Raw genomic sequence first — 57,671 nt, forward strand, 5'->3', positions numbered from 1 at the left:
AATATTCGTGAAAGATGTCCCTACTCCTGCTAATGCATCCGCAACATTATCATAGCTCTTCTCTTCAGAACTACCTTCAGAGTTGACAGTTTGTAGCTTGAAACTTGGAGCACTCCACTCGCCCTTATCATTATAGCCAGCACCTCCACCAAAATACTCCGCAAACATCTTATTCATGGAATAAAGCTGTGAACCATTAACCGCATCACTTGAGTCTACAGTAATGTCTCCATTCGCAAGATACTTAATCTTGCTATTGGTTTTACTATTTTCTTCTCCATGCAAGGCTACAAAGGCTCCCTCTTTCTCACCCCACATCAACGCATTCTGCTTAATGTTTTCAGTAACCGTCGTATTGCTTTGTGTAATCTCTTTATGAATGTTCTTGAAAGAAGTACCTACACCCTCAAAGGCTTCCGCAACACTTGCATAGCTCTGCTCTTCAACATCACTACCATCTTCCTTAACGGTCTTAACCTTAAAAGTGGGAGCAGTCCACTCTCCACTCTCATACTTAGCACCTCCGCCCAAATATTTCGCTGTATGCTCAGCAACTGTAGTAACATTTTTATTGGTGGTAAAAAGCTGTGAGCCATTAACCGCTTCGCTTGAGTCTTCTAAGAGTGATCCAGCACTCACACCAGAAATTTTCCGTTCCTTACCGTCTTTGTTGAGAATACTTACTTCAGTACCGCCTGATGCCTTACCAATAGTGATAGCACCCGATCCCCCCGCACGGAGACTACGCGCTAGAGTTATCTCTTCTTCTTGCTTAACAAGGATACTGTCTCTTACATCGACAATCTCTTTATTCAAAGTGGTGAAAGCACTGTTAACACCTCCAAAAGCATCAGCAACATTGTGATAAGTATTCTTCTCACCTTCTACGCCATCAGCACCAAATTGCGCAACTTTGAAATCAGGCTTTGTCCATTTGCCTTCCTCATACTTGGCATTACCACCAAAATATTCCGCAAGGGCTGTGTTCGTAGAATGGAGCTGTGAACCATTCACCGCATCGGTTGAGCTTTCTGAGAGTTCACCATCCTTAAGAAACGTGATCTTGCTGTTGCCTTTTTTCTCTCCTTCTCCATGCTGCGCACTAAAGGCATTTGAATCTTTGCTCCATGACAACGAATCCTCTGCAACACCTTGTGTCACATCCTTGATCCGCTGATTCACATTCTTGATACTCGTATCAATGCCTTCAAAAGCTGTACCAACATCTTTAAATTCAGCTTCTTCTTCATTACCGTCTTTAGAAATCTTAGATAATTTATAGGTGGGTCCCGTGAAAGCACCATTTGTAAAAGCTGTACCACCACCTAAAAACTTCGCAACATCTCCAGAGAGGGTATGAATTTGTCCACCATTAATGGCATCACGTGAATCCTTGGCAATACTGCCAACAGCTACATTATGAAGAGCAACGGCTTTTGCTTCCTTACCTTTCCCTAACGTCACACTTTCATAATTAATGGTGTTTTCTTTATCTGTATTTTTATCATAATGAACAACTGCTGATTCATCAGACTGAAGATTATCAGAAAGGTCTTTTAAACCCTTATCAAGTTGGCCTTTATTAACCGCTTCATTGTCATTGGCCGCTTCCTTCACACCGGAAATAACACGATCAGCACCACTCTTATTTGCAATATTGATTGTAGCGCCTTCCGTCTCCGCACCAATCTTGATAGTCTTGCTGTCCGTATCCTGTTTAACTAGGCTATCACCTACAACCTTGTTAATCTCTTTGTTAATATTCGTGAAAGATGTCCCTACTCCTGCTAACGCATCCGCAACATTATCATACTTCTTCTCTTCAACTGTAACACCATCATCTTTGACAGCTTTAACCGTGAAACTTGGAGCGGTCCATTCACCATTCTCATACTTAGCATCACCACCAAAATATTTCGCTGTATGTTCAGCAACCTTAGTAACAGTTTCATTGGTGGTAAAAAGCTGTGAGCCATTAACCGCATCACTTGAGTCTGCAGTAATGTCTCCATTCGCAAGATACTTAATCTTGCTATTGGTTTTACTATTTTCTTCTCCATGCAAGGCTACAAAGGCACTATCTGCTTCGCTCCAATTCAAAGAATCTTTTTTCGCATTAGTAATCTGATTGATAATCTCTTTTTTTGCATTTGTGATAGAAGTACCTACACCCTCAAAGGCAGAAGCTACATCAGTATAGCTTTTATCTTCTGCAGTGCCATCTTCCTTAACGGTCTTAACCTTGAAAGTGGGATCTGTCCATTCACCATCCTTATACTTAGCATCACCACCAAAATATTTCGCTGTATGCTCAGCAACCTTAGTAACATTTTCATTGGTGGTAAAAAGCTGTGAGCCATTAACCGCATCTGTCGAGGTTCCTGAAAGTGATCCATCACTCACACCGGCGATTGTCCGTTCCTTACCGTCTTTGTTGAGAATACTTACTTCAGTACCGCCTGTTTCCTTAGCAATGGTGATAGCACCCGATCCCCCCGCACGGAGACTACGCGCTAATGTCATCTCTTCTTCTTGCTTAACAAGGATACTGTCTCTTACATCGACAATCTCTTCATTCAAAGTGGTGAAAGCACTGTTAACACCTCCAAAAGCATCAGCAACATTGTGATAAGTATTCTTCTCACCTTCTACGCCATCAGCACCAAATTGCGCAACTTTGAAATCAGGCTTTGTCCATTTGCCTTCCTCATACTTGGCATTACCACCAAAATATTCCGCAAGGGCTGTGTTCGTAGAATGGAGCTGTGAACCATTCACCGCATCGGTTGAGCTTTCTGAGAGTTCACCATCCTTAAGAAACGTGATCTTGCTGTTGCCTTTTTTCTCTCCTTCTCCATGCTGCGCAGTAAAGGCATTTTCATCTTTGCTCCACGACAACGAATCCTTTGCAACACCTTGAGAAAATTCCTTAATACGAGCGTTCACATTCTTGATATTGTCATCAAGTCCTTTAAAGGCAGAACCAACATCGGTATGCGGTTTATCTGTTACTTCACCTTTTTCATCAATATTCGATAATTTATACTCCGGTACTTTAAAGTTTTTGCCATCAAAGGATACATCTCCACCTAAAATTTTTGATAAATCCTCAGTGATTGTATGAAGCTGATCACCATTAATCGCATCACTCGAAGCTGATATTATAGAACCACCGGCAACACCTGTTATTTTTTTACCTGCAGCATCAATACCATCCGCTATTACTTTGGGGCCATTTTCAATGGTTAAGCCCGTTTTATCTAAAGTGATGTCTTTTAATTTTACGCTGTTTAATGTGACATCTTGTGCCAAATCAAATGTTATTTTTTTATCGTTACTGTCTCTTTTATCACTATTTTTAATCTCAAAGTTTTCGCTTCCAGAGACCAAATTTAATATATCGCCCGGCTGAAAGCCTGAAACAGCCTTATCATTGAGAGAAAGTGTCCACCCTTGTGCTACAAATTCTCTTAATTTTTTCAGCTGCGCAATGTTGACGGCATCAGTGTCATTGGTACCAGCAGCAACACCTGTGAGCTGTCGTGTTATCTTATTCGGAGTATCACCAATACTAAAAGAACCTTGAGTGCTCTTCCATATCTCACCATCGTCTGTTGACCGGCTACCTATGGAAGGATCATAGCCGACTGTGGACGCTGAGTTACGAGAAACAGATTTATAACCCACAGCAACACCACCCTCAGGAAGTACTTGTACATTTGAACCTAATGCCATACTATTTTTAGCTGTTGCAGCTGAAAGTCCACCTAATGCAATACTATTTTCACCAGATGCATTTGCAAAACCACCTAATGCAATACTATTTTCACCAGATACATTTGCAGAGCCACCTAATGCAATACCATGGTCGGCAGTTGAACTTGAAAGCTTACCTATAGCAATACTTTCTTGCCCACCTTCTCCCGCACTGGCAGCAATTGTAATGCTCTCCGATTTGGCATGCCATTTAAAGACACTATCATCGGCAGCTTTTTTAATCTCATTGTGAAGATTTACATAAGACTTACCCACGCCTTCAAGGGCTTTTGCTACATTTGGAAAACTTTCTTCTTCAATCTCATTCGTCTCAGGATTGAAAGTTTTAATTTTGAAATTTGGATTATCCCATTGACCATTCGTAAATTTTACACCACCGCCTAAATATCCAGCTATATGGGTAGCTACAACATTCAACTGACTACCATTTATCGCCTCTTGTGAATCTGCACTAAGATCACCAGATGTAACACCCGTTACCTTTTTATTTCCAGCATCAATACCACCGGTGGTCATTTTCGGACCATCAGTAATTACTAAGCCAGTGGCATCGAAGGTATTTGTACCTGCTTTTAAGCTTGTTAACGTAATGTCTTGAGCCAGATCAAATTTTACTTTACTGTCATCTTCGCCCTTTGTAATATTTAGGTTGCTACTTCCAGCAGAAAAATCTACCGCGCTATCCATAAGAACAGTTGTAGCATTTTTATCTCCAACAGAGAATTTCCAACCGTTTTGTCTTACAACTTGTTCTAAGTCCTGCAACTGTCTAAGGTTCACTGCGTCTGAATCTTCACTACCAGCCGCTACGCCTGTAATTTGTCTGGTTATACCCTTACTATAATCACCAACACTAACTGAGCCCCGCGTACTTTTCCATTGTGTCTCGATGTTTGTTGCAGGACCCTGCAACAAAGGAGTGTAGCCAAACTCACCAGCAGCCCTATCGGATATAGAATCGCTTCCTAGAGCAACACCTTTCGCAACCGTCACATTAGAGCTAGCGCCTATAGCAATTCCCTGCAGCGCCTGCTCCTGTGCATATGCATTGTACCCCATAGCAATCGCTTCATTTGCATAACTATGTGCTTTACTACCGAAGGCTATTGAAAAATCACCTAATGAAACTGTTCTCTCTTTTTCATCATAACTATCGGTTAGAGAAGAACCTATTGCAATGCTATTTTTAGTATTTCTACTACTACCGGCTAAAGCAGTTAAGCCGATTGCAATCCCTTGGTCAGCCTTCGTCTGCGCTACCTGCCCGTAAACAATAGCATCATGAGATTCTCCCTGAGCTCGTTCACCATGGACAAGAGGATTACCCAAATTCGCATCCCTAGTTATCTGATCTCCCTTTACAACTCTTGGAGTTAAAGCTGCTCTTGTGATTTTTTTACTTCCAACATTCATATCAATTGAACGTATCGAATCGCTGGTTTCTGCCAAAACATTCACTATAGGACTATAATCGCTTACACCAGTAAGAGTTTTGGTTAAAAAAATTTCCTGTGATGAACTAGAAGAATCAAGATCATTCGAAAAAACAGGGGAAATACTGGCTAAAAGTGCCGCTATCGAAGTCAAGGATAGGACTTTAATAAAAGGAAAACGAGAAAATTTTAAATCGCTCCCTGCTAATTTTGTATATAATTTTTTCATAATGAACTCCCCAATGAAAGAAATAACTATAAACACAAAAAAGACACATTTAAACGCTATGAGGTTCCCTAAAATTTGTTTTTCTAAATGTATTCAAAAATTTAGTACCTGACTGAAAAGATAGAGAAGTTGTGTTTTTAGGTTTTATGGTTAATGTGTTTTGCTCTTTTACATTTCCTAAGAAAGTAAAATTTTTTTTGTGGTGATTGTTTTTTTTTAACTTCTAAGCTTATTGGTTGTTTTTTGCAAGGGGTAGAATTAATTTAGTGTATTTTTTTATAACTTCTTCCAGTAAAGTTGAAATACATTTGAATGTGTACTTTTATCTTAGTAGAAAACTTTGTAATAGATTTGTAGTAGAGCGAAAGTTTTTTTCTATCTGTAAAGCGCTACAGATTTTTCAGATTTAAAAATTAAAGAAAAATAATGAACTTATATTTATGAAAAAACTCATTATATTATTTTGAAATAAGAAGTTCATTTTGTTAAAAGGGTAGGTTTTTTCTATTTTTAAAACCTGTGTTTACCATTATAGCGCTTATCAACTTATATATTTTTTTACATACGTAAAAACAATTCACCCCTGCTTCATGAGACAGGGGTGAAAAGGAATTTTTATGTATTTTGTTTATTATCAGTTCAATGTCATATTGAATCCCGCACCTACACCCCAGTGACCTCCAGAAGTTGTTGCGGATATGTTAGAGCGGTATTTTCCATTTTCTGAGGTGTAACCTGCACCAAAGGCAAATGCAGACTGACTACGCCATAAACCAGTACCAAATCCAACGCTTAATTTTCCAGGTGTATCATTGTAGCGTAAGTTAGACACCGCAAGACCAATAGCCGCTGCTTGTCTTGCCTCTTTTTTCACACTCTCAATACTGTAGTTTAAAACGTTAAACTTCATATCTGTATATTGTTTAGACTGATCAACAGCATCATCAATCGCATCAATCACAATATTATTAACTCGTTGATCTGTGTAGTGCTTGGATTCATCAAGAATAATCTTCATCTGTTCTTTAGTATAGTCATGGAGTTGACCACCATTTACAGCTTCTTTTGATCCCTTCTCAATTTTACCATCAGCTACATTATCAATCAAAACAGGTTCACTGGCATCACCACCCGCTAATGTGATTTTATTGGTTTTTTTGCCGTTTTCATCTCTGTCATAACGAACAGCGTCCTCAGCAATATCGTTAACTTTGTTTTCAATATTGAAAACCGTTTCACCAATATCCGTAACCGTAGTGGAAATATTGTCGACTCTGTTGGTAAGATGCTTAACATCTTTTTCAACACCCGTGACACGTTCATTGGTTTTCCAAAGTTGTCCACCATTAACCGCATCTTTCGAACCTTCTACAATTTTACCATCAGCTACATTGATAATTTTATTCGGCTTTCCATTGCGACCAGCATCATAGGCTTTTTCTTTATCATTCCACTTTAAAGCATCTGTATCGACCTTGTTGATGACATCATCAATACGGTTATTAATATTTGACATCCCATTATTAATATCACCAAAAGCATCAGCGACATTATGGTGCTCTTTCTCAACAGTCGTACCATCAGCATTGACTTGAACAATCTTAAAAGTAGGATCTGTCCATTTGCCATTCTCATATTTGGCACCGCCACCGAAATAATTAGCAAGCTGGTTACTCATGGAATAAAGCTGGTTACCCGTAATGGCATCCGTTGAATTTTTAGCAATTTCACCATCCAAAAGATACTTCAATTTGCTCTTTGTTTTCTGCCCATCTTTTTCATGACGTGCCACGAATGCTTCTTCACCATCATCCCACAGTAAAGCATCTTTTGAGAAATCTTCAATTTTCTGATTAAACTCATTGGATACATTTGTTAAGCGCTTATTTACATCTTGAACATTATTATCAAGACCTGTTAAAGCTGAACCAACGTCATAAAAATTAGCCTGACCTACCTTACCATCCACAATAGCCGATAAAGTATATTTCAGCCCTTTAAAAGCACCGTCAATAAACTTTGCACCACCCCCAAAAAACTTTGCAATCTCTGCTGATATTTTATTAATCTGACTACCGTTGATTGCATCATGAGAATCTTGAGAAAGGCTGCCATCTTTTACGTTAAGAAGAGCAACTGGCCCATTACTCTTATTGCCGCCTAAAGTCACACTCCCATAATTAACACTATCATCGCCATTCTTATCGTAGAGAACCGCAGCAGCACTTGCTGTCTCAATATCTTTCGTAATATCCTTTATGCTTTTATCAAGTTGGTCTTTGTTAACAGCTTCATCGCCCTTTTCTGCTGCCTTAACACCAGAAATGGAACGTGCGACCTTACCATATCCTGCAATATTGATCTCAGTACCAGCTGTATCCTTACCAATAGTGATAGAAGCAGAAACTCCGTCTTGCTTAACAAGACTATTTTTTACCACATCGGAAATCTTATTATCAATATTTGTGATAGAAGTATTGACAGCAGTAAATGCATCAAAAACATTATTATATTTTGTATCCTGAATAAGGAAAGATGGCTCTACACCGTTCAGTACATCTGTACTGCCACCAAAATATTTCGATGTATTTTGAGCAACTGTTTTGAGATTATTGGTAACAGTAGTAACATTTGCATTTGTTTTAAAGAGCTGAGACCCATTTACTGCTTGCGTTGATGTTTGAGAAAGTTCTCCATCTTTCACACCGGAAAGTGTTCTTTCTTGATTATCTTTATTTACAAGGCTAATTTCAGTACCACCGGTTGCTTTACCCACAGTAATAAGACCATCTTCTCCTTCCTGTTTTACAAGGCTATTTTCTGTCACATTATTAATCTGATTATAAATATCTGTGATAGAATTATCGACACCCTCAAAAGCATCAGCGACATTATGGTGTTCTTTCTGAGTAATAGTACCATTCGCTTCACGCTGAGAAATTTTGAAAGTAGGCTCTATCCACTCTCCATCCTCATAACTAGCGCCACCGCCAAAATAATTTGCAATCGTATCGCCCATCGCATAAAGTTGGGAACCATTTATTGCATCTGTTGACTCTTCTGAAATATCACCATTCAAAAGGTCAGTAATCTTACTATCTGTTTTACGTCCGTCTTTTCCATGACGTGCAGCAAATGCTTGTTTACCATCATCCCAAAGTAAAGCATCTTGAGAAAACTTATCAAATTTATTGTCTACATATTGTATATGTTTATTGACATTTTTGATATTGACATCAAGTCCTTCAAGAGCCTCACCAACATTGTCAAAAGTCTTCTGAACGACATCACCATCTGTAGAAACTGTAGATAAGTTATATCTTGGACCTGAAAAAACCCCGTTATTAAATTCTGTACCACCACCAAAAAACTTTGCAATATCTGCTGATATCTTATTAATCTGACTGCCATTTATTGCTTCTGTTGAACTTTCAGAAATCTCTCCATTTTTCACACCCGCAATGATCCGCACTCCATCAGTGCCTGTGATATCAATTTTCATACCGCCTTTTTCTTTACCAATGGTAATAAGCTTCCGATCTTCATGCCATTTAACAAGGTTATTATCTACTATTTGATCTTTTATTTCATTCAGCTGTGAAACATTTACGGCATCATTCTCTTCAGTACCCTTTTGTACTCCTGTAATTTTTTTATTAGCAGCAAAAATACCACCTTTCGTCATATTTGGACCATCCTTGATTATGAACCCAGCGTGACTCATGCGGCTATCCCCAGTTTCTACACGACCAACTTTAATATATTCACTTAAATCAAACTTGACTTCATTGTTATCGCCTTTGGTAATTTTTATATTTGTATTCTCACTCTCATTATTATCATCGTCTTTCTGCTTAGCTGCAACAAAATTTACTGTACTCCCAGCTTTAACGTCTGTAGCATTGTTACCATCAACAGAAAGTTTCCAGCCTGTTGCCATCCCTGCTGTAAAGTCTTTTAACTGCTTATAATTTACAGCATCGGTATCGTTTTCCCCTGCCGCTACTCCTTTAATCATTTTACCACCAGCATGAATGCCCTTAACAGTTATGCTCGGCCCATCACCATCAATAAATCCGAAGCCAGCAGCACTCATAATGCTTTCTCCTGCTGTGACACTCATTACCTCAATATCATCAGCTAGATCAAATGTGACATCGTGATCGTCGTCTTTTTCAATCTTAATATTCTTTCTATTTTCATCTCCAGCTGCTTGGAAATTTACTGTGCCATTTGGTCCAATAGCTGTAGCATCTCCACCATTAACAGAAAGCTGCCAACTCGTTTTGGTCGCATTTTCTATAGCTTTCAGCTGTTTATAATTCACTGCATCGGTATCTTTAGTACCTGCTTCTACTCCTGTAATCTGTTTATTGCCAGCATCAATACCATTCTGAGACATGCTAGGGCCATTCTTAATCACAAAGCCATCATCACTCATCGTGCTCTTGCCTGTAGTGACGCTTGTAAGTTTCAGAGTATCACTCAAAGTAAATTCAATTTTATGCTTATTATCTGCAGTGTTTTTTGCAATCGTTAAATTGTCTTTTCCTTCATCGTTTTTACTTTTCACTGAAAAATCCACGATATTGCCTGAATTTACATCTGTAGCATCTTTATCGTTAGCAGAAATTTGCCAACTTCCTCCTCCTTCTCCCACGATACTTCTCAGAGCTTTTAACTGTGCTACATTAACTGCATCAGTATCTTCTTTACCAGCAGCCACACCAGTAATTTGCCGTGTTAAATTACCTTTGCCATCATTACCCTCAGCCCCTACTTCACCAATACTAAAAGCACCTGCTGTACTTTTCCATGCAAGACCGCTCTTTTGGTTCGAGACTGTACCTGTTGCAGGATCATAAGCCTCGACACCTTTTGCTCTTCTAGAAACAGAGCCACCCCCTATAGCAACACCATCAGTCTGAAAGACCTGCGCGTTTACACCAATAGCAACCGCATCATCCTTCTCAGTGTAAGCATGGGTACCTATAGAAATCGAATTTTCACCTTTTGCTGTTACTTTTCTATTAGGATTAACCTCTTCAGTTCTGTCAGAGCGCCTCCCCCCTATTGCAATAGAACCTGGACCTAAAGCTTCAGCATCTAAACCTATAGCAATCGCATAATTCTCTGCAGCCTTTACTTTAGTTCCTAAAGCAATACTATTTTCACCTAATGCAGTTGCAAGCCCTCCAATAGCAACTGCAGATTTTCCCGATGCTTCTGAACCAACACCCATAGCAACACTTGCTATACCACCTGCAAGCGCGGAAACACCAAAAGCTTGCGCTCCACCAGCTTTTGCCGTTGCACCTGCACCAAAAACGGTTGAATAATTACCCGTCGCAGCAGACCCACAACCGGTTGCAAAAGAATAAATACCATAAGCCTCAGGCATAGCATTCGCAGTACCAAAAGTCGGTGTCCCCATATAACCTTTAGTGCTATCACTTACTGTTCCATCACCCGTCCAAGTAACCTTTTCAGTGGTCGTGCCATAAGGCTGACGACCCTTAAAAACTTTCTCACCAATAAATCTCTCATATTGTTCTTGTGCGGTTATTCGTTGGCTATCACCAACTCTCTGCTGTTGCTTGCCGCCACGCCCGATAACATTGTCTGCACCACAGAAATCATCATCACCAGATAGAACAACACTGCCATGACTACCATGTGCATAGGAAACACCGGCACCACTTGTACTATTATTATTCCCTCCTACGAAGGCAAAATTGGCAGCAAAAACAGGAGAAACACTCGATAAGAGTGTGGCCATTGCCGCGCTGAGCGAGACAGCTTTAATTAAATTTGGTGTGGAATATTTTTTCCTCATAAGAACCTCCTCCAACAGAGTTCAACATCATCACAACGCGTGAAAACGCACATGGCAAAACCCTTAAGTTTGCGCACTTCAAAAACCAATAAATGAAGACAAAATCCCCCCTCGACACCGCTATTTATTACGGCATCGCCCTAAAATCTTTGCAACAACATCGAATCTAGAAAAGTCCCCAACCCTTTTAGCTAGAGGGATTCAAGCTAAAAAATAAATAAAAACACAAGACTTTGAAAATATAACGTAATCTCCATTCAAAAACACTGCGATTTATCTCTTAACAAAAATAGTTTCACTAAAGAGCAATTCTACTTTTTAGATAAAGCACCTCAGAAGAATGACAAGAGTACAAAAAATAATTTTTATAAATGTACCAAAATACTTCTCAATAAATTAGCTGTTCTTATAAGCGCAAATTTATGATTTTTTTTAACTTATAGCATAATGTAATGGATAACGATTATCATAATGACCTCACTCTTTTCTGCAAGGTAAGCTGTTTCAATATATGATATATATCTTTGAAAGAAATCTTTCTTAATATAATGATGCACGCTCTGTAAAAAGTTTCAACGTACTCATCTCATCATCTTCATAAAAAGACAAAAGTGCACCTATAAATAGTCTTTCCTTCTTCTCTATTATATGTCTGTGACCCTTTTATAGAAACAAAACATCGTCATTGTATTTTCACTGTTGTATAAATTTTTTTGTATTACTAACTGTAATTCTTTTTATAAGAAGTTTTACCTTTATTAGAGCAACACATTAATTTATAACGATAATTTATCATTTTTTCATGTTGAATAAGAGACCAAAAAAGTTTTATTTTTTAAAAAGGCTGTTCGTTTATATCTTATAAATTTTCTAGATGTGCTTTTCAGTTTCGATTTTACGCTTTAAATGTAATTTTAAAAGTGGCAAAGTGGCTTCGACTTCTTCCATATCATTGAGATTTTGAATGAGCTCTTGCAATTTCCCATAAAGCTCTGCTGCTAATTCTGCAACATCTTCAGGAGAAAGTGTTATTTTTGCATCATGATAGGCCGTATAAACCAAATGTCCAAGCTTTTTCATCAGCCCAACAGGAATCGCTTGTGGTTTAAAACCAGCTGCTTTCGCCTTTGCCATATCTGAAAACATCTCACCATTGCCCGTTACAAGCCAATCTAATGAAACACCACAAATTTCTTGATATTTGGAGAGCGCAGAGGCTGTAGGCTCACTTATACCAGTTTCATAAGTTCCTATAGAGCCAGCAGTGATACCAAGATGTTCAGCAAACTGCTTACGCTCTGTAAAACCAAGAGCGTGACGCACCTCACGAAAACGTTTTGCCAACTCAGTTTTAGGTTTTGCTTCCGGACGAGCCAAAAAAACACTCCCAAATCAATATAATTGTTGACTAAATAATTATATTGATTTATATCTATCATTACTGCTCCTTAAGAAGAGCAGTTATCACATACATAACCCCACAAAAATGGATGTTGTAGTATCCGTTTAAGCAGGAGCGAAATTTATGACAATCACACAAAAAATGCAATCGCCGTGGTATTTTACTGAACTGCGCCCCTGTAATATAACCTTGGAAAACTCAAGCCTATCAGAAGCTATTTTCCAGAGTCAAAAACATTTGGACACAGCCTAATGAAAAAGCTAAATGCGCCACTGCCAACTCTATCAGTTTGCACGCCAAGCAAATTCTTGCCAACTACTTTCTCAAAAGTCACAGTCATATTCTTTCAGAAGCAAAAAGCCCAACACAGGTTCTCTCACTCAACAGCCCAGTAAACCTGCTTAAACCTTTTTGCAAAAATCTATAAATACACTTCCCAAAGTTTTTACATTACAACATAAGGTAAAAAGTTTATCAATGTCTAAAAATCAATATAAAATAGGCAAAATAATTGGTATTCTACAAAAAATGAGATCATCACTCGTTATTAAAAAGTTAGACGTTTACAAACCATGTTTGCTTATTTTATATATTAATGGTGCTGATTTAGCTGTACTTGGCAATAGAGATTTCAGGGTGTTTGGTTTATCGTCAGAATGCTCCTCCTCTATGCATATTAAAAGCCTTTTGGCAATGTATTTTAAATGCTATAAGTTCTATAGTAAACACATTACCATCCATATTTACAATTGGGCGCTTCAAAATCTTGAAGTAATAAAGTCTTTAATAGACATTGGTTTAAAAGCGCGTATTTTGCAGAAAATTGACAAAACCATGAGGTTCATATACATGGCAATTCTAAGTGATAATAGTGGAGTGATACTTAAAAAAGCTGCACGGAAACCCGCAACGTTGAGGAATTAAGCATGACCTCTTTATGCGATAAAGAATTATCTGATACACTGGTTGGTCTTTATGACGACTATCAACGCGGTTTCGACATTGGAGAAGAGCTTAAACTGTGCGTGGATTTGGCGTTATCTCTTGAATTGGAACTCAGTATTCACCGTTTAAGTGAAACAGATGCCGTATTAAAAAAAGAGATTGTGCAAACCTTGCATCGTCGTAGAAATACCCATTCCAATGAAGATGAAATTGATACAATTTTTCATATGGATTTTGAAAAACAAAAATAATGCAACACTCTCCCCGTATGATACGATATTACCTCATCGCTTTATTTTCTACTGCGCTTAAACAAAAAAACTTTCAAAAAGATTTAAAGTGTTGCGGTTTCATCTTCTTAACAACAGTGAGATGAATTAAAGAAACGCAGAAATTCTTGTGGGTCGTTATCAAAAAATAGAGAGTATTCTCTAGCATACATCAATGTATGCTTTATTCATTAAGCACCAATTTTTACATTTTCTCAACTCTCCTTTAAAAGCAAAATATGAAATGTGCAGCAGCGTAAATGTTTATAAAATAGCGGTATTACCACACTTATAAATGTAATTTATTGTTTTTCATGTTTATAAAACAGCACTATGAATATTCCAACAAGCGCAAAAATGCTTTGAAAAAAATATATCGATTGAGGTGATATGCTACTGTTATCGCGTGCCATAATGAGATAGACTGCGAGGATCAAGCATCCAGAGATAGCATTAAAACTTGCCTGCAATCTTCCTTGGTATTCAGGATCACAAGAGAGTTGTGATAAAGAAATCGAAAGAGCCCAACTTGAAAGTCCAAATCCAATCATAAAGTAAACAGGAAAAGCAACAAAATTGTGTGTATTAACAGATAGAATAGCGAGACCAATAGCCATAAAAGCTAATAAAATGGCTAATGTTTTCTTTATGGATAAAACTTTACAAAGAAGTGGTGAAAAAAACGCACCTGTCAATACGCCCATAGAATAAAGCACCTCAAATATTGCAAAGGTCCTGCTATCCGCATGTAAAACCTCTTGTATATAAGGAACGACAATAACAGGAATAGTCATCAAAAGAGTCATAATAATCATCTGGCTTATATAAGGTACAAAAAGAGCCGGATTCTGTTTAAAATAATGAAGGGCTGCTGTATAATTTTCCCACCAATTTTGCTGGTTTCGATTTTTAAATCTTCGGTTTTTAGGTACCTTCATTGCAAAATTAAATAAACCAGCAATGATAAAGAATATACCACCTATTAGAAGAGTTCCTTTTGTTCCTGCATAGGACAGTATCAATCCACTTAAGCCCATACCTACGATAGTGCCAAGTTCATAAACCATATCGATGGTCGCATTTGCATTAATGAGCTGTTCTTTCAGCACAATACTTTGAATTAAAGAAATAGCTGATGGCATATAAAAAGGGATAAAAATACCCAAAAGAGCAGATAAGACCATCAATTCAATTTCTATACCAAAATGCCAAAGCATTACCCAGCCAACAATTACCAAACCTCTCACAAGATTTGAAATAATAATCTGCGTTTTACGATTATATTTATCTGCCAATATGCCAAAAATAGGCGCAAAAATAATGCCAGGCATCCAAAGAAAAAGCATCATCAACGCTACACCACGGATTGAGCCCGTCTGATTGTAAGCGAGCCATGACAATGTAATATAATTTAATCCACTTCCAAATGTAGCAAATAAGCCGCTCAAAGTAAAATAGAGAAAAGTTCTATTTTCAAATAAAGCAATGCGTTCCTTCAAATTTGAAGTGAACATAAATTATCCTCTAAAATAAATACCCGTCGATATGCATGATACATCCTGTTTAAAAACATGCATTCTTACAATTTTCATTTTAGATCATTAAATTTAAGAAAGCAAAATTCCTTTTGTGAGACTTTTAAAATCTTTGTGCTGTGGTATGATTAATTCTTCTATGAAAACAAAACATTTATGCACAAAAATACAATAAAATTGATATTTTATGTGCATTTTATTCAGAAGCTACACCTTATATACATATGTGGAACAATTTACGGTATGGAAGCTTCACACACATCATTGTCCTTATTATTCCGTGCACTAAAATATGCTCGAGTATATCCCTCCATGTCGTTATTCTATCACCACACTTCGTCTCTAAAAGAATAAACATACTATTATTCTCACGATAAATATTGATAACTTTTCTACTCCCCTTCTCTAAATCTTTTAAAACAAACCCATTACAGTTAATTTTCCAATTAAAATATATAACGTGATATTTTTCCTGAGCAGTTAAATTATTGCAATCATATCTCTAAAGTTTCAGATTTAGAGTACGAATACATAAAGGAGGATCTATCGTGGATAAATTGATTAATAAATGATTTTATTCATAATCAAAAACAAACCTTATCTATATGATGTCGTATTTGATGATGAATTAAAGAAACAGAAGCAGTTCCATCAATTGTTATAAACCGCTCATCTATTTCTGATAAAACTTTGTATACTTTGTAAACTTTTTCAATAAAAGAGAGTTTTTCTTCGTATTTTAAGTTTAAACCATCCCTTTTCTGCAACCGCTCCAGTATAGTAGTGGGCGGTAAATGAAGATAAAATGTAATATGAGGTCTTGGAATAGATTGATTTAATTTAACTACACTTTCAACAGAAAGCTCTCGAGCATAAAAATAAGCAAGACTAGAATAAACATATCGATCGCTAATTAATAAATTTTGCGATGACGTTAAGGAAGGTTAAATAATTTCAAGCGTATGTTTGCGTCTATCTGTCGCTGCTAAAAGTGCTAAAAGTAACGGATCAATTGCTTTTCCATTATCTAAGTAATCTCTAATTTCTGGATTATTTCTATACCAATAACTGGGTTGAAAAGTTTTCATTATATGTTTTTCTGTTGAGTAATGGCGAGCAATTTCTTTTGTTTGTGTTGTCTTTCCACTCCCTTCAAACCCGCATAAGACAATAAAAGAACCAGAAAATTTCTTTGGAGACCACATGGAATTATAAACTTTTTTATCAAGATACATTTTGTCTATATACTTTCCATAAGTTAAATTGTTTTATGTCTAAAATCTCTTAATGTTTAATAAGGTGTTTTTTTACTCGTCTCTAAACAGAAACACACAATACTCCCGCATTTGTATAACTTATTAACTTTATGATAAATGGCGGTATATAGACTTAGTTTTAAGATGAGGTTATATGTTAGACAGCTTAAAATGAGATTAAGCATTTGTAAAAAAATATATTTTTTGCTCACACTCCATACCCTACCATTTCTTAACGAATTCTAGTAGAGTTTCTGAGGATTACTCCTATAACGTCGTGTAAGTGTATAGAAATGAGTTCGATCTCAGTATATTATTGTCCCTTAAGAGCTGCTACTAGATTGCGCTCCATAGGAAGCTAATGAAATCAATTCTATCTTTTCTCAAACCGCTGCCCACGCCATAAGCATTTGATATCCGATTCCGTTAAAAAGCAGCAGAGCAATTCTCAGAAAACATCGCTGAGATATTGAAATATGTCTTGCAAAAGCGTTTAAATCAAATGTTTCACTATATTTTCAATATATTCATAAACTGAAATTAAGAATATTATAATAAGCCTTCAAACAACAACATCAAAATCAACCGTAACAAAGCCTCCTAAAACTGAACCAATAATACCTTTCTATGAAAAAGACTACCATGTAAAGACTTTAATACAACCGCATACCTTAGCGCTAATGCCATAAATGTTTCTGATAGATAACGAATTTTGTTGTCACAACAACATCTAACAACGGTCAATAACAAAACCTCAACCTTGAGTGTAAACAAAATCAACTTGAAAGCGCAAAATATATCTCTAGGACATAGTTCCTTATTGGCAAGCCACCTGCAGTAAAAATACCAGCCTCTACCCTACTCATTCTCCTGAAAATAAGCTATCACTACCATAAACATCAGCGTTCAATTTTTCCCGATCAAAAAACTTGACATGCCCAGTAATATGTGTGCGTATTCATCATTCGTAAAAATGTGTGCTGATTTATAATACTGCGTGTTTTAAGAGATTCCGAAATGGGGGGGGATGATGTGCACAAACAACTGATGTTTCGGTTTTATGGGCTTGTTGTCCTGCTCTATCTCTCTGATATGGTTTTATTTTTAAGTAATCTTTGGAATGCTTATCGCATAACATCCTCATCGGTTTTCTTGGGCGTAACCATGGCTTTGGGCACCCTTATGCCCTATTTTTTGAAAAAAAGCGGACTTGTGCGCATTAAAGCCTCACTGCGGTTGGTCGATTTATACAAAAGGCGGATCATTATCTATAGCCTTCTTTTATTGATTGCACTTTTCCATTATGCTGATTCCCCCTTTGGTTTTATCGCTGTCTCTATCTCTATCGGCTATCTCTCTTTGATTACCTTAAGCACACTCGAGACTTATAATACTAAACTAGCGCTTAGTGGTTATATTAGCGCCCAAAAGGCTTCCCGCATTATGCAAACAGTGGTGCAAATTGGCGCCTTTTTGGGAGCAGCATTGAGTGGTTATCTCTTAGAAGCAACCAGCCCAAGAGGGGTAGCGGCTGAAATTGGCTATAATGGTTTGATTGTGGCACTTTGTGTGTTTGACATCATTATAAGCCTTATAGCCGGATATATCATCTTTTGCGATGAATATAAGGCTACAGATACCACAGCACCTGCAACCGATAAGAAGACAGCACCTACACCGCAAGCGGATGGACTCTCCCGTGAGCTTAAACTTTTATGCGTCTGCATAGGACTTATTGGCTTTCATATTTGCGCTTATAATACACTGGCAACCATTCTTTTTCAGAGTGTGAAAAATTTTGGCTCTGAATATTATGGGCTTTGCAGTGCGGTCGCGGGCATGGGCGCTTTTTTGGCTGCTTTTATCAAAATCCCTCGCTTTGAATTTATTCTCCCAGCCCTTATGTTGAGCGTGGCTGATCTTATTTTTAGCACCACACAATCGCCCTATTTGGCTGTGGTCTTTTGCTTTTTTATTGGCTTTTCAATGAATACCATGCGAATTAATGCCCGCAAACATACGATTGAAGCGACTAAAACAGAGGCTCAAGCAGAGCTGGTGGGAAGCTATAGCGGCATGCTTTATACTCTCTCCCAATCGGCAGGTTATGTTATCCTTGGTCTTCTTACAAGCTCTACCCTTATGGGTCCTCAAGCAGCTGTTTATCTTCTCCCCCTTATAGGGCTAATAATCTTTATTTATATTCTTTTCCTTTTATTGCAGCGGAACAAAGTATGAGAAAACCTATTCTTATTGTCGACCCTTTCTCCACGGGTGCCCTCTATGCCCCTGCTTTGCAAAAATTAGGCTATACTTGTTATGGTGTTGTCTCTCAACAAGCTCCTTTTTCACACTATATGCTTTCTTATCAGGGAGAGGGCATGGCAGAAGCGAAACTTCATAATGTAGATGAGATAAAGACACGCTTTCCTATCGGCGCGATAGAGACCGTGGTGGCAGGCGCCGAGGTAAGTATTTATTGTGCAGATCAATTGGCGGCTTATTATGGTTGCCTTGGGAACAATCCCTCAACCACCGATTGGCAACGAAAAAAGGCAGCAATGCAAAAGCGCCTTTGTGAAAATGGTTTATCTTACATCCGATCAAAAATTCTTACAAAAGACAATTGTACTCTCGATGGTTTTGAAAGTCCCAGCGGCTATGTGGTAAAGCCGAATGATTCTGCTGGAAGCGATGGCGTTTTGTTTTTCTCCAGCTGTGAAGAAGTGGCGGCATGGTCCTCTAGAATCGACTGGACGCAAAAAAATATTTTTGGTGCACCTAACGAGACTTATTTACTCCAAGAAAGATTGGAGGGAGAGGAATACATCGTCGACGCCGTTGTAAATGGAGAGGCTATAAAGATATGTGCTTTATCGCGGTATAAAAAAGGTATTCATAATGAAAGTGCCTTTGTTTATGAATCGCTTGATGTACTTGATGCTCAAGATCCCTCTTATGCCCCTCTTATCTCTTATGCAAAACAATGCATTCGCGCGCTGGGGATTGAATATGGGCCCGCGCATATGGAAATCATGCAAACAGCTCGTGGTCCAGTGATGATCGAAGTAGGAGCCCGCCTCCACGGAGGAATTGCACCCACTTTATTCGCGCATTGCTATGAAGATGATTTACTTGAAAGCTCCGTTAACCTTATTGCAGGCGTGTTTTCGCAAACACCAAGTCGCTTTAAGAAAAAAGGGCGTATTATCTTTCTTATCAACGAGATCGACGGTCATATTATAAAAGATGTTAACGTATGGCAGCAAAAGCTTCATTCTTGGGAAAATGTGGTTCATTTTATGCTCTTTTTTAAAGAAAACGAGCCCCTACCCCTAACCATCGATTTAAATACCTGCCCAGCTATTATAGCAATTTGGGGACACAGTGATGATGAATTATCAGCTTTGGAGAGAATCATTCGTAGCAATTTCTTATAAAATACAACAATTGGGAGGAAAACATGGATTCAGCAGCGCAAATAATTGAAAATATAGATAAATATGAAAAATGGAAGCAGGTCGTTTTTAAAGAATTCGATGCAACCATGAATAACACAATTAGACCTTTTCCTGCCTATTCGGTGTAAATGGATACTCAAAAAATATGCTTAGATTTGGGTTCTACAATAAGTTGACCGCAAAAAATATGATGGAAGACCTGATAACTTATTTCGATAACTATAAAAATTTTTGAAGAACACATCTTTTGTTGCATTCGAGAAGCCTGCCCTCGTACAAAGTATCAAAGTTTATAGAGAAAAATTCTGGTCTATACTTAAAGATTTGCGAACTCTTGATGACCAAGAATGGCCTAAGCATATACCAAAAAATATGGATAATCCTCTATGGGAGTTCTGCTTTCATGGCGAGCCCATGTTTATAGTTTGCAATACCCCGTCTTATATAAACAGAATTAAGTAAGTTCTATATTTATGTTAACTTTCCAGCCTAGGTGGGTTTTTCCTGATCTGCTGGATACAGAACAAAAAGCAAAAAATGCATTCTCCGCTGTAACAAAAAGACTTGAACCTTTTGATATTATAACAAAATCTCCTTTTTTAGGAAAATATGGCGAACCCCAAAATAGAGAATGGACGCAATATTTCTTGCAAGATAATAATATTGAATCCCCACCTTGCCCATATCATATAATGGAGCACGATAATGACTAAATTTTCTAAAATTAAATTAAATAAAAATATCTATGATATATTCAAAATGATGCTTCCAGAGCAAGGATCAATAGAGGTACAAAGAGACTTTCCAAAAAAAATACACGATTGGCATATTCACCAGGTCGATGAAACTCTCTTAATTATAGAAGGAGGGTTAGATTTTTTCTATAGCGAAAAACGTATAACCTGTACACCAGGAGATATTATACATCTACCTGCCAATACAAGGCACAAATCAATTGCAGCAGATGTAGGATGCATATATGCAATTGCTACAGAAAATCTCACTATTGGAGATATTGGAGATAGGTAACTGCTCGCTCTTTAATGGATTCTTTCTCATATAGGATTTTATTCTTTTACTCCTACTTCTACGCCCCTAGATTCTGCGGAAAATAAGGCTCTGAAGTTTACGGCCCCTACCCCAAACCAACGTAAAAACTTTTCAGAAACCGCATTTTACAGCACAAAATAGAACGTTATTCTTTAGGAAAAAAATGGATCAAGCTTAACCGGTTAAACAACAAGAAAATAATTTTGTTTACAGCTTTATTATCAAGCATTCACGGATGGATTCTGGTATTATCTCTATCTGGAACTCCCTACAAGCATGAAGCAGAAAAGCTATCAAGCATATTTAGTATACCTAATGACAACTGTTATTACCATGCGTGATGGCTCTAAAATGTAGATGGATTTGAACTTTTAAATAATTTTTTTAACTCTTGCATCACTTTATTTTCCTACTTCTTAAATAATATTCAATAACTTAAGTAAAATAAATATTTTGGTTTTGGTGTGTTGTTAATCTAAAGCATCTGAAGAGAATATATTAAAGAGTTAAAGTATTTATATGTCGAAATTGAAGCTGACCTATTTTACCAAAAAAAGAACTATGATGACATAGGTGAATTTAGCTATTAATCTTTTGTTGCAAACAAGTAGAAAAAAATACTGAATATAGAAAAAATTGCATAAGAACCTTTAACAAAAAGGATTAAAATTTATAGAGAGTTACAAGGTATAAAATAAAATTTGTTCTATCTGCGCTGCAATTTTTTCTGGTTAATTTATTCTACCGATATCATTAAGGCTTTCTTCTAATGACATTGTCTATCATTAGAGGGAGATATGTGATTGTTTTTCGAATTGTGACAGCACACAAATTTCGTGATTTATGTTGCCCATTAGAAAATGTTGGTTCGTTGAGTAAGTTAAAAAAAATACATAGAATTCCGTATAATGAAGTGTGTATGTATTAAACTTCTCAGAATGATCGTGTTAATAGCAATGTTTAGGGGTGCCTTTTTTGGAAAGATTGTACAGCAATTACGAGTATCTCTAGGAAGAAAAGCGCTGACTTTTAGAACAGAGAGAAACATTGATCATAACAGTTTATTAGGCTAAACGCAGAATATTTATCCTAATAATTGATAATCGAATTGTAACAGAATAGACTTTTGATCATCATAAAGAAAAAGGTAGAAAGCGTATTTCTTTTAGTTAAGGAAGAGTGTTGCTCATTTTTCTTTCTAAAAGTAAGCAAATTCAAAGATAATTTTTTGTTCTTATAGTGGTGATACAATAATTGTCGAAGTCCGTGAAGGGGAGATTCCAATACATTGACACAAAGTTTAAAAAAGTTGAAATACTTAAAAAATCTTTAGTTCCTATGATGATTTAAGAATACCAGATTAGGATCCGAGCAATTCAAGAACTAAAAACTTTGTGATAATATTGATTTAGAATTACATCTTGTTCATTCAGACGAGATGAGCCAATTATTATATATCATAGAACCATATGGGTGGGGAATTTTAAAAAAGCTTATCCAGAATCTGACTTAAAGGTTATTGGAACTTTAGTAGTAAGATTGGCTTTGTCTCATGTTGCTCAAAAATAGCAAACACTCTTGTTTTGTCTAGACTAAATTTAGAAGATCTGCTCACTGAAGTTTTTATAATATTATGAAATGATAAAAATTTTAATATTTCTTCTTGTCCCGTACATGAAACAGATGCTATTTGTATTTGTTATCCTTTGCACCATTGTTCGAAATATATTTTAGATGGTTGTCATTTGAAATATGTCTTGGAAAATTATTTGGCAAGAGAGCGTACTTATATGTATTGGAAAGTAATTTCCTATTATTTGTCTCAATCTATGGGCGCAACGTTGCCAAGTATAGAATCCATACGGACAGATGACTTGCAAAAAATAAGTGCCTATAACGCATTTGAACTAAAATTTTGTGAAAAACTGGAATTTAGTACCGAACCATATTCGATAATGGAAAAAATCATAAAATGGCTTGAGTCTCTATTTAAGAGGGGGAAGGCTATTGCGTAATTCTGTTTTTCTTATGATTTTGATTGGTTGTTTGACGAGTTTTTGTGCTAGTGGTGTATTATCTATTGGCCTTTCTTTGTTACAATTCCAAGATACAACGGGAGAAGCATCTGCTACTTTAAATGTTGTTAATTTAATCGCAATTGGAATTGCTGGCTTATGTTTGGGGAATGTGTTGGCGCACTATCAAGGCTTTATAATTGGGTTTTATAGTCAAATTATTTGCGCTTGTTTATTATCGTTCTTATTATTTATGAACAATCCGGTACTTATTTTATTTGTATTTTTTTTACTTGCTCTCTTGATGGGGGCAGATAACCCAAATAACAATAGTGCCTTGAATCAGCTGGTTCCAGCTCCCAAACAAAAAGCTGGAATTTTTGCATTTTATACTAGTTGCTGTCAGTTTTTTGTTATTATATCCCCATTGCTTATATATTTTATAATTGCGCATTTGGGGCACAAAACAGCCATAGCCTTTATTGTGTTTATTTATCTTTTGAATGCCAGCCTATGGTTTCGTATAAAGTCTATACAACAAATAAACAGAGTAAAAAAGCTATTAAAAAAGCCATATCAAAAAGCTTATGGAGTTGGTTTTAGGTGCCTTTGGCGGGTTTCTGCGTTGCGTTTTTTAACGATTAATCGTATTTTGAATAATTTTCTCTATACGGGGCCTATTGTTCTATTGCCACTTGTTCTTGCATCTATAACATCAGATAATATAAAATTCACAGCTATTCAAAATTCTATTTTTGCTTTGTCAGCACTGGGTTTTGTAGTCAATGGTCTTATCTCATCCTATTATTTACGGAAATTTCCATCTTTAATTCGTTTTTTTGTATGGGGAACACCGGCTTTTGCAGTGATCGCAATCTCTTTTGTTTTATATTTAAATTTTACTCAATATTCCCTTTATATTATGGGTTTTTTATTAGGTATTGGGCAATTTTATTTTAGGGTATCGGGAATAACAATTGGACAAGCTATCACACCTAGTGAAAATTTAGCCGAGGTGATTTTGGCAGGCGATGCCAGTGTGCGCATCATAACGGCTTTATTCTCTATTGTGCTTTTATATGCAGAAAAATTTTTTTCATTTTCTATATTATATGTCCTGTGTATATTTATAGGTTTTTGCGCCCCTTTATTTATTGTACACGGACTATCTATTTACATACAAAGCTTAGAAATAAAAGAAAGCGCCGCATGAATGATCTTCAATTATTATATTACGTCAGCCTTTTTTTGATTATTGTATAGATAAAGATTTCGTACAAATATTCATGACATTAATTTTAAATGAGCACATTGCGTGAGAAAAGCTGAGGTGTTCGTTACCTCTCATGTGGATAAAACGCATTTATCCCGTTACAAATAGCACTATAATCGCCATTAATTCTGAAGCTTTATAAGAAGTTAGTGATAATGGCAAAAATCCTTTAATGATATTTGAAGAGATCGTTTATGCTAGATCAGGTTATCTAAAGATCGAGAAGAGAGGAACTTAGAAATTATAAAATTCATGGAAATTAAACAGCAATCTCTAGGTATACACAATGACAGACACAGATCAGCGCAAACTGGTCAATTGCAAACAGTAAAAAATCCTGAGCTTTTTAAGCTATATCATATCAAGCATATGAAAGTTCGTTTTAAATTAATGGCGGAGAGAGAGGGATTCGAACCCTCGATATGGTTTCCCATATACACGCGTTCCAGGCGTGCGCCTTCAACCACTCGGCCACCTCTCCAGAAGTCTCGCACTATACCCAGAAAGAAATAACGTGCAAGCCTAAATTATACATTCAAAGTTCAAAAAACAAATTCATTTATTAAAGTAAGAGCTTATATCTGTTGAATAACAAGCACATCCTTTCTTTTTAAGAAAAAACTTTTTCCGTGGATAGGTTTGTATAATACAATAATGGGAATAAAAAGATTGTCACATCTATCTCATACGGTGTCTATGAATGGTATAAAATCTATTGAATAGCATCATCTTTCCTTAAATAAAAAGTACAAGCCAAGTACCATCACGCTATTTAGCCTCTAATGTTGCAACATCCCTTGCGATTTGAGAGAATGCATAAAAGGCATTTATTCTTTCTTAAAGCGTTTTTATCCACACGCTACTCCTCCCTGTAACGTATAAAAGAATAATGTTTTACAGCACTAACGATCTGATTACTCTGCAAAATGAGCTAGCTCGTTCCCCTTAATGTTCTTTATCACCTTATATCCTTGCTTAGAGCACGTACAGCTCGTGCAGTTTCACATTGTAATGCTTTTTGTGCTAAAATTTTCATATCTTCAAAACTATGAGTCTGCAAACACGCCTTTACTGGAGAAATATCGCAAGATATCATAGAAAGCTCATTAATTCCCAACCCTGTCAAAATCATTGCACCAAAAGGATCTCCAGCCATACCACCACATACACTAACCCAACACTTATGTTGTGAAGCTCCCTGTATAGTCTGATAAATCATACGCAAAACTGCTGGATCAAGGCTATCCGCTTCAGACACAAGGTACGGATTTTGCCGATCAACAGCCATTGTATACTGTGTTAGGTCATTGGTTCCAATTGAGAAAAAATCAACATGGGCGCTCAACACATCTGCCATAATGGCGGCTGCTGGAACTTCGATCATAATACCAAGTTTTAATTTTGGTGCATCAATATCATTGCGGATTTCTTCTGCAATCTTTTTTATAGTGACAATCTCTGAAACAGACATTACCATCGGAAACACAATCCATAGATCTCCGCCTTCTTTTGCTGCTCGATACAAAGCACGTAATTGAGGCACCAAAAGATCACGTCGACGTAACAAAAGCCGCGTCCCTCGAACACCTAAAAAAGGATTGTCTTCTTTAGATAAATGTAAATGCGTAACCTGTTTATCCCCACCAATATCGAGTGCACGAATAATTAATGGCTTATCTCCTACAGCTGTAATCATCGCCCGATATATATTAAATTGTAGCTCTTCATCCGGAATATGAGGATTCTCTAAAAACAAAAATTCCGTGCGCATGAGTCCAATACCTTCAGCCCCCAAATCAAGCGCAACAGGAACCTGATTTGCGTAGTTGACATTAGCCATAATACGGATTCTTTGACCATCTGTCGTTTGCGCTGGTAATCTACACGTACTTATTTCACTGACACGTTTTTGCGCAACAGTATCAATATGCCTTTGAGCATCTTCAACGTCTTCAAGCGTAGGATCAAGGTAAATAAACCCGTTATCGCCATCAATAATAGCCTGAATATCAGACTGAATCGCTAAAATATCATCACCTGCAGCAACAACCATTGGAATACCAAGAGTACGCGCCAAAATAGCTGTATGAGATAATGGACCTCCCCATGCTGTTGCTAATCCTTTTACCCTTGTACAATCAAGTTGTGCTACATCAGAAGGAGAAAGGTCATTTGTAACCAGAATTACACCATGTGGAATATCATTTAAAAAGAATGATCTATAGGATGGATTGATTTCACCTAAAACACGTCGACCAACATCAACTAAATTAACAGCACGTGCTGCTAACAAAGGATTATCTACCTTAAAAAACATATCTGAAAATTGACGAACCGCTCTATCCCAAGACCAAGCGACACCATGACCTTCTGCTATAAAACGACAAGCTTGAGCTATTAAATTTTCATCTTCAAGCAAAACCATTTGCGCAGAAAAAATCGCAGCAGAATCTGCTCCCATACGCACTGTAATATCAGAAATCACAGATGCCATTTTATGTTTTGTTTTTGTAAGAGCATTTTCAAGACATGCTGCACCAGCTGCAAAATCAATTGGCTGGTCTATTATGGAAATATCATTTTGTCTTAAAACAAAAATCTTACCAAATGCTAATCCTGAACTTGCTCCAACACCAGAAATGCCTTTTTGCATAGAGCGTGGATACCAACCATGAAAAGCTTTTGTTTGAGATTCCATTGCTCTCATCAGACATTTTTCACTAATACTCACTTTTTTTGCAATAGCAATGGCATCATTGAGAAGTTGTGCTCCTTCTGCAGCATCTGTAGAAAAAATCAGAACATCACCGTTTTTTGCTCCTAATTGCAATAAACCAACTAAATTTTTCATTTCAACAGCATATTGACCATGGCGAACTCTGATAGAATTTTGAGCCTTTTTCGCAAAATCAACCCAAAGAGAAGCTGGTCGTGCATGAAGACCACTTGGATAATCTAACGTCCATTCCTGACACACCGAAAGGTCACCAATAAAAGCTTTTTCTATCTTCATATCTTGATCAAACAAAGTTGTAACAATTTGCTGTTTGTCCATAGTTGTTGCAAGTACTTCAAGCTGTTTTTTATCAAATAAAAGAGACGTCAATTTTTTACAAATTTCTCTATAACGATCTGGACACGCTGCAATAGCAATAACCAAATGTGCTTTCTTGCCATCCTGCCACTCAACACCAGCAGGAACCTGTATAACAGCAACAGCGTCCTTGATAATTAAATCACGATTTTCAGCCATACCATGAGGAATGGCTATACCATTTCCAAGCCAAGTATTGGTTGTTTCTTCACGTGCGAGCATGCTTGCCAGATAACACTTATCAACCGCACCAACCTGCACAAGCAATTCAGCAGCAGCATAAATTGCATCATTTTTATGATCAAAAGCAGCTGCAAGTTGTACAGATCTTATAGACAAGATTTCACTCTCGGTAAAATCTACATTCACTGCTTCTGCTTTCTCACATCTCATCATGAATTCAAATTGCCTCACATTTGAACACCAATATCTCTGATAAATTCCTTTTCAAAGCTGCATTTCCCAAAATACAATCTATAAATACCACCACAGCTCTCTTTATATTTTAGGAAATGTAGTTAAGTGAGGTGCTTAAATACCTCAATATAACCGATAATACAATTGGATATTATCATCTAGCGAAGTGCTTAAAAGTACAATAAGCAAGTTTGCCTCTTACTCTTCTACTTTACAAAGACAAAACCCCGATTTTTACAGCACCAATCACCTAAAAAACTATGTTTTAAAAACGCTCTCATTATCCCAAGTTATTCAACATAACTTTTCATTATTCTCCCTACAAGAAAGCATCCTTCCCAATCATCTGTAACTTCAGCTAATATTTTAACTGATTCCTCAAAGTTTATTTAACCTATTATTCCTCTTTATAAATTCATTACATAATTATAAATTGCTCCATGCAACTTATCATCTTTAAAATTCCGTACAGCTCATCCTATGATACGAAATCCTTGATATATAACATTTATATATTTTAAGCTACTCCTTTACTTTAATCAATATCGCAAACACACAATGCCCTCCGTCGCACATTTGCAAAGTACGAACATCACCCAAGCACCATCATCAACTACCAAAATCAAGAAAAACTCTACAAATAAGATGAATAAAGTAAAAAATGAAAAGCAGTTATTGCCTTAACCCTAGCTCTTATGCTTGTTTGTTTTCAAATAATGTACAATACAATAATAGTGAAATCAGAAAAAATATTCTTGAAAAGCGCTGATTGCAGATTGGTTATTTTTATATCTTTAAACACCGTCCTCTTTAAAAATATAATTTCACTCTCGATTTACCAAAAACTCCTTAATGCACGTCACTTTCAAAGTAGTTTTGACTGCCATCTTATGGATTTTTTATCCCTATATCCTTTTAAATGAATAGCATCACCTATCCACACCACCACCTAAAAACAGTATGACAACTCATCAATACTACAATGCCAATAAAAAGATCCATCTTTATCAAAATGATTACATAAATAATGCTTTCATTAAATTTCTCATAATTTCCTGAAAACAAACTGCTTCTCTTATAAAGAAATTACTAGACACTTCTTCATGCATAAAAAGAAAGTCTCTCCTCATTATTATTATACAAAAATTTATCAACAAATTCTATCATAATATCAATACGTTCAGTACTAAATACTAACATAACACCGCACAAACTTCTCCCCCCCTCATTGAGAAAAGTCATTTCCCCAATTCTACCTTTTTCGTATATCTTCTATATTTATTATAGTACCAAAGCAAAAAGGGAAAGATGAGATTCTATCTTTCCCTTTTAATACTTATAAAACCACAACTACAATTTAATGGAATCCCGTTGATTGCTAGAGAGTGTTACAGATTACTCTGCTGCCTCCACCATAGGAATGACTGAAACATAGGAACGATCACCCGCTTTGCGTTGAAAAGAAACCTTTCCATTTGATAATGCAAAAAGCGTATGGTCTTTTCCAATGCCGACATTGTTGCCAGGATGCCAACGTGTACCACGCTGGCGAATAATAATATTTCCAGCAATAACGGTCTCACCACCAAATTTTTTAACGCCCAGACGTTTCGATTCTGAATCGCGACCATTACGCGAGGAACCACCAGCTTTTTTATGTGCCATAGACGCTCTCCTTTAATCTTTCTTACTCTTTGATGCTACAGACGCTTTCTTCTGCGACGCAGTCTTTTTTTCAGCCGTTTTTTTAGCCGTCTTCTCAACAGAAGCAGCATCTTTTGTTTCTTTTGGTGCAGTTGCCTCTTCTTTTATCGGCTTTGCAGCTGCTTTTTTAGGTTTTGAACCACCCATTAAAATTTCTAAAACACGAAGCTTCGTAAATTCTTGACGATGACCACGCGTGCGTTTAGAATTTTGACGACGGCGCTTCTTAAATGCGATAACCTTGCGCCCACGTGCCTGTTCTACAATCTCAGCTGTCACCAATGCATCAGCAACGAGAGGGGTACCAATAACCGCATTACCTTCTTGCCCAACCATCAATATGTCATTGAATTCAACAACATCACCCGCATTTCCACTAACTTTTTCAACTTTCACCACTTGATTAGCAACAACGCGGTATTGCTTACCACCAGTTTTAATGACTGCGAACATTTTTTATCCTTCCGTTCACTCCAGCTCTTATTTAATTTCTGCCTTGAAATAAGGGAAAATAGGCTGCTTTTTATCAGTCGTAATAGATTTTAAAGAAGGATAAAACCTTCTTCAACACAAATACGCGCAGATTTCTCCACGCTCATGTTCCGTATATATGAAGGAATTTCTATTCTCTGTCAATAAAGTCCCATAAAAAAGAAAAAAAGGTTGTACCAAAAACAATTGAAGGTTATCTACCCCTTATATACTCAAATAGTGCCAATTTTTATTTCACTTTATTATGGAGAGATGGCTGAGTGGTTGAAAGCACCGCACTCGAAATGCGGCATAGGGGCAACTCTATCGGGGGTTCAAATCCCTCTCTCTCCGCCAAAGTTTATAAAGCGATATTATTAAAATGTCTTTAATCGTAGCTTGCCGGTGAATTCTGTATGTTTTTACCTAGTGTAGTTTATCAGCAGGTTTTGTACCAATCCATTTTTCAAAAGGTCTTCAAGACTTTTCAAAGCTCTTTATCGTTTGTGCGAATAAATTCTCATTTTTACAATTTTTTCACTTTTTTGTTTTATTTTACATAAATATAGTTCAGATAATTAAGAGAATGCATAGTAAAATTGCAGAATTATCTCATATTTCTCTCTCATTCTACTTTTGCTTAGTTAGTACAAAAACTACTGTAAAATCATATTTATTTTGCACGTCTTGCTTGAATATGTGCTAGCAACCCTAATGTTGAACTATCACGATTATCCGCTTTACTTTCGCCACGAAGAATTGGTAGTAACTCGTTTGCTAATTCTTTACCAAGTTCAACACCCCATTGATCAAATGAATTAATATTCATTAAAATCCCTTCAACAAAAGTACGATGTTCATAAAGCGCAATAAGACGACCGAGTGCAAAAGGTGTTAATAAATCTTGAACTAGCGTAATGCTGGGACGGTTTCCTTTAAAACTCCTATGAAGTGCTAAATGATCTGCTTCACCCTCATCAACTCCATTTTTTATCAAGATATGCCGAGCATCTTCAATACTACGCCCCTTCATCAATGCTTTTGATTGTGCTAAACCGTTTGCTAGCAACATCTCATACATAGAATGTAAATTTTGCTCATGCCCTTTTATAAATAAAATAAATTCTACAGGAATAATATCTGTTCCTTGATGCAGAAGCTGAAAAAAAGCATGTTGACTATTTGTTCCTGAATCCCCCCAAACAATCGGACCACTTGAAAAACTTAATGGTTTTCCATCCAGCGAGACTTGCTTACCATTTGATTCCATATCAAGCTGTTGTAAATAAGCTGGAAAATGTATTAAACGCTGTGCATAAGGAATGATCGAACGTGATGAATAACCGCAAATAACACGATGCCAGAATCCTAAAAGAGCAAAACGAATAGGAATATTTTTATGCAAAGGCATTGTTTTAAAATGTTGGTCCATTTGCAATGCACCATTGAGAAATTGGCGAAAATTTCCACCACCTATTGCAAACATAACAACAAGTCCAATGGCCGACCAAATTGAATAACGTCCTCCCACCCAATTCCAAAATTTAAAAACTCTTGTGGAATCTATGCCAAATTCTGCTACTTTATCAAGCGCACTTGAAACAGCAATAAAATGCGTACCAATGGCTTCTTCTCCTAAATGTGAACAAATCCACTGACGTGCAACTTGAGCATTTACCATTGTTTCAGCCGTTGTAAAAGTTTTAGAAGCAATGACAAACAGCGTTGTTGCTGGATTCAAAATAGAGAGAGTATCAGAAATATGGGCACTGTCAGCATTAGAAACAAAATGACACTGTGGACCATCATGATAAGGTTTTAAAGCATATGTGACCATTGCAGGACCAAGATCAGAACCTCCAATACCAATATTGACAATATCACTTATTCTCTCGCCACTGTTTCCCTTATAGCTGCCATCACGCACCTTTTCAGAAAATCTTTCCATATCTTCAAGGACGTCTTGAATATCGCGAATAAGATTATGACCATCCAACATGAAAATTTCATCCGCAGGTAAACGTAACGCAATATGAAGAACTGAGCGTTTTTCAGTTGTATTAATAGCCTTACCAGAAAACATTGCGTCACGCCGGCCTAACACATCTGCTGCGACAGCTAAATCATCTAGAAGTTGCAATGTTTTAAATGTCACACCACATTTTGAAAAATCGAAAAGAAGATCATCGAGTCTGAGGGAAAAATGGGAAAAACGCTGTTCATCTTCTATAAAATGTCGACGAATATCATAGACCCCATCCTTTGCTGCATGGTTTCTTAAAGCTTTTAATGTGGCCTCAAAAGCCTTTTCATTTCGAATCGAAAAGCTATCTCCCATAAGCTTATCCTATACGGTTATTGATAATGAAATCTATGCCCAAACCATAACAAAGCAGAAAGCGTCTCCTTTATTGCTCGCTATTTTCACTGCTCACATGAAAATGAAGGAATATACAAAATAAAAGGATAAGATCCGAAAATGATATTTTTACAAGAATAAACTTTCAAATCTTTTCTATCAGATACATCATTTAACTTGATTGAGTTCTTTTATTAAGCGTAAATCTTCCTCTGCTTTCGGTCTTATAAACCGCCCTAAAAAAAGATAAACAACCGGTGTGACATAAAGCGTAAAAATAGTTGCTAAACCTAAGCCACCAACGATAACCCAACCTAAAGCTATACGAGCCTCTGCGCCAGCACCTTTGGCTAAAACCAAAGGAATACCTCCTAAAATGGCACAAATCATTGTCATACAAACTGGACGAAGTCGAATATTTGCTGCTTCTTCTACGGCTTCACGCACGCTTCTTCCCTGATCTCGTAATTGATCCGCAAATTCAACAATGAGAATACCATTTTTTGCCATAACGCCAATTAACAAAATTAGTCCAATTTGGCTGTAAATATTAAGACTCACACCGCTTAATAGCATAGCAATTACAGCACAACCAATCCCTAATGGGACCGTAGCCATGATAATGAATCCTGAAATAAAACTTTCAAACTGAGCAGCCAAAATCAATAAAATAATCAAAAAAGCAATGCCAAAAACAATCATAAAATTGGAAGATGTTTCATTAAGCGTTTCAGCTTCTCCTAAGGGAACCACGTAGATTCCTTTTGATAACAAAGGAGAAGCAATTTTCTGTACAGTTTGATAAGCTTCCCCTAAAGTGATACCTGGAGCAAGATTTGCGCTTAAAATAACAGCGCTCATGCGTTTTTCCCGTTTTAATTGGGGAGCGATAGCTTTTTCATGTAAATGCGCAATAACCGATAAAGGAACATATCGATTGTCTTTAGTCTTTAAGAAAATATTTTCTAAATCACTAGGACTCTTCATAGAATTTTTACGCGATATCAATTTAACATCGTAAGAATGATCATCCACGTTAATGGAACCAATCTTTTTACCATCCAACATTGCTTGTAATGTATCGCCCAAATTGGTGATATCAATCCCTAAATCGGAGGCTTTTTTTCGATTGATTTCAATAAAAAATTGCGGTTGTGTTGCATCAACAGTAAGACGTGGTCGAATAAAACGCGGATCATCTTGTAAAGCACTCACCAGCTTATCAGCAATGGGTTGTAGTGTTGCATAATCGTTGCCAAGAATTGCAAATTGTAATCCTTGCCCAGTTCCTCTCACACCTAGAGAATTTCCCTCCGCAGCAAACACAAAAACTGCGGGAAACTGTCTAACCTTTGCATTAACATCTTTCACAATTTCTTGCTGACTACGTAAACGTTCATCCCAAGATGAAAGCAATAAAAGCAAAAAAGCAGTATTGGGTGAACCACCAATACCCGCAATAGAGTAACTGTTAGCAATCTCCCCTGCATCACGTAATGGCTGTAGACTTGCTTCAATTTGCTCTACCTGTTCGTTCAAATATTGTGTTGAAATACCTTGTGGTCCATTAATAACCAAAAAGATAAAAGCTCTGTCTTCTGCTGGCGTTAATTCCTGTTTCAGCTTCATATAGCCTCCAACACAAAGACCCGCAAAAATAAGTGAAGCAAAAACAACAGACCAAGGCTTTTCTAAACACTTATGCAAACTGTAAGTATATGCCTTATGAAAAAAAGTACCTAATTTATATAAAAAAGTAAAATAATGATGGGACTTTTCCTCTTTCTCCTCAACATGTTCTTTGAGAAAACGTGAAGCCAACATGGGACAAAGCGTTAAAGCAACAATTGAAGAAAGCAAAATAGAAATTGCCAAAACAAAACCAAATTCTCTAAAAAGCCCTCCAACTTGCCCAGGAAGAAAGGAAATAGGAACAAATACAGCCACTAAAGTCAATGTTGTTGCGACAACAGCAAAAAAAACTTCACGTGTTCCTAACACCGCTGCAGCTCTGGAACCTAACCCCATATTGCGCCATCGAACAATATTTTCCAGAACAACAATGGCATCATCCACAACAAGCCCTGTTGCTAAAACAAGTCCTAAAAATGTGAGAATATTCAATGAAAATCCCACAAGATAAATAGCTGCAATGGTACCAATTAAGGCAACAGGAAGAGATAAAGCAGGTATCAGTGTTACACGAATATCTCTGAGAAAAAGAAAAATGACTAAAATAACGCTCAAAATAGCAATGACCAACGCAACCTCAACCTCATGAAGGGCACTTTTAATAAAAATTGCATCATCATTAATAACGTCTATATGTACAGAAGAAGGAACAATACTTTTGAGATTATCAACAACGGCTCTTACACCTTGAGAAATATTAAGCGTGTTGGATTGTGCTTTCCGCACGATACCTAATCCAATACCCGTCTTTCCATTGACACGAAGAATAACCGTTTCTATATCCGGCGATAAAGTAACATGCGCAACATCACCAAGATGCACATGAGGCTTTAAAACAACTTGTTCAAAAGATTCTGGTGTTGTTAGACGTGCAGTGGCACGGACAACTAAAGTTTGCTTAGAATTGCGTAATGATCCTACTGGCACATCCGTTGTCATATCAGCAAGAACACGTGAAATATCTGCTACAGTTAATCCATAACTTGCAAGTTTTGCTTGATCTATATCAATCTGAAAAATCTTTGTGCGAGCACTATCAACCTGTACATCACCAACACCATCAACAGCAGAAATTGCATCAACAATCTGATCATTTACAATCGTTGTTAAATCATCAATACTCATTGTTGGTGACGTCACAACCAAATACATCATAGCAGCAGCATTCGAATCTGCTTTAATGATCAGAGGGGTATCTGCATTTTTTGGTAAAGAATAAGCAATACGAGACAGAGCATCACGAATATCAGATGCCGCTACATTCAAATCAACACCGACATTAAAATTGATTTGCACACGAGAGCGTCCAAAAGAAGATGTTGAAGAAATTGTCTTAACACCTGAAACACGAGAAACCGCATCTTCTATAATTTTTGTTACTTCACGATCAATGGTTTCTGCTGATGCACCAGAAAACATCGTCACAATCGTTGTTACTGGAGTATCAACATCGGGTAATTCTCTTACATCAACATTCAACCATGCTGCAAATCCTGCAATGACGATCATAGCATTTAAAACAAAAGTAAAAACCGGTCTGCGAATAAATAAGGCAATGAGACCACCTTGCTCCACCTTTGACATAGGCTGTTTTGTGCTTAATTCTTGGCTCATTGTATATCCGTTCCATAAACCGCTGATAATTGCTGTTGATGGGACTTTGGGTCATCAATAGTTACTTTACTTCCTGGATAAAGCATTTGCACCCCTTGAATGACAACTTGATCACCCTTTTCTAGGGGAGCTTTCACGAAAACCTGATCCGCTTTATGCTGAATAATTGATACGGGAATAGACTCTACTTTTCCTTCTCTCACACGCCAAACGAATGACCCTTTACTATTCCATTGAACCGCAAGAGGATTAACGACAGGAAAAGAACCACCATGAAATTGCAATACAACAGAAAAGGACATACCAGACATGAGCGTATCTTTTTCATTATTGATTTCAACCTGAGCATGAAGCGTGCGACTTTCTGGATCAACAATATTATCAATCGCATAAATATGGCCAACAAAAGATTTATCTGGCTGCGCAGTTAATGTTGCCGTTACCTCATCTCCTTTATGGATGCGCGACACATATCGTTCAGGGGCCCATATATCGACCAAAATACGTTCTCTATTCTCAATACGGCCTATTACAGTATTAAGGGTCACGTTATTCCCCACATCAACGGGAAAAATACCAACAACTCCAGGAATCGGTGCACGAATTGTTCGCCGATCGAGATCTAATTCAGCATTACGCAAAACTAAATTTGCGTTATCCAACTCTAAACGTGCTGTAATTTCTTGAACTTCCGTTGCTGTATTGCTGGAGCGTAATTTAAGAATGCGCGAAAGCGTTAATGCATTATTATCACGTTGTACTTTTGCTTTTGCAGCCGCTATTTCCTCTTTTTTAGAATCAAGCTTTGCAATCACATCATCGACTTGTACTTTTGTACCAGCAGATACAAAAAGCTTATCAATAACACCTGAGGATAAAGGGGTAAGATCGACTTCTGCAAGAGCTTTTCCACTCCCAAGAACGTTAAGTTGTTCATAAAAATCTTGAACTTTTACAAGATCAACAACAACATTCGCCGGTGGTCTTCCCATTTTTTCCTTTGAAGCTTTATACGATACTCTTGTTTTATCTACCATAGAAATGGGTTGTTCTGCACTCTTTTTTCCAGCCCAATAAGTAACCGTTAAAACGACGATTAAAAATACCAACGGAAAGCTCTTTTTTAATAACGCCATACATCCACCCTTGCTGTGTCATGTTCATCTGAAATAGTTTTCAACAGTAATATCGGCGTTTTACACAAAAACCAAACAGCGGGTGTATATATCTTACCCCCCACCGCAAAAAACACATCTCATCTTTGCTTGACTATCTTTCATAGATTAAAACGTCAAGTTAACTATCGTTCATATTGCTTTGTACGGTCACAACAAAAAATGATTATATCAAAACTAACTGAAACCATAATATATTATATCCTTTTTTAAAATATCTCATAAAAAAGAGAGATTTTTTTTATGACGCCCCAAGTTTCACTTGCATTTCTTTAATGAAACGATTAGGAACCCTTTGTCGTAGATAATGTAAAAAACTGAAATGTATGCACCCGTAGCTCAGCTGGATAGAGCACCAGACTACGAATCTGGGGGTCAGGAGTTCGAATCTCTTCGGGTGCGCCATCTATCAATAGTACCTTCTTATAAATTTAGGCTCTTTAAATTCTTTATTTTGTGATTTATTTTTGCCTATCTTTGTTTTTTGTATTTTGTTACTTTATTCTGTTGTGAGTCGTTTCTTTAGCCATTTTGCTAGAATAAGATGTTATGAGTCCTTCAATTCAGCTCCAAGGTGCTTTTATTAGCTAATAATCATAACGATTGCATAAGCAGCGTGTGTTGTTTTCTTTTTTCGATCTATGCGCTTGTTTTTAGTCTCTTCCGGATTATACTCTTTAATCAGTTAGATAATTTTTTGCGTGCTTATTTCTAATTTTTCCATAACTAGATGTTTCTGGATATTTTATTCCTAGCAATCCCATCTTAATAGGGACTTCAGATGTGCCGCCATAAAACACTTATGGTATCCATTAATATCATTAGACATTTTGTTGCAAACCAAAGCTTCTTTTCGAGATATTTTTAATTGAATTAAACATATTTTTACTGCTTAAAAGCAAAGAAACTCTTTTTCCTAAAAAACAATGAAACTCTTCTCGTGCTTCTTTAGCATTATCTCTTGCATAGCATGTCATCGACTTCTATGATATCCTAACACTTTCTGTTCTCTATGAATTCTTCTAATTAATCCATGGGGTACAGATCTCGAACATTAATAAAAGATAAGTTTAAAGAATTTTTCCATGCCTAAAACAGATATTGAAATTGCTCGCACTGCTAAAAAGCAGCATATTATTGAAATTGCACAAAAAATTGGTATCTCACATGAAAATCTCATTCCCTATGGCCATGATAAAGCTAAAATTTCTTCTGAATACATAAAATCGCTTGATAAAAATCCAGATGGTAAACTTATCCTCGTCACAGCTATCAACCCCACACCTGCCGGAGAAGGCAAAACAACAACAACAGTTGGACTAAGTGATGCTCTTAATCTTATTGGTAAAAAAACAATAGCTACCTTGAGAGAACCGTCTTTAGGTCCCTGTTTTGGTGTAAAAGGTGGTGCTGCTGGTGGTGGTTATGCGCAAGTCGTTCCAATGGATGACCTTAATTTACATTTTACCGGTGATTTTCATGCTATTACAGCTGCTCATAATCTTCTTGCCGCAATAATAGATAATCATCTTTATTGGGGAAATACTCTAAACATTGATCCACGTCGCATTGTTTGGAAACGCGTTCTTGATATGAATGACCGCGCATTGCGCGATATTGTTATTTCATTGGGGGGCATAACAAATGGTTTTCCACGCCAAACAGGTTTTGATATTACTGTTGCGTCAGAAATTATGGCACTTCTTTGTCTCTCTGAAAATTTAGAAAACCTTACACAAAGACTCAAAAAAATTATTGTTGCTTATCGTTATGATAAAACGCCCATCACCGTTTCTGATCTCAATGCAGAAGGTGCAATGGCAGTTCTTCTCAAGGATGCTATACAACCCAATCTCGTACAGACAATTGAAAATAACCCTGTTCTCGTTCATGGAGGACCTTTTGCCAACATTGCTCATGGTTGCAATTCAGTTATAGCAACAAAAACTGCTTTAAAACTTGCTGATTATGTTGTCACAGAAGCAGGGTTTGGAGCAGATCTTGGAGCAGAAAAGTTCTTCAATATCAAATGTAGGCAAGCAGGTATTGTACCAAATGCTACAGTGATCGTCGCAACTATTCGTGCATTAAAAATGAATGGTGGTGTAGATAAAAATAACCTGACAGAAGAAAATATCACCGCTTTAGAAAAAGGAACAGCTAATCTTTTACGACATATAAAGAATATGGAGCACTACGGTATTCCTTGTGTTGTGGCTATCAATCATTTTGACAGCGATAGCGATGCTGAAATAAAAACATTACAAAAAATAGTTGCAACAACTGGACACAAAGCTATTATCTGTAAGCATTGGGAACAAGGTGGAAAAGGCGCTATAGAACTTGCACAAGAACTCGTTACCTTGATTGAAGAAAAAGATTCTCATTTTAAAGTTTTATATCGAGATAATATTCCACTCGTTCAAAAAATTAATTGTATTATAACAAAGCTATACGGTGGGCGTGGCGCCATCATCTCAGCCCCTATTCTCAAACAACTTGAATCTTGGGAAAAAGAAGGTTTTGGCGCCTACCCTATTTGTATGGCAAAAACACCTTATTCTTTTTCTTCTGATCCCAAGCAATATGGTGCTCCTGTTGATTTTGAAATTCCCGTACGAGAAGTTCGTCTCTCCGCAGGAGCCGGCTTTATTGTTGTCATTTGTGGAGATGTTATGACCATGCCGGGACTACCCCATTATCCCACGGCTGAAAAAATTCATCTTGACGAAAATGATCAAATACAAGGACTTTCATAAATTTATAACCGTAAAATTTTATCATTCATTATAAAAAGTGTTTTATTGCAAAAAGAATAGAATTTTAAAAAGCGATATAGACAAATGTCTTATTTATATGATATAGGTGCTTGTCCTTTTGGATATGCCTTTAAAAGGACGTAGGTTTTTCCTATCATTTATGACACTGAAAAAAGCAGGATAGATAGTGCAAGTACTCGTTCGTGATAATAATGTTGACCAAGCGCTCCGTGCGTTGAAAAAAAAGATGCAACGTGAAGGTATCTTCCGTGAAATGAAAATGCGTAGTTATTATGAGAAGCCATCTGAGAAGCGTGCTCGTGAAAAAGCTGAAGCTATTCGTCGTACACGTAAGCTTGCTCGTAAGCGTGCGCAAAGAGAAGGTTTTGTTAGTAACGGACGAACTGTTGCGGTAAAGTAATATACTTTATGCAATTGCGTAAGCAGTAGATAATAAGCTTCCAGAAAATTTTATCTTCGTAGATGATTGCAATAAATTGCTTGTGTAGAGTTTTTTGTGTGCAATGTTATCTAATATGTTAGTTATCTGGAAATAATAAAGTTTCTGTCATAGGGGTGTTTTTTCACTCTTATATTTCAAAAAACAGATAACAAACTACGCTTTAGATATTTAAGCGACTTGTTTTTATGTGAATTGAGTGTAGGGTGTTTTATTATCACTTTTCGCTATAATTTTTCTCCTTCCGGATATCTCTTAAGTAACTGTTTCTTATGTATAAATTTCATGATGATTTTCTTTTTTTGTCATTAAATATTCTACATCTTTCGAAGATGCTAGATCAGATTGCAAAACAAAAGTAACTATCGCAATATGCGATTGTGTATACAAATATGATATCAAATGCATAATCCTCTTTCCCTTCAGTTATGTAACAAAACGATATAATTCCATAACTTTTTATATCCCTTGACTCTGTCTCTCTAAACGATGACGAATTTCAACCACTGCACTACAGATTCTTTTTTTCTTGTTAAATTTCTTCTATTCATCACTTATGTAATGACCCCCATAAGTGTATCGAATAAGCTCTTCTATTTCATTCAACTTTCTTCTATACTGAGTTATAGAAAAAGAAAATTAACAATAAACAGAGAAAACACTGTATTTTAATATGGATGAATGTGCCTTTTATTACCATTTTTAATGGAAATATATTTACAACTCAAATAACGAGTTAAAGTTTTTAACGCGTTGATTTATCGTTATAAGTAATCGTTTTTCATATTAAGTAATAATTCTGAATAACGTGAAGTTTCTCAACACCTTCTTATTTTCTCAACACCTTCTTATATTGAATCAATCAAGATTATTTCTTGTACATCATAAGCAGGGTTAGTATGCAAATAGAATAAAAGCTATTTAAGAAAAAAATAAAAATGCTTCTTATGAACGCCATAAATAATAAGAACTACGTAACATTGAGAGCTCCTAAAGGTATAATGGATCGAGCTTATCTACCATACCGATAAGCATTATCATGGCATGAAATTATAGTATAGCAAATTTTATAAAATGGATTATCACGAAAAACTGTCCTGTTAAAATCAGCCCTTCATATATCAATCTACTTCATAATTTTTCTCATATTTTTAAGCTTAAATGTTTTATTCATCGTATTATTTTGTCCATTCAAAACTTCTTTTCAAGCCACATGATACCCCCTTTACTGAACAGCTCTTTGTTCATAATATGCATACATGTACTTTTACTTCGAGAAACAAACTCAGAAAAGAGATGCAATACTTTAGCCCTAATTTCCTGTACAAAAATTGCTATGGACCCAGTATACTTTACTGTTTTATAACGCGTACAGCTGCATAAAAATCCAGTGTTTATTTATATTTATCCCCTTATAAACAAGATAAGCACTAAAAAATACAAACTTTTGTTTTCCTTATTTTGCTATTCTCGTAACAATTTTTTCATTGTTTAGATCTCTTTAACGAGCGATATGTCATAATTTTAGTCTTATATTTCAGATTTTAAATTTCCAATATATGACGAAATAAAGGAGTTCAGTGTGCAAAATTCTCGTTGGTTTCGCGTTTCAATGCTCGCATCATGTATCTTAATAGCAACAGTCATTGTATTGGGTTCACCTCATTTGTTGCACGCACAAACATTTAATCAAAATTTAGGGCCCAGTGGTTTACCACTTCCGCGATTTGCTTCGATTAAACCCACCAGCGTTAATGTGCGCGTCGGACCAGGAAGCAACTATTCTATCATTTTTACCTACAAAAAGAAGGGCTTGCCTATTGAAATCATTCAAGAATATGATCAATGGCGCAAAATTCGTGATGCAGAAGGCGATGAGGGGTGGGTGTATCAATCGCTTTTATCGGGAAAGCGAACTGCTATAACTATTCCATGGCAAAAAGATAAAACAAAAAGGCTGATGCTCCGAAAAAACCCCACCGAAAACGCAGAGCTTGTGGCAGAAGTAGAACCTAATGTCATTGGCAATATCCGCCAATGTGATGGACAATGGTGCGAACTAAACATTAATAATACGCGCGGATGGCTTCAGCAACCCCAGTTATGGGGAATCTATCCTGATGAAAAAGTAAAAGGTTGGTGAATGCTCAAACTCATCAAATTTAATTTTTATTCCTCATTGAATATCCTCACTGCCTATCACAAGATTGATTTTTGGGTTTTAATCGTACGATCAAATCAACATGTGAAATTTCCATACCTTCTGGTGGCTTAGGCAAATTTCTAATAATGGGAGCTTCTTCCAAATTGTAAGGAATATCAAGAATACGATTTTCGCCTTCTATATAAAAATGGTAGTGATCAGAGGTATTGGTATCAAACCAAGTTTTTGAGCCTTCTACGGCAATAATCCGTAACAATCCCGCTTCCGTAAATTGATGAAGCGTATTATAAACCGTTGCTAAAGATACAGGCACACCTGCCCTCCCCGCTTCCTCATAGAGCTCTTCAGCAGTAATATGACGATTTCCTTGAGAAAAAATCATATGCGCAAGTTCCAACCGCTGACGTGTTGGACGCAAACCATTCTGACGCAAACGTTTTTCTAACATAGAAATGGAATAATATTGCACAATTTTTCCACACTCTTTTGTGAACTGTTGCTCTTCATTCATATCTAAATCGTCTGCACTCACTGACATATTACAAACCCAAATATATTCCTGCTAAATAAGATCAAAATACAAAAAAATGGGAATAGTATGGTGTAATCTTGTATTCCATTTTTAAATAATTACCTGTGTAGAATACATAAAAAAGGCCTTTTGTCATTAAAAATGATATAAAATCATTTCCCTCTCTTTAAAATTTGCTCTAAAAGTAGGTTGGGAAAAGCGCAGAAATAAAAATATATGCAAATAAATGGAGTAACAATGGCTGAACAAAAGTCTCGCTACACTTATGAAGAGCTTCTAAGCTGCGCTCGCGGCGAAATGTTTGGTAAAGGTAATGCGCAATTGCCAGCACCGCCAATGTTAATGATTCATCGAATCACTCAAATTAGTGAAACTGATGGTAAATACGATAAAGGAATGGTTCGCGCCGAATTTGACATTACACCAGACCTGTGGTTCTTTAATTGTCACTTTATAGGCGATCCCGTCATGCCAGGATGTCTCGGACTGGATGGTATGTGGCAATTGACAGGATTTTTTCTTGGTTGGCTAGGCGAACCAGGAAAAGGAAGAGCGATATCAACAGGTGAAGTAAAGTTATCAGGGATGGTAACTCCACAAACCAAAATTCTTGAATATGAAATAGATTTTAAGCGTATTCGGCGTGGAAATTTAGTCTTAGGAATAGCTGATGGGTGGCTAAAAGCAGATGGAGAGACTATTTATAAGGCGAGTGATTTACGCGTTGCTTTATTCAAAGAAGATTGAACGTTATTTCCGTCAGAAAGAACTTTTCACTATTCTGTATGGAACGAGGAGGTATGAATGCGTCGAGTTGTTGTAACTGGAATGGGAATTGTCTCCGCGATTGGAAATGGACCTGAAGCTGTTTTAACCAGTTTACGTGAAGCAAAATCCGGAATTTCTTACGCACCTCAATATGCCGAATTAGGCTTTCGTAGCAGAGTTTACGGCAAACCTGATATTAATATAGAAGAACTCGTAGATCGACGTGCTCTACGTTTTCATGGGCGTGGAACAGCATGGAATCACATCGCCATGGATCAGGCAATTGCTGATGCGGGTCTAGAACCGCATGAAGTATCGAATGAACACACGGGTATTATTATGGGTTCTGGAGGTGCTTCAACTCAGTCAATCGTTGAGGCTGCTGATATTACACGCCAAAAAGGTCCAAAACGCATCGGTCCTTTTGTTGTGCCTAAAGTGATGAGTTCCACGGCATCCGCAACACTTGCAACTTTTTTTAAAATTAAGGGCGTAAACTATTCAATCTCTTCCGCATGTGCTACATCCAATCATTGTATCGGCAATGCTTATGAAACAATCCAATATGGAAAACAAGATCGCATTTTTGCTGGTGGTTGCGAAGATCTGGATTGGACATTATCTGTTTTATTCGATGCTATGGGTGCTATGTCCAGCAAATATAATGATGTACCAGAAAAAGCTTCGCGTGCTTATGACGCTAATCGTGATGGATTTGTTATTGCTGGTGGCGCTGGCGTTTTGGTTCTTGAAGAACTAGAAGTCGCTAAAGCGCGTGGTGCAAAAATCTATGGAGAAATTGTTGGTTATGGCGCTACATCCGATGGATACGATATGGTCTCTCCGTCGGGTGAGGGAGCAGAACGGTGCATGCGCATGGCACTTGCGACCGTCAAAAATAAGATTGATTATATCAATCCCCATGCAACAGCAACACCTGTTGGTGATCCTCCTGAAATAGAAGCGATCCGCCGTATCTTCGGAGCAGGTGATCAATGCCCGCCAATTTCTGCCACAAAATCTCTGACTGGTCATTCCTTGGGTGCAGCTGGTGTTCAAGAAGCAATCTACACACTGTTAATGATGCAGCATAATTTTATTTGTGAAAGTGCCCATATTGAAGAACTTGATCCAGCTTTTGCTGATATGCCAATCGTTCGTAAACGACGTGATCATCAACAACTGAATACCGTATTGTCAAATACTTTTGGCTTTGGCGGTACCAATGCAACGCTTGTTTTCCAACGCTATGAATAAACACACGTTCTTAGTAATTGAAAAAAGTACGGTCTTACGGAGAATAATATGAAAGGTTTGATGGAGGGCAAACGTGGCCTTATTATGGGGATTGCGAATGACCATTCAATTGCTTGGGGCATTGCCTGTCAGCTCGCACAAGCAGGAGCTGAATTAGCATTGACTTATCAAGGGAATGCTTTTGGAAAACGTGTTCAGCCTCTAGCTGATAAACTTGGCTGCAAATTAGTGCTAGAGTGTGATGTTGAAAAAATTGAAAATATTGACTACGTCTTTGAGCAACTTGAAAAAGAATGGAAAACTATTGATTTTATTGTCCATGCCATTGGTTTTTCAGATAAAACTCAGCTAAAAGGACGTTATGTTGATGTTACAACACGTGAAAACTTCCAACGCACGATGGTTATTTCAGCTTATTCCTTTACTGAAATTGCCCAGCGCGCGGGTAGGCTTATGCCCAATGGAGGAACACTTTTAACTCTTACCTACGGTGCTTCACAGCAAGTTGTGCCTAATTATAACATCATGGGTGTTGCTAAAGCAGCTCTAGAAGCTATGGTACGTTATTTAGCAGCGGACTTTGGTCCTCAAAATATCCGTGTCAATGCGATTTCCGCTGGTCCTGTTAGAACTTTAGCAGGTAATGGTATTGCAGCTGCACGTGCAATATTTTCACATCAACGCCGTAATGCCCCATTACGTCGTACCGTAAATATTCATGAAATTGGAAAATCTGCTCTTTATCTACTCTCTGACTTATCATCAGGTGTTACAGGTGAAATCCATTATGTTGATTCAGGCTATAACATCATGTCTATGCCAATACTTGAAGAGCTGAAAAAAAGTGATGATACTCAGGAAGGATAAAAATCATCGCACTTAGAAAAATATGACGTAAGGCACGTGTGCAGGTCTTTATAAGAATAAGTCTAATACAAAACCAGATACCTTGTTTTGCAAAGTGTTTCATAAAAATCCGGAATATTTCTTCAATCCATGGTTGATAAATTTTGTATTTTATGACGTTATTTACCTTACTAAAGCATACGCTTTTGCTGTTGCTTATAAATCAATCCCCAGCCCTCGCAGTGTGAAACAGAGATTAGGGGATTATTAAAATCCTTAGCTTCAGCTTTTGTATACCAGATTGAAAAAAATATTGCCTACCGTTTTATTTATTCTTGAAACGCAAAGGCAATCTAATTTAGGAAGAATATGAAGGCGTAAAGAAATCAATCATTAATCTGACTATTATTCTTTAATGAGGCTTTACAATTTTAAAAGCACCCACACAATATTTTTTTAAATAAGGGAGGTTACGCTTTACCTCACACCTTTATTTTCTCGTTCTTTAATGAAAGCATTTCTCTGATATATCAGGTAAAATAGAACGCCCAAAAACACTACGGCTGTTGCTCCTTCATGCATTTTTTTAAAAGATATCTCTCAATACACGCAATTCCATTTCACAATGGTATCTGTAGAACGTATAAAAATCCCCGTGAAGTACATAAATCCTTTTTGCTCCACCATTTTAATGTTTATAAAAATGACAAACCGACACCATCATTTTACTTGCCATGTTCTAATGTTGAAACACCCCTTGATGCTTGAGATGATTCATTAGAAGTATTTTTAATAATTTTTATCCACATACTAACCCGCTTGTGACAAGCAAACACATATTTTTAATTAATTCAATACAAAAATAAAATGAATTATTCATATAAATCAATTTTTTATCTTTATAATCACATTATTTTTTCAGTTTAAATGACAGCCACAAATAAGTACAATAACATTTTTTCAATTTTAGATTTTCAAATTTATAATTCCAAAAGTCATTTCTTGCATATAAAAAACAGAATTGACATGTGAGAAAATAAAAGGCGTAAACATCTCTACGGAACAGGCTCAAGTGCCAAGAGCTGTCTCAAGGTAGGATGTGTGATGATGCTCGGCTTCCTCCTTCATAAACATAAAGATGGGGACGTGCACAATGGCTTTATCGTTACACTATTTACGGTCACCGTCGCGAATTGGGCTTGGGAGTTTTAAGAGAGGTCTCTTTAAAACAAGCGCGTAAATATACAACAGCAATAGTGTTTTATTTTGGGCGTTCTATTTTACCTGACACATCAAGGTGTGAGGTAATCTCCATTATTTAAAAGATATGCTTTAGATAGCGTAAAACTGAATTTAAAAATGATGGTAGAAATGGAAACTGGTTTTCATCTTTAAAATTTCATCTTCTTCCCAAATTAGATTGTCTTCTTGTTTTAAAGAATTACACAAACAGAGACACACGATATCCCTGCCCCTATCGAGATATAAACGCTGTTACACGCAGCAAATAATATTGAAAATTGGATAATAGCAATGATATTTTTAGCTTATACGTTAATAAATAAGATGCTTCCACCTAATGAGTCTTGTATTATTCTGTTTGCAAATATCATTGTGAGATGAATTTAAGAGAAAATCAAAATATCTTCTTCATTACATTGCATAAATTCATTATATTACATAAACATGTGTAAGTGGAAACGATAATTTATTTTCAAAGAGATAGTTTTTAGACAAAAGCCAAAACTTTTATATTTCATCCATGTTTCATAAAGAATCGAATGATATGAATCTATAATTTCCTAGAATATGACTGTCTTATACAACCATCAATACAATCTATTTTATATGCCTATCATAGCATGTTTCTATTTTTTACAATTGGAATTATTTAAAAAAACAGGATATCATTGTATTTCATCCTTAAGAGTACGGCTTAGTAATGCGTTCGCCGCTTCAGTTATGTTTTTACCACAATAGAGAATTTGATAAATTTGTTCTACAATGGGCATTTCTATCCCAATACGTTGCGCCAACGTATGTACTTCCTTGGTATTTAAGTACCCTTCCACAACCTGACCAATTTGTTTTTCCGCTTCTTTGATATCTACTCCTTTACCAAGAAGTATTCCAAAACGGCGATTACGCGACTGATTATCAGTACATGTCAAAACCAGATCACCTAAGCCTGTCATTCCCATAAATGTGGAAAGCTCAGCACCCATAGCCCCTCCTAAACGACTGATTTCAGCTAGTCCTCGTGTGATGAGAGCTATTCGTGCATTTGCCCCAAATCCCATGCCATCTGATATTCCTGCACCAATAGCAATAACATTTTTAACTGCTCCCCCTAATTGAACGCCAATCATATCTGAACTTTTATAAACTCTAAAACTTTTGTCACAATGAAAAAGTTGCTGCAATTCTTTACCAAACTCAACATCAGAAGCTGCTATCGTCATTGCAGTAGGCCAACCAACAGCTAGTTCTTGAGCAAAAGTTGGTCCAGAAAAAACAGCTAAAGGAATTTTTTCACCTAAAATCTCACGAGCAACCTCTTGTAAGAAACGTCCGGTACCATGTTCTAAACCTTTTGTTGCCCAAATAACACGTGAATGCTGATCTAAATAAGGCTGAATGTTATACAAAACTTGATGAAATACATGGCTTGGAACAGCGATTAATATATTGTGACTTGCTACTATTGCAGTTTCAAGCGAAGCTTCAAGTAATAAATTTTCAGGAAATTGAATATCGGGTAAATATACTTTATTACAACGTTGTTCTTGTAATTCTTTGATATGTTGGGGTTTATATCCCCAAAGTAAAACATTATGACCATTACGGGCAAGAGCAATCGCTAATGCAGTACCAAAAGAACCAGCACCAATAACTGTCATTGCAACGGTTTTCATTAAGTTTTCTGATTATTCTCTAAATTTTTGATTTCAATGGCATATTATTATTACAAATAACTTTAATGCTATCTTTAATATAAATCCTGTAAATCATAAAAACGTTACCGCCTCGTAGCTTTTATCTCACACAACATAAAAACTTGTTTCTCACATTCTCTTTCTTTGTAGTAAATTGTATAAATATCACTTTTTGTATATCCTACAAACAGCTATTTATCTCAAAAATTAAGGCTTGACTAAATACTCCATGGAATTTCTCTTTTAAAATAAAAGTACATTCAAAATCATGATACTCATTCCACTGATATCTTGTACCTACCCCTCTCTTTAATATCCTACGAATTTCTTGTAAGAGCTGATACATGCCGCATCAGCTCCCACAGATATTTCTAACAACTACTCCACAGGAGACTGCGTACTTAGCCCCCCCTGCTCCATAGGCATTTCTGAGCCCTGTATCTTTTCTGGCTGTTTTCTTACGGATATATCTTTGTTTGATAACTGCTCAGATACTGAAGAACCATCTCTACTTGATATTTCCGGTTCAATAACACGTCCTGAACCACCCATCATATTATAATTCAAATGAGAGATAGCCCACCAAGTTCCCCCAATAATAACAAAAACGCAAATAGCAGCAAACCACAATGCGCTTAAATTCCACTTGGCATCTGGACCAGAGTTCAAGTGCAAAAAGAAAACAATTTGTACTATAATCTGAATGATAGCCATCCCAATAAGATACACAACTTTTGTACTAACTGCCCAACTTTCCATCATTCCATACATCACAGGAACAAAAGAACCTAGGGTGAAAAATACAGCCAGAATAAAGCCGACCAAATAGGAACCAGTACTGGGACCATGTGTTTCATTTTGCATGCTCATCACAACGCTCCTAATAGATAAACCATGGTGAAAACACCAACCCATACAATATCAAGTAAATGCCAAAAAATGGAAAGGCATGCTAAACGTGTTTTATTGTTCTGATCCAAGCCATTACGACGAAGATGAAAAAACATCACAACCATCCAAAGAAGACCAACACTTACGTGAAGTCCATGGGTGCCAACCAAAGCAAAAAATGCTGACCAATAAGCAGAGAGAATCTCCCGTCCAAAAAGCTGTAAACCCGTCGCAGGATCAATACCAGCATAAGCATTTGGATCGTAATAAAAGACCTCACCCAAAAGTTCATGAAATTCGTAAAGTTCCATACCAATGAAGCAACACCCAAATACAAAGGTAATAGCCATCCATAAACGCACACCACTGATGTTATTTTTATGTGCTTGTACCATTGTAAAACCATAAGTGACGGATGAAAACAACAAGAAAGCAGTCTCAACCAAAACAAATTTTAAATCAATAAACTCATTGCCCGCCTTACCACCACCATAAGAAGCAGAAAAAACAGCAAAACTTGAAAAAAGTGTCGAAAACAGGATCAAATCTGAGAGAATATAGACCCAAAAACCAAACGTCATTACCGAACTATTATCGTGGTGATGTTCATCCACAGCACTCACTTTATTCATTGTTACTGCACTCATACTGTCACTCCTTGTTCTTTAAGAACAGCTGTAAAGGCATCTTCAGTTTTTTGTACTTCTTCAGCCGGAATATAATAACCATGATGGTCACCTGTTAATGAATGACACACAAGCGTTGCAATAAAACCAATCAAGCCGACCGCAACAAGCCACCAAATATGCCAGACAAGCGCAAAACCAACAACTAATGAGAAAAATCCCGCAATAATTCCAGCCGATGTATTGGACGGCATATGAATTTTTGTAAATCCACTGGTAGGACGTTGATAACCACTTTTCTTCATATTCCAATAAGCATCATCAGACTGTATTTTCGGAACTATTGCAAAATTGTAAGAAGGAGGCGGTGAAGAGATAGACCATTCAAGGGTCCGTGCATCACCCCAAGAATCATTTAATGTTACAGGTAAATGTCCCTTATGTTTGATACCGTACCAAATCGCCAAAACAACTTGCAGCACAAAACAAAGGATACCAAGCAAAATAATAAAAGCACCCAATGCAGCAATCATAAACATCGGTTGCCAACTAGGTTCCATGTAATGCTGGAGACGACGCGTCCCACCCATTAAACCAAGTGCATAGACTGGGAAAAAGGCAAGGTAAAAACCAATGAACCAACACCAGAAAGATGCAATACCCAATGCTCGATTTGGTTTATAACCAAAAACTTTTGGAAACCAAAATGCAATCCCCGCTAAGTACGCAAAAACGACACCACCAATAATTGTATGATGGAAATGCGCTACCAAAAACAACGAATTATGAAACTGCCAATCAGCTGGCACAATAGATAACAAAACACCAGTTAATCCACCACCAACAAATGTAAAAATCATTCCCATGCACCAAAGCATTGGAGGCTCAAAGCGAATCCGCCCCTTATACATAGTTAGCAGCCAATTAAAGACTTTTACACCTGTTGGAACAGCAATAATCATTGTCGCAATACCAAAGAAAGTATTCACAGCTTCACCGCCACCCATTGTGAAGAAATGATGTCCCCAAACAAGAAGCGAAAGAATCAAAATAACCAACATGGCCCATATCATCGAAGTATAACCAAAGAGGCGTTTTGAAGAAAAAGTTGATACAACCTCAGAAACAATTCCAAAAGCAGGAACAACCAAAACATAAACCTCAGGATGACCAAAAACCCAAACATAGTTAATCCATACCATCGGATTTCCGCCACCAACATTAGAAAAGAAATTCATGCCCAAATAACGATCGCATGCCAAGAGTGCAAATGCTACAGTTAAGACAGGGTAAATAACTAAAATAAGGACATTGCTAACAAAAGCGCTCCAACAAAAAACAGGCATTCTCATCATCGTCATCCCAGGAGCACGCATCTTAATCAAAGTCGCAACAAAATTGACCGCCCCCATTGTTGTCGCTATACCAGAAAGTTGAAGTGACCATAAATAATAGTCTACCCCTGTATCTGGACTCGTTTGCAATTCTGTAAAAGGTGGATACATCAACCAGCCACCACGACCAAAATTCCCAACACCTAGGGATATGTTAATCAATATTGCCCCTGCAGCCGTAATCCAAAAACCTAGATTATTTGCAAAGGGAAAAGCAACATCACGCGCACCAATTTGAAGCGGTATAAGATAATTAAAAAGACCAAATAAAATAGGCGTAGCCATGAAAAAAATCATGATAGTGCCATGCGCCGAAAAAATTTGATCAAAATGGTCAGGTGGCAAATAACCTGCACTTTCACTCCCAAGAGCTAAAGCTTGATGTGTTCGCATCATGAGTGCGTCCGCAAAACCGCGAACAAGCATAATAATTCCAAGAACTATGTACATAATGCCTATGCGTTTATGGTCAACAGTTGTAATCCAATTTCGCCATAGAATCCCCCACCACCCAAGTGCTGTTAGAGCAACAACAGCAATTAAACCAACCACAACAATCGCAATACACGTGTATAAAACGATCGGCTCATGTGCAAGTGCATGAAAAGCACCTGCCGTAGGATCTGTAAGTCTTCCAAACATTTCTCAACCCATTTCAAATGAAATTCAAGTTTAAAAGAAACCCTATGTTAAAAGGGCTCTTTCTTTACTGATTCTTTAAATAACATCAGGATCAAATACTGAACATAGTGCACCCCATAGCGTCTGAGCAGCAGCACGTTTCATTAAATCCTCATTACATACCGTATTTTCATCGACACATCGATTAACAACACGATAGTAAAGGCGCTTCTCCACAGGTGCAAAATAACGAACTTCAGCATCTTTTTTCTTCGCAGCAATATCACCCATACGAGGCGCAATAGAAAGTTGACGATAAGATGCACGATCAAGTACTCGACCATTAGCCCGAGCTTTTACAATCCAATCCTCAAAGTCCTGCAAAGACACAGAATGCCACTTAAACCGCATACTCGAAAAACCATCACCACTGTAATTTGCTGAGGTTCCTTTGAATACTCCTTGCTCTTCAGCGACCAAATGCAACTTAGCATTCATCTGCGGCATAGCGTAAAGAACTGTACCCAGTTTGGGGACCCAAAAAGCATTGACAGAATTCTCTGACGTCAATTGCAATAAAACTTGACGCCCTTCAGGTGCATAAATCTCATTAATCGATGCAACACCATATTCAGGATAAATAAAAAGCCATTTCCAATCAAGAGAAACGGCATCTATCTGTAATGGCTTTCCTTCACCTACAACTTCCACTGGGAGAGGATTTGTAGGTTCCAGCTTATAAGTATAATAAGCTGTTAATGAACCTAAAACCATTACAATTACAATTGGAATACCCCACATCAACGCTTCAATTTTATTTGAATGCGCCCAATCAGGAGAATAGTCCGCTTTCATATTCGATGCACGATATTTTATAGCTAAAAATACCACACTCACCATAACTGGGATGACAACACAAAGCATCACCACCACACAAACAACTATCAAAATGAGCTGTTGACGTGCAACATAACCTGATGGCTGTATAACATCAATTTTACAACCAGATAAAAGCAGTGCTCCCCCTAAAATCACAAGCATTTCTAATTGTCGAACAAAGCTTTTCATCTCTATTTACCCCCGTCATATGCACCAAAAATTGTCATAAATATATACCTCGTATTGTACAGATTTGAAAATAATTATCAAGTGAATTCAATGCCTATATTACTCTTATCAAACGCTTATTCTTTACCTATCACAATTTAATTGTTTTGCTTAATTGTTTTGCAATATATTCAAGTGCAAACCAATATCCATCACCTCCACACCCAGTTATGATAGCGTCTACACCTGCAGATGTATAAGAGTAGTGACGAAAAGCTTCACGCTGGTAAATATGAGATAAATGAACTTCTACTTTTGGCCCTGAAAACATTTTTAGGGCATCAAGAAGTGCAACAGATGTGTGACTGTAAGCGGCTGGGTTAATAATCAATCCAGAACTTGCCTCTATTGCTTCTTGTATCCATGCTACCAACTGCCCTTCACAATTACTTTGATAAAAATTTATTATGATATCATTTTTTTTTGCCCATTCTCTGCATCTTTTTTCAATATCTTCCAGAGTCTCAGTTCCATAAATTTCTGGCTCACGTTGACCTAGAAAATTTAAATTAGGACCATTTAAAATCGTTATCATCTCAGACATAGCATGCCTTTTCTTTTAGACCTATCACTTATTAAAAATAATATTTAGCATGTTTTTACGACAATAAAGCCCCATCCTTAATCTCAAAGAATTCTGCGCGTCCTTTTAAGTCATCAAATAAAAGACGATCTGTTCCTGTCATAAATGTTTGTACAGCTAAATCATCAAGAATATCAAATAAAGCAGCACGTCGGTGCGAATCAAGATGAGCAGCCATTTCATCAAGAAGAAGAATGGGGGCTTTTTCCGACATCATACCTGTTAGACGAGCATGACACAAAACTAAACCTGTCAGCAGCGCTTTTTGTTCACCTGTTGAACACGATGTTGCTTCTATATTTTTATCAGCATAAAAAACCTGCAAATCTGCGCGATGTGGTCCTTCTAACGTCCGACCAGCAGCACGGTCCATTGCGCGATTATGCCGTAATCGATCACAAAATTGCTCTTCAACTTCAATTGCTGATATTTCACTAAGAGCTGTTTCCAAAAAACCATCAATTTGCAAAAAAGCTCGTGGAAAAGGTATCTGTGATGGCATTTGTGTAAACATATCATTTAAAAGACGAATAACATCAACACGCGCCGCAGAAATAGCTGTCGCCAGTTCTGCCATCTGCTTTTCTAAAGCATCAAACCAAGCACAATCTTCATTTCCATCTAAAAATAAACGATTACGTGCGCGCATAGCTCTATCATAATCGGCTATGCGGCGCCTATGCAAGGGATCAATCGCCAAAACCATACGATCCAAAAAACTACGGCGCTCAAGCGAAGGACCTGTAAAAAGACCATCCATAGACGGTGTTAGGACACTAATATGACAATAATCTGTTAGGCAATCACCCGACTCATTCACACCATTAATATGGACTTTTCGACTGTTATCGCTAACCTCCAAAGCTGTACCAATCTTTACTTCGCCATAAAGAGCGCATTCAAGACGCGCAAATACAACAAATCCTCCACCGCCACCATCTACAAAGCTAACGTCAGAATAAGCAGCACGCCGCAAACCACGACCAGGAGAAAGAAAAGATAACGCCTCTAAAAGATTCGTCTTACCAGCACCGTTATGGCCGGTAAAAACCACATGCTGACCAGAAAAATGAATATTGAAAAAAGGATAATTGCGATAACGTAAAAGCTTCAGCTGCCTCACTGCCACTTTGTGCACATGACTGGCCATACATTGCAAAACAATTGCCCCTAAACGCGAATAGGCATCAGTACATAGAGCACATCCGCATCATCATTATCACGAATCAGAGCTGGTGCTCCAGCCTCAGCCAACATAAAAACCATCTCGTCACTTGAAAGCTGCCCAGCAATATCCAAAAGATAACGTGAATTAAATCCTATCTCAAGCGGTTCAGATGCATAAGTTACTGATAATTGATCTTCTGCACTGCCCGAATCTGGGCTATTAACAACAAGCCTTAACTGTCCATGCTCAATCGTTAATTTAACTGCACGCCCCCGATCACTTGAAATCGTTGAAACACGATCAACTGCAGAAGAAAAGTCCTGCCTATTAACAATTAATTCTTTATCATTTCCAAGAGGAATAACACGTTGATAATCCGGAAATGTTCCATCAATTAATTTTGATGTAAAAATCACAGAACCTACAGAAAAACGAATCTTTGTCTCTGAAAGCTCTATACATACATCGCTATCATTTTCTTCTGAAAGAAGTTTTTGCAATTCTCCTACAGCTTTACGGGGAACAATAACACCGGGCATTCCCTCAACTCCTGAAGGAGCTTCCATCTCAACTTGTGCCAAACGATGACCATCAGTTGCAACCAAACGCAATTTCAAAACACCATCATTAATAACATGTAAATAAATACCATTAAGATAATAACGGGTTTCTTCAGTAGAAATAGCAAATTGCGTACAATCAAGTAAATGTTTTAAGCTTGATGCCGATAGAGAAAAACGATAACCAAACTGCCCAGGAAGCGACTCTGGAAAATCTGCCTTCGGAAGACATTGAAGCTGAAAATGTGCACAACCCGAAACAACAGACATTGTGCCTGCTTGATTCTCATCGACGGATAAGACAACTTCATTGCTATCAGGAAGTTTTCGAATGATATCATAGAGCAAATATGCTGGAACAGTTGTTGCTCCAGCTTGTTTAACATTAACTGCAAAAGATTCCGTAACCTCTAAATCAAGGTCTGTTGCTTTTAACTGCACACGACCATTTTCTGCATCAATCAGCACATTCGATAAAATAGGAACAGTATTACGGCGCTCTACCACACGGTGAACCCGACCAAGAGACTTGAGAAATTGACTGCGATCAACTGTAATACGCATAAAAGCCCCGTATGATTTACTAAAAACTATAAGAATTCCTTAGCATTAAAATAGATCCTCTTCAAAGAATCGCCTGCTAGACTTTATTAAACCTCTCTTAAAATGGCAAGTCACTCCTGCATAAGAAGAAAATAAATCTTTTCATTAAATTCTTTAAAGTTTCTCCAAAGAAAGAAACGATAAACACTATACAGCCTGTTCTCCAATCAAACGCTTAAGCAATTCAAGTTCCTTAGCCAAGGTCTGATCACCACAAACCAAATCTTCAATTTTACGCACAGCGTGTAAAACTGTTGTATGATCACGTCCACCAAAACGACGCCCAATTTCTGGCAACGAGCGAGGAGTTAATACTTTTGCTAAATACATTGCAACTTGCCGTGGCTTCACAACCGTACGTGTTCGACGATTAGATAACAAGTCCTGTTTAGAAACATTATAATGACGTGCTACCGTACGCTGAATTTCTTCAATCCGAATACGCTTAGGTTCACCAGGACGTGTCAAGTGACCTAATAACTCATCAATCCGCTCTAAAGATAAATCAGACTCAAAAGATTGGCGAAACAAGAGCTGATTAAATGCACCTTCAATATCACGCCCCGACCCTAAAACCGTTTTCGCAATATATTCCAAGATATCATCAGAAATTGATACCATGCCATCATCTTGTTGTGCCACCTTCAACCGCTGGCGCAACATTTGCAAACGCATTTCATAATCTGGTGCTTCAATTTCAAGAGCTACCCCTCCCTGAAGACGAGAACGAACGCGAAGATCAAGCGATTCTAATTCTGCTGGCGGACGATCTGCAGCGACAACAACTTGTTTTGCACTATCAAGCAACATATTAAGCAAATGGCAAAACTCATGTTGTATCGACTTACCCTGCAAAAACTGCATATCATCAATAATCAAAAGGTCGATATCACGAAGCTGCTCTTTAAAAGAAAGAGCATCATTATCACGAATAGCTGTTGCAAAACGCCACATAAAATATTCAGCAGTTAAATAAATGACACGCGCAGACGTTAAACGCTTCAATGCAGAAGCAGCAATTGCTTGAAGCAAATGTGTTTTTCCTAAACCAACAGATGCGTGAATAAAAAGAGGATTAAAACGCAAAGCACTTTTATGCCCCTCCGCAATTGAACGCGCAGCTGCTAAAGCAACACGATTAGAAGCCCCCTCAACAAAACTTTCAAAAGTATAGCGAGAATCAAGTGGAGATCCAAAAACTCCCGTTTGAGAACTCTTAACTGAATGCTCTGCACAACTTTCAACAAAAGATGAAGTCGCTTGCTCCTCTAGCACAGCAGAAGGAACACTTCTTTTACAAACGACGTCTCTTGAAACGCGTTCCATACCACGAACAATAACTTCAACACGAAGAATTGCTGAATTCTCTTGTTTCCATAAATGAGTCAA

Annotated in this window: 34 protein-coding genes, 3 tRNA genes and 2 pseudogenes (1 of these 39 running past the window's edge); 17 read left to right on the top strand and 22 right to left on the bottom strand. The window is 37.1% G+C overall.

All coding sequences use genetic code 11. From position 1 onward, the window contains the following. The 3 genes and pseudogenes from ACFIKG_RS01470 to ACFIKG_RS01480 all read right to left on the bottom strand — a co-directional run. Positions 1-5,439 (bottom strand): annotated as a pseudogene (locus ACFIKG_RS01470) (hypothetical protein); the annotation flags it as partial. Between the two features lie 634 nt (positions 5,440-6,073). Further along, the gene (locus ACFIKG_RS01475) at positions 6,074-11,275 is read right to left on the bottom strand and encodes a Vomp family autotransporter (RefSeq protein WP_375651620.1); all 5,202 of its coding nucleotides are present in this window, start codon (positions 11,273-11,275) and stop codon (positions 6,074-6,076) included. Between the two features lie 870 nt (positions 11,276-12,145). Further along, complete coding sequence (locus ACFIKG_RS01480; RefSeq protein ID WP_375651621.1) at positions 12,146-12,652, bottom strand: helix-turn-helix domain-containing protein; 507 nt, start codon at positions 12,650-12,652, stop codon at positions 12,146-12,148. A gap of 502 nt (positions 12,653-13,154) precedes the next feature. Here ACFIKG_RS01480 and ACFIKG_RS01485 point away from each other — a divergent pair. Further along, positions 13,155-13,601, top strand: coding sequence for a hypothetical protein (locus ACFIKG_RS01485; protein ID WP_375627405.1), 447 nt, complete (start codon positions 13,155-13,157; stop codon positions 13,599-13,601). A 2-nt stretch (positions 13,602-13,603) separates the two neighbouring features. Next, on the top strand, positions 13,604-13,873 hold the full coding sequence (locus tag ACFIKG_RS01490; protein WP_012754562.1) for a hypothetical protein: 270 nt from the start codon (positions 13,604-13,606) through the stop codon (positions 13,871-13,873). A gap of 320 nt (positions 13,874-14,193) precedes the next feature. On the opposite strand, the gene ACFIKG_RS01495 is transcribed toward ACFIKG_RS01490, so the two are convergent. Both ACFIKG_RS01495 and tmk read right to left on the bottom strand, forming a co-directional pair. After that, positions 14,194-15,405, bottom strand: a complete 1,212-nt coding sequence (locus ACFIKG_RS01495) for an MFS transporter (RefSeq protein WP_375651622.1) — start codon at positions 15,403-15,405, stop codon at positions 14,194-14,196. Positions 15,406-16,010: 605 nt separating this feature from the next. Then, positions 16,011-16,661: pseudogene (gene tmk, locus ACFIKG_RS01500) on the bottom strand (dTMP kinase). A 1,038-nt stretch (positions 16,662-17,699) separates the two neighbouring features. Here tmk and ACFIKG_RS01505 point away from each other — a divergent pair. The 7 genes from ACFIKG_RS01505 (at position 17,700) to ACFIKG_RS01535 (ending at position 24,421) form a co-directional block, all read left to right on the top strand. Then, complete coding sequence (locus tag ACFIKG_RS01505) at positions 17,700-18,920, top strand: MFS transporter (protein ID WP_375651623.1); 1,221 nt, start codon at positions 17,700-17,702, stop codon at positions 18,918-18,920. Further along, a complete protein-coding gene (locus ACFIKG_RS01510; protein ID WP_375651624.1) occupies positions 18,917-20,122 on the top strand; it encodes an ATP-grasp domain-containing protein in 1,206 nt (401 codons plus the stop codon). The genes ACFIKG_RS01505 and ACFIKG_RS01510 overlap by 4 nt, the downstream gene beginning before the upstream one ends. A 23-nt stretch (positions 20,123-20,145) precedes the next feature. Further along, positions 20,146-20,271, top strand: coding sequence for a hypothetical protein (locus ACFIKG_RS01515; protein WP_375627401.1), 126 nt, complete (start codon positions 20,146-20,148; stop codon positions 20,269-20,271). A gap of 103 nt (positions 20,272-20,374) precedes the next feature. Continuing rightward, entirely contained in the window at positions 20,375-20,605 is a 231-nt protein-coding gene (locus tag ACFIKG_RS01520; RefSeq protein ID WP_375627400.1) for a YqcI/YcgG family protein, read from the top strand. Between the two features lie 11 nt (positions 20,606-20,616). Continuing rightward, positions 20,617-20,856, top strand: a complete 240-nt coding sequence (locus tag ACFIKG_RS01525; RefSeq protein ID WP_375651625.1) for a YqcI/YcgG family protein — start codon at positions 20,617-20,619, stop codon at positions 20,854-20,856. Beyond that, on the top strand, positions 20,849-21,172 hold the full coding sequence (locus ACFIKG_RS01530; protein ID WP_375651626.1) for a cupin domain-containing protein: 324 nt from the start codon (positions 20,849-20,851) through the stop codon (positions 21,170-21,172). Before ACFIKG_RS01525 ends, ACFIKG_RS01530 begins: the two co-directional genes overlap by 8 nt. Before the next feature lie 2,049 nt (positions 21,173-23,221). Beyond that, positions 23,222-24,421 carry an MFS transporter gene (locus tag ACFIKG_RS01535; protein ID WP_375651627.1) on the top strand — a complete coding sequence of 400 codons (1,200 nt, stop codon included), beginning with the start codon at positions 23,222-23,224 and terminating at the stop codon, positions 24,419-24,421. A 451-nt stretch (positions 24,422-24,872) separates the two neighbouring features. On the opposite strand, the gene ACFIKG_RS01540 is transcribed toward ACFIKG_RS01535, so the two are convergent. The 4 genes from ACFIKG_RS01540 to rplU form a co-directional block, all read right to left on the bottom strand. Then, positions 24,873-24,962 (bottom strand) — tRNA-Ser (locus ACFIKG_RS01540). Between the two features lie 477 nt (positions 24,963-25,439). Next, a complete protein-coding gene (gene ptsP, locus ACFIKG_RS01545) occupies positions 25,440-27,971 on the bottom strand; it encodes a phosphoenolpyruvate--protein phosphotransferase (RefSeq protein WP_375651628.1) in 2,532 nt (843 codons plus the stop codon). A gap of 1,416 nt (positions 27,972-29,387) precedes the next feature. Next, the gene (rpmA, locus tag ACFIKG_RS01550) at positions 29,388-29,657 is read right to left on the bottom strand and encodes a 50S ribosomal protein L27 (protein WP_273787451.1); all 270 of its coding nucleotides are present in this window, start codon (positions 29,655-29,657) and stop codon (positions 29,388-29,390) included. 12 nt (positions 29,658-29,669) lie between these two features. Next, on the bottom strand, positions 29,670-30,149 hold the full coding sequence (gene rplU, locus ACFIKG_RS01555; protein WP_375651629.1) for a 50S ribosomal protein L21: 480 nt from the start codon (positions 30,147-30,149) through the stop codon (positions 29,670-29,672). Between the two features lie 285 nt (positions 30,150-30,434). On the opposite strand from rplU, the gene ACFIKG_RS01560 reads away from it, so the two are divergent. After that, positions 30,435-30,524: transfer RNA gene (locus tag ACFIKG_RS01560), tRNA-Ser, on the top strand. 316 nt (positions 30,525-30,840) lie between these two features. On the opposite strand, the gene pgi is transcribed toward ACFIKG_RS01560, so the two are convergent. From pgi to ACFIKG_RS01575, 3 genes are all read right to left on the bottom strand, one after another. Then, the gene (gene pgi / locus ACFIKG_RS01565) at positions 30,841-32,505 is read right to left on the bottom strand and encodes a glucose-6-phosphate isomerase (protein WP_375651630.1); all 1,665 of its coding nucleotides are present in this window, start codon (positions 32,503-32,505) and stop codon (positions 30,841-30,843) included. Between the two features lie 189 nt (positions 32,506-32,694). After that, the gene (locus tag ACFIKG_RS01570; protein WP_375651631.1) at positions 32,695-35,832 is read right to left on the bottom strand and encodes an efflux RND transporter permease subunit; all 3,138 of its coding nucleotides are present in this window, start codon (positions 35,830-35,832) and stop codon (positions 32,695-32,697) included. Next, complete coding sequence (locus ACFIKG_RS01575; protein WP_375651632.1) at positions 35,829-36,968, bottom strand: efflux RND transporter periplasmic adaptor subunit; 1,140 nt, start codon at positions 36,966-36,968, stop codon at positions 35,829-35,831. Before ACFIKG_RS01575 ends, ACFIKG_RS01570 begins: the two co-directional genes overlap by 4 nt. 367 nt (positions 36,969-37,335) lie before the next feature. On the opposite strand from ACFIKG_RS01575, the gene ACFIKG_RS01580 reads away from it, so the two are divergent. From ACFIKG_RS01580 to ACFIKG_RS01595, 4 genes are all read left to right on the top strand, one after another. Continuing rightward, positions 37,336-37,412 (top strand) — tRNA-Arg (locus ACFIKG_RS01580). A gap of 680 nt (positions 37,413-38,092) precedes the next feature. Continuing rightward, positions 38,093-39,766: a formate--tetrahydrofolate ligase gene (locus ACFIKG_RS01585; protein ID WP_375651633.1), complete on the top strand. Its 1,674-nt coding sequence runs from the start codon at positions 38,093-38,095 to the stop codon at positions 39,764-39,766. Between the two features lie 187 nt (positions 39,767-39,953). Then, positions 39,954-40,187 carry a 30S ribosomal protein S21 gene (rpsU, locus tag ACFIKG_RS01590; protein ID WP_012754552.1) on the top strand — a complete coding sequence of 78 codons (234 nt, stop codon included), beginning with the start codon at positions 39,954-39,956 and terminating at the stop codon, positions 40,185-40,187. 1,621 nt (positions 40,188-41,808) lie between these two features. After that, entirely contained in the window at positions 41,809-42,369 is a 561-nt protein-coding gene (locus tag ACFIKG_RS01595; protein WP_375625417.1) for an SH3 domain-containing protein, read from the top strand. A 46-nt stretch (positions 42,370-42,415) separates the two neighbouring features. Here the strand turns inward: ACFIKG_RS01595 and irrA are convergent, their stop codons facing one another. Further along, positions 42,416-42,928 (bottom strand): iron response transcriptional regulator IrrA, encoded by a 513-nt coding sequence (gene irrA, locus ACFIKG_RS01600; protein ID WP_273787458.1) that lies wholly within the window; start codon positions 42,926-42,928, stop codon positions 42,416-42,418. A gap of 231 nt (positions 42,929-43,159) precedes the next feature. On the opposite strand from irrA, the gene fabA reads away from it, so the two are divergent. From fabA to fabI, 3 genes are read left to right on the top strand one after another with little or no spacing between them, the layout of a single operon-like run. Beyond that, on the top strand, positions 43,160-43,669 hold the full coding sequence (gene fabA, locus ACFIKG_RS01605) for a 3-hydroxyacyl-[acyl-carrier-protein] dehydratase FabA (RefSeq protein WP_375625418.1): 510 nt from the start codon (positions 43,160-43,162) through the stop codon (positions 43,667-43,669). 57 nt (positions 43,670-43,726) lie between these two features. After that, positions 43,727-44,947 (top strand): beta-ketoacyl-ACP synthase I, encoded by a 1,221-nt coding sequence (fabB, locus tag ACFIKG_RS01610; RefSeq protein WP_375619287.1) that lies wholly within the window; start codon positions 43,727-43,729, stop codon positions 44,945-44,947. Positions 44,948-44,995: 48 nt separating this feature from the next. Then, complete coding sequence (gene fabI / locus ACFIKG_RS01615; protein WP_273787460.1) at positions 44,996-45,814, top strand: enoyl-ACP reductase FabI; 819 nt, start codon at positions 44,996-44,998, stop codon at positions 45,812-45,814. Between the two features lie 1,886 nt (positions 45,815-47,700). Here fabI and gpsA read toward each other — a convergent pair. The 9 genes from gpsA to dnaA all read right to left on the bottom strand — a co-directional run. Beyond that, positions 47,701-48,708: an NAD(P)H-dependent glycerol-3-phosphate dehydrogenase gene (gpsA, locus tag ACFIKG_RS01620; RefSeq protein WP_375625419.1), complete on the bottom strand. Its 1,008-nt coding sequence runs from the start codon at positions 48,706-48,708 to the stop codon at positions 47,701-47,703. Positions 48,709-49,107: 399 nt separating this feature from the next. Continuing rightward, positions 49,108-49,599, bottom strand: a complete 492-nt coding sequence (cyoD, locus tag ACFIKG_RS01625) for a cytochrome o ubiquinol oxidase subunit IV (RefSeq protein ID WP_375626263.1) — start codon at positions 49,597-49,599, stop codon at positions 49,108-49,110. Continuing rightward, a complete protein-coding gene (locus ACFIKG_RS01630) occupies positions 49,599-50,267 on the bottom strand; it encodes a cytochrome (ubi)quinol oxidase subunit III (protein WP_375619284.1) in 669 nt (222 codons plus the stop codon). Before ACFIKG_RS01630 ends, cyoD begins: the two co-directional genes overlap by 1 nt. Beyond that, positions 50,264-52,282, bottom strand: a complete 2,019-nt coding sequence (cyoB, locus tag ACFIKG_RS01635; protein ID WP_273787464.1) for a cytochrome o ubiquinol oxidase subunit I — start codon at positions 52,280-52,282, stop codon at positions 50,264-50,266. Before cyoB ends, ACFIKG_RS01630 begins: the two co-directional genes overlap by 4 nt. Positions 52,283-52,357: 75 nt before the next feature. Next, positions 52,358-53,329, bottom strand: coding sequence for a ubiquinol oxidase subunit II (gene cyoA, locus ACFIKG_RS01640; protein WP_273787465.1), 972 nt, complete (start codon positions 53,327-53,329; stop codon positions 52,358-52,360). 130 nt (positions 53,330-53,459) lie between these two features. Next, positions 53,460-53,912 carry a type II 3-dehydroquinate dehydratase gene (gene aroQ, locus ACFIKG_RS01645; RefSeq protein WP_375625423.1) on the bottom strand — a complete coding sequence of 151 codons (453 nt, stop codon included), beginning with the start codon at positions 53,910-53,912 and terminating at the stop codon, positions 53,460-53,462. 55 nt (positions 53,913-53,967) lie between these two features. Continuing rightward, a complete protein-coding gene (gene recF / locus ACFIKG_RS01650; RefSeq protein WP_375625424.1) occupies positions 53,968-55,101 on the bottom strand; it encodes a DNA replication/repair protein RecF in 1,134 nt (377 codons plus the stop codon). A gap of 20 nt (positions 55,102-55,121) precedes the next feature. Beyond that, entirely contained in the window at positions 55,122-56,243 is a 1,122-nt protein-coding gene (gene dnaN, locus ACFIKG_RS01655; RefSeq protein ID WP_375651634.1) for a DNA polymerase III subunit beta, read from the bottom strand. A gap of 186 nt (positions 56,244-56,429) precedes the next feature. Beyond that, on the bottom strand, positions 56,430-57,671 hold the 3' portion of the coding sequence (gene dnaA / locus ACFIKG_RS01660) for a chromosomal replication initiator protein DnaA (protein WP_375648581.1). Its footprint extends 330 nt past the window's final position; only the last 1,242 of its 1,572 coding nucleotides appear in the window; the start codon falls outside the window, past its right edge; its stop codon occupies positions 56,430-56,432.

Source organism: Bartonella sp. LB28NMGDW (assembly GCF_042194435.1).
In the GTDB taxonomy this organism is placed as follows: domain Bacteria; phylum Pseudomonadota; class Alphaproteobacteria; order Rhizobiales; family Rhizobiaceae; genus Bartonella; species Bartonella grahamii.

Bases quoted from the DNA above. Each gene is read 5' to 3' on its own strand.
- fabB (WP_375619287.1), top strand. From the start codon at position 43,727: ATGCGTCGAGTTGTTGTAACTGGAATGGGAATTGTCTCCGCGATTGGA.
- ACFIKG_RS01490 (WP_012754562.1), top strand. From the start codon at position 13,604: ATGACCTCTTTATGCGATAAAGAATTATCTGATACACTGGTTGGTCTT.
- ACFIKG_RS01510 (WP_375651624.1), top strand. From the start codon at position 18,917: ATGAGAAAACCTATTCTTATTGTCGACCCTTTCTCCACGGGTGCCCTC.
- ACFIKG_RS01535 (WP_375651627.1), top strand. From the start codon at position 23,222: ATGATTTTGATTGGTTGTTTGACGAGTTTTTGTGCTAGTGGTGTATTA.
- ACFIKG_RS01485 (WP_375627405.1), top strand. From the start codon at position 13,155: ATGTCTAAAAATCAATATAAAATAGGCAAAATAATTGGTATTCTACAA.
- ACFIKG_RS01515 (WP_375627401.1), top strand. From the start codon at position 20,146: ATGGATTCAGCAGCGCAAATAATTGAAAATATAGATAAATATGAAAAA.
- cyoD (WP_375626263.1), bottom strand. From the start codon at position 49,599: ATGAGCATGCAAAATGAAACACATGGTCCCAGTACTGGTTCCTATTTG.
- fabA (WP_375625418.1), top strand. From the start codon at position 43,160: ATGGCTGAACAAAAGTCTCGCTACACTTATGAAGAGCTTCTAAGCTGC.
- ACFIKG_RS01570 (WP_375651631.1), bottom strand. From the start codon at position 35,832: ATGAGCCAAGAATTAAGCACAAAACAGCCTATGTCAAAGGTGGAGCAA.
- irrA (WP_273787458.1), bottom strand. From the start codon at position 42,928: ATGTCAGTGAGTGCAGACGATTTAGATATGAATGAAGAGCAACAGTTC.
- aroQ (WP_375625423.1), bottom strand. From the start codon at position 53,912: ATGTCTGAGATGATAACGATTTTAAATGGTCCTAATTTAAATTTTCTA.
- gpsA (WP_375625419.1), bottom strand. From the start codon at position 48,708: ATGAAAACCGTTGCAATGACAGTTATTGGTGCTGGTTCTTTTGGTACT.
- ACFIKG_RS01525 (WP_375651625.1), top strand. From the start codon at position 20,617: ATGTTAACTTTCCAGCCTAGGTGGGTTTTTCCTGATCTGCTGGATACA.
- rpmA (WP_273787451.1), bottom strand. From the start codon at position 29,657: ATGGCACATAAAAAAGCTGGTGGTTCCTCGCGTAATGGTCGCGATTCA.
- cyoA (WP_273787465.1), bottom strand. From the start codon at position 53,329: ATGAAAAGCTTTGTTCGACAATTAGAAATGCTTGTGATTTTAGGGGGA.
- pgi (WP_375651630.1), bottom strand. From the start codon at position 32,505: ATGGGAGATAGCTTTTCGATTCGAAATGAAAAGGCTTTTGAGGCCACA.
- rplU (WP_375651629.1), bottom strand. From the start codon at position 30,149: ATGTTCGCAGTCATTAAAACTGGTGGTAAGCAATACCGCGTTGTTGCT.
- dnaN (WP_375651634.1), bottom strand. From the start codon at position 56,243: ATGCGTATTACAGTTGATCGCAGTCAATTTCTCAAGTCTCTTGGTCGG.
- ACFIKG_RS01530 (WP_375651626.1), top strand. From the start codon at position 20,849: ATGACTAAATTTTCTAAAATTAAATTAAATAAAAATATCTATGATATA.
- cyoB (WP_273787464.1), bottom strand. From the start codon at position 52,282: ATGTTTGGAAGACTTACAGATCCTACGGCAGGTGCTTTTCATGCACTT.
- recF (WP_375625424.1), bottom strand. From the start codon at position 55,101: ATGGCCAGTCATGTGCACAAAGTGGCAGTGAGGCAGCTGAAGCTTTTA.
- ACFIKG_RS01630 (WP_375619284.1), bottom strand. From the start codon at position 50,267: ATGAGTGCAGTAACAATGAATAAAGTGAGTGCTGTGGATGAACATCAC.
- ACFIKG_RS01575 (WP_375651632.1), bottom strand. From the start codon at position 36,968: ATGGCGTTATTAAAAAAGAGCTTTCCGTTGGTATTTTTAATCGTCGTT.
- ACFIKG_RS01505 (WP_375651623.1), top strand. From the start codon at position 17,700: ATGGGGGGGGATGATGTGCACAAACAACTGATGTTTCGGTTTTATGGG.
- fabI (WP_273787460.1), top strand. From the start codon at position 44,996: ATGAAAGGTTTGATGGAGGGCAAACGTGGCCTTATTATGGGGATTGCG.
- ptsP (WP_375651628.1), bottom strand. From the start codon at position 27,971: ATGATGAGATGTGAGAAAGCAGAAGCAGTGAATGTAGATTTTACCGAG.
- ACFIKG_RS01585 (WP_375651633.1), top strand. From the start codon at position 38,093: ATGCCTAAAACAGATATTGAAATTGCTCGCACTGCTAAAAAGCAGCAT.
- ACFIKG_RS01495 (WP_375651622.1), bottom strand. From the start codon at position 15,405: ATGTTCACTTCAAATTTGAAGGAACGCATTGCTTTATTTGAAAATAGA.
- ACFIKG_RS01475 (WP_375651620.1), bottom strand. From the start codon at position 11,275: ATGAGGAAAAAATATTCCACACCAAATTTAATTAAAGCTGTCTCGCTC.